Here is a 56,297-nt window from a genome sequence, read left to right on the forward strand (position 1 = left end):
GCAGCGCTATGTCTCTCGCTACAACATCAGCAGGCCTCACAGCTACAACGACTACCGGTCGCCGGTCATGAAGGAAAGGTTGGCGGCGTGAACCGTAATCGGTGTCCAAGATTACTTGACCAGTTCACTCTAGTCGCTTCAAGCACTGAAAGCCCCGCCGCCCACCCCCCCTATTTGGCATCTCGGGCCGGACTTACTGACCATTGGCAGCACGGGTGCGGCCCTTTTTGGTTTCTGCTTTGTGGTGATTGCGTTGTTGCCGGGCTTAGTGCTGGCGATACTGCTCCTTCTCGGGTTCGAAGCGATGCCAGGTGAACCTGGCAGCGATGGGTCTAGCCTCACGACGTCGTTGCTCATCCAGTTCCTGTGTGGTTCTGTTGGGCTCATGGGGCTGGTCTTCGCATGGATGTCCTCTGCGGCTAGAGTGCTGGCCTTCACGTTCGACGAAAACCAGCAACTGCTAACACTCACGGTCACCCGTCGCGGTCGTAAGCCCACCGAAGTTCAGGTGCCATTTAGCGACATCATTTGTATCTGCCCTTACGTGCTCGCCAGTTACGACCGCGATGGCCATTTTAGCGTCGTGTGTCAGGGGCCGAGGGACAAGGAGTTCGTATATCGATTGGCTGAGGGTACTCCTCTGGAAGAAATGGAGTTTCATGCTGCGTGGTTGCGAGGAATAATTGGCTCACGGATGCAGGAACTACTGAATCTGGACAAATGAACTATTACATCGTGATACGCGCTATGCGGTGCATGAATCGACCTTCACCTGGCGCCATACGCCGACGGCTTCGAAGATCCTCGCGGCGTGCTCCCATTCGATGGTGCGATAAGCCTACCCCACCCAAAAGCGGGTGGGCTCGGCAAATTGCAGGCAAAGAAAAGCCCGCGATGGGGAGGGCGGGCTGAAAGGGATGATCGCTAGGAACTGGGGTAACCATAAGCGCTCGCCTGTGAAAAGGTCGTGAAAGGTCGCGCTCAGTAAGAGGTAACGATTGCCTGGGCGAGTTGCTGGTCCGTCATCAGGGGAGGGCCGTATGTCGTGCGGTAATAGCGCACTGCCTGTTCAAATTGGGCGCCGCGAATCCGGCCTTCTGAGCCAATGAACGCAAGGGCGTCAGCCTTTGCAGGCTTGAAGTTATTGGCGGCCAGCATAGTGAGCCCGGTAGTTCCTGCAACGGTGTAGCTTGGAGCCATCAGTACAGACAGCACCGAGTTGTTATAGGAGTCATCGGACTCCTCAGAGGCATGAGCGTTGATCGATACCATGAGGGCTGCGGTTACAATCTTCCATGAGTCCATGCTGCGATGCTTCCATTGCGATCAGAGTGCGCCAAGATAGCAGAGGGTAGGGCGCCAGGACAAAAAGCCAAGGTCGCTGGCAGGCTGACAGAAGAGCGATATACGCCCGTCCTTGCCAGGCGTTTAACCAATAACGTTTTAGACTCACCGCATGTCTTTTTTCATCCCTCAAGTACGTTTCCGATTATTCAGAACTGATCCAATTGATGCAGCGTTCGCGCATCTTGCCGATAAAACGTCAGTGACTTCACCCGCGTCTGTACATAGCTGCGCGCAACGGTGTTTGGCGAGCTGGCCATGACCAGGACATTCAAACTGTGATCCTTCAAGTCGACTGAGCCGGATAGGCACAGTGTCGTAGCGCCTTCGACTCCTGTTGCCGTCAGGCTAACCGATTGCAGCGGTAGCCCACTGGCTTGGGCATTGATGTCGGTGAAGCCGGACACTTCCGCTTCGCCGGTGTCGGCTGACAGTGTGCCGCTGACATAGCCAAATGCATGGCGCTGGCCTGCATGCACACGCAGGTTCAAGCGGCTTCCATCAGCGGCAGCCCAGGTGCCGCTTAGGGCGTCTTGAATGTCTGGCTTTGACGAGGGAGCGGTAACCGGTGGATGTTCCGGCTCGGAGGCCACTCTGTGGTACAGCAACTTGTCGACGTAGGTGCCTTGGTCAGCAAGCCCTGGGAAGTCGCTGGTGGCTACCAGCAAATGCGATAGCGTCAGCCTGTCTTCGTCCTTCACGCGCAGAATTTGTCCGCTGAGCCCAGAAGACCAGTTCCAGCTGGGATCAGAGGATTCATCACCCAAGGAATGCCATTCGATGGCCAGTGCTACAGGAAGGCCTTGTTCTGCGTGGACGGTGGCGGGTGCTTGATAGCCGACCACGGCATATTTGCCTGTCGAACCCGTCGAGGATTGGTAGGTGCCGCAGATCCGGTTCCCTTCAACCGTCAGCGTCATGACCGAACCATAGTCATTCTGCCAGGTGCCGGCGGCCGACATCGGCCGCGAAGGCGCTTCGGCTTTGGCCGTGGCGCTGAAGATGAGCTTTGCGTGGCTGAGTGGTCTCGGTGCCGTGTCGAACGGTTGCGAGGACGAGCGCGTGATGATCTGCGGGCTGCCGGGGCGATTGAAGAGCCACACGCCAGCGGGTGCCAATGAGTAGGTTCCCGGGCGACATTGGACCACGCGGTACTCATAGACGGTGTAGCAATGTTCCATCACCAATGAACCCACCAACACCAGGTCGGCCAACCCGAGAGGCTCAAATTGAGGCAGGATTTTGCCTTTGCTGGGGCCTTCCTCAATCAATACGTTGTAGAGATTGGCACCGAGCGTGATCTCGCCATCGGCAAAGCCGAGGACCACGTCGGGAGAGCCACCTTGGGCGATGCGCGCCAGGGTTTGGCGCATCAGCCGGTCGTCTCCCTTGAACCGAGACGAACCGGAGTCCAGGGCAAAGCTCAGGTCGTTGGCCAGCACTTCGCCGCCGACGGCGTAGGAGGTGAGCTGCGTGGACCAGATGTACTCCACTCCAGCGACCTTGCTGTAGAGCGACCAAGGCAGAAATAGGTGCGGGCCTCGGGTCTTGCTGACATCAATGCCACCCAACTGACAGCTGCCGCGCCGTGATGCGGCATCCCAATCGAAGGCGATGAAGGGGTGTGTGGGATCCACCTTGCCGCTGTTCATTAACGCCTGAAACACGAACGAGCTACGGCCGTCGACATAGGCGCTGCTGCTGGGCAAGCCAATGCCGCCGTCCCAATCCAACTGGTGAAACTGTGCACCGTCGTAGTCCGCCGCCAGTAGCAGCTGGGTGGGCAGCGTCGTTTGGTTAATGTGCAATACGTCCGCGCCCGACTCGACCTGCATGGTTCCCCATGGGCCAAAGCTGTAGGGCCGTTGCAGACAGTCCGTGAAGGTGAAACTGCTGGACGCCTGATAGTCAAACCGGCCTGCGCTGTAGTGTTGGCACCGATCCGCTGCGCAGAGGCTGGAAGTGACCCAGGTGATGTTGGTGCCCGTGTCCAGGGAGAGTTTCAAGGGTTGCTTCGGGGTGCCTACGTACAGGGATGAGTACCAGGGGGCGGCACCGTTGTTCTGGTAGGGGCCACGATCCATGGCGAGGGTAATGCCCCCGACCTGATGTTCATTGTTCATGGTGAATTCCGTTTCTGATAATGGTGTTTGACGCGGGTGTAGAAGGGCGATGGAAGCGACCGGTGAGGGTCGCAGCCATGGGCATACCGCTATTCAAGCGCAGTTACTGGCGGGCGGATGTCGGTGACCGTCGAGGGGCTCGTGTGAAAGCGCGATGCGTTGCACGTCAATCCAGCGTCTTGCCTTCGGTTTCGGGAATGAACAGCGTCAGCACCACGGTGGCCAGCATGAAGGCGTTGATGAAGGTGGTGGTGATGTTGAACGATGCGCCATAGGCCACCAGCGCACCGATCAAGGAGGGTGCCAGGATGTTGGCGATGCGCTGGGCCAGAATCGCCCAGGCGTAACCGATGGTGCGTAGCTGGGTGGGATACAGCTCGGCGATCCAGGTGCCCCAGACACCCCAGGCACCCAGGCTGAAGAAGGCCAGCGCAAAGTTGCTCAGGTACAGCATCTCCAGCGTTTGAGAATTGGCAAAACCATAGCCGGCGATCACCGAGGCGCTGATAAAACCGACGATGATCTTCTTGCGGCCATAGCGATGGGTCAACCATGACGCGGCCATGTAACCGGGGATCATGCACAGGGCTGACAGCGCGATGAACCCATAGCTCTGCGGCAGGGTCAGGCCGCGTTGTTGCAGCAACGTCGGCAGCCAGGTTTGCAGGCCCCAATAGCCCCAGGAAAACGTGAAGTTGACCAGGATTTGCAAGGTGCTGATTTTCAACAGCGCCGGGGCGAACAGCTCCCGTTGCCGGCCACGGCTGACGGGGTCCACCTGCAGCTGGCAGTCCTGCGGCACCTGCACGGCACCTCGGCTCAGGCGGGCGAGCACTGCGCGGGCTTGCGGCTGGCGCCCGACACTGGCCAGCCAGTACGGCGACTCTGGCACCCAGCGCGCCACCACCAGCGCCCACAGGCCGCCGAGGGAACTCACCGCAATGACCGTGCGCCAGCCATAGGGCATCAGCCACACCGTAGCTCCCAGCGCCAGGAGCATGCCGATGGGCCAACCCGACGCCAGGTACACCGTCAAGGCGCCCCGCTGGCGCACAGGCAACAACTCCTGGTAGTGGGCGAAGGTGACCACCATCATGCCCACAGCCGCCACGCCGGACAGCAGTCGCAACACGTACAGGGTGGTGTAGTCTGGTGCGAAGGCGCTGGCCAGCGAGATCACGCCGTAACTGGCCAGGCTCCAGATCACCGCTCCTTTGCGCCCGATGCGCTCGGCCAGCTTGCCCCAGATCAACGAGCCCAGCAGCATGCCGATGAACATGGCGCCAATCAGGTGGCCTAGGGCTAAAGCATCCAGCGCAAAGTCCTGGGCGATCAGCGGCGCGGTGTAGACAATGATCATCATCTCCCACGCCTCGACAGCGAAGACGAAGAACAACGCGAGGCAGCACTTGAGGTGCTCGCGGGTCAAGGGCACATCGTGGAAAACATCGCCCACTTGCCGGGTGGAACGTGCTTGGTGCTCGGGCATTGCAATAGCTTCGCTCATAAGGGGGAGGTCCCTGTGAGGGAGATGGCCACTCGGTCATCTCAAGGTTGAGGGGCTAGGCGTCCACGCGATTGCCGATGGGCACAGGGCCCTGGAACAGGCCAAAGGTTTTGATTTCGCTTTCAGGCGGCGGCTCGCAGCTGCCAACGCGACTGGGCGACCAGCCGAAACGTTGCTTCATGCCGGCCATGGCTTCGGCCATCTTGAATGCGGCCACGACGGGGTCGATGACCGGCACGCCCACCTCACGCTGCACTTGCTCAAAGAAGCCGAACTCAATGGTGCAGCCCAGAATAATGGCTTCGGCGCCGTCTTCTTCGACGGCCAGTAAGGCTTGTTCAATGATGCGTCGCCGGGTAAGGGTGGGATCTTTTTGAAACTCATCGACCCCCATTCCCAACGCGCGCATCGACGCGAGCCGATCCCCTGCGCCGTAGCCACGTACTCGCTCGCGCATCTGCTCCATCCATTTGTCACGCCCGACAATAATCGAGTAGCGGTTGGCCAGTTGTGCGGCCACCTGCAGGCTCGCCTGGCAGGGAGCGACGACCAGGCAGTTGCCGGAAATTTCCCGTGCGTCTTCCAGCGCCGGGTCGTAGAAGCAGCCGATCACCAAGGCATCAATGTTTTGCTGGGCGCAATCGCGGGCGATGCGGACGGTGCGCTCATAGGTCAGAGCCTCATAGGCTCGGTATTCCAGGTGTGTCGGACTGGACGTCATATCAAACGACACCACCTCAACGTGGGTCGACGGTTGTTTGATGCCGTGCAGTAAGTCGGCGATCGGCGCATCAAAGGTGGGGCAGCCAATTGGATTGAGCCAGCGTACCGAAACCGGTACATCGTGGGGCTGGAGGGGAGGGGTTGTTGCAGTATCCATGCGGGATGTCCTCAATTTAAATGGGTTGCCAGGGCTAGAAGAACTTCACCAGCGCCATGGTCAGCTCAGTGGAGCGCGGCAAGTTGGCGCTGTGGTAGTAATCGACATTTATGTTGGCGGACAGGTAGAGCTCTTGTTGGGCAAACCCGGTGTAGGTCATGGAGGGACCAATCTTTCCCACCCGCGATGGTGCAAAGCTGGAGGCCGCACGGTTGTTGACGTGGTAGACGTGGTGCAGGCCCAGCCACAGGTCGTCGCGCACCAGGTAGCCTGCGGCGATGTCGGCGAACCAGTAGCTGATGCCGCCACGTAATTGGCGCGGGTCGCCGTTATCCAGGTCGGTGGCGTTGCGATTGCGCGCGGCGTAATGCACGCCGACAGGGGTGAAGGTGGCGGCGAAGTTGCCCTGCCGCCAATAGTTGGCCACGCTGAAACTGACCGCGTAACGGTTGGCAAAGGCACCGTGGCCGGCGACATTGTCGTTGCCGTTGGGGAACTCGACCATCAGCGTCGGGTTGATCCAGAACGTCGCGTAGTCCGCCGCGCCGTAGGCACTGGTGGGTTCAAGCACGTTGTAGTAGTAGGCGAAACCGAGATTGGGGGAGGCAATTCCCCATGGGCTGGTGTTCTTCGCACTTTGGGTACTGGCGTAACCCGGTACGGCGCCGACCCAGAACTGCAATTGATCGCGGGTAGTGTCGGTAAAGCCGGTTTCGGAAAAGTACGCCAGCACCGTATTGCCCCCGGCACGTACAGTGCCGTCGACGTTGCGGTTGAACACGGGAAAGGTTTCCAAGGCCCAGCGCCCAGGTAACCCTGGCTGGCCAAAGCCAATGAACTGTTCGGCGTGGGCCGAAGGGCTGTTGCCCAACGCCAGGGCCAGCGAAACCACAGCGCCGCAGCGCGATAACGGATGTTGCAACATGACGGTTCCCTCTTATTGTTGTAGGTGAACGCATGGGAAGGCCGCCGCTTGGCGGCCGGTTTGATCAGGGCATGACGCCGTACACGGCGTAGGCGGTTGGCTCGTCGAGGTAGCCATTCTTCAGGTCGTCGCGCACGGCTGCGGGGTCACGTGCGGCCGGTGGCCCGTAGCCCCCGCCGGCACCGGTGCGTACGCGCACCAGGTCGCCCGCATTCAGAGGCACACCGCTGGCCATGGCGTAGCGTTCCGGCGGGTGGTCACCACGCAGGACTTCGACGTAGTTGGGCGTGCCGTCCAGACCCTCTTGCAGGCCCCACGGCGGCACAACCGAGCGGGTGTAACCGCAGGTCAGGAAGCTGCCGTCGGCCCGCACGCGGTAGTCGATGCAAATACCGCGACCGCCCCGGAACTGCCCATGTCCGCCCGGTTCGTCGTTCAGCGCCATGCGCTCCACGTACAGGCCATAGCGGGCCTCGCAGACCTCAACCGGGCAGTTGTAGGTTTCGCCGTGCAGCCCGGAATAAACCGCGTTGTTGCCATCGCGCCCGGGCTCTGCGCCCCAGCCACCGATCTCTGGCTCCACCAGGGTAAAGACGCGGCCGGTGTCCGGATGCCGACCGCCGATAATGGTGGCGCAGACCGAGGCGAAGTTGCCGGCGGGCAGGCGGTTGGGGAACTGCTGCGCCAGGCAGCGCAGGATCAGGTCATGCACGCGGATCAGGTTCTCGAAATAGAAGCCTTCAGCCGCCGGCGACTGGGCATCGAACAGCGAACCGGGACGCGTCAGCACGGTGAGCGGACGAAAGGTGCCGCCGTTGGTGATGCCCTGCGGTGCCGTCAGCGCCTTGAAGGCCATCTGCGCCGCCACTACGGTTCCGTCCCGGCTCAGGTTGGTCGGCCCTGCGCACTGATCGGGGTTGTCGCGCAGGTCGATGGTCAGCGTGTGGTCATGGATCTGCACGGTGACCTTGAAGAGGCTGCCATCGTCCTGCGGTTCCTCCAGAAACAGGCAGGCATTGGGCAGCTCTATCAGGGCCTTGCGCGACACCTTTTCGCCCAAGTCCATGAAGTCCTGCATGGCCAGCAGGAACAGGTCCGTGCCGTATTTGGCGGTCAGCTCACGTAGGCGCAGGGCGCCGCCTCGTACTGCGGCCACACCCGCCCACAGGTCGCCCTCCATGAAGTCCGGCATGCGTGTATTCGCACGCAGGATCTGCAATACGGAGCGGATCGGTTGGCCGCGGCTGATCAGCTTGACCGAGCACAGGCGTAGACCTTCCTGGAAGATATCGGTGGCCTGGGTCGACAGTGACCCAGGCACCATGCCGCCGACATCGTTCCAGTGCGCAATGTTGGCGGTCCAGGCCACACGGCGTCCCTCGGCGAACACCGGCATGGCCAGCACCACATCATTGAGGTGGGTCACCGCGCCGCTGTGAGGGTCGTTGCAGATGAAGACATCGCCGTCCTGGATATCGTCGGGGCCGCTATGTTGGAGCAGTATCTGTTTGACCGCCTTGTCCAGCACGCCGACAAAGGCCGGGATGCCAGCCCCGGAACTGGCGATCTCACCGTTGGCGTCGGTGATGCCGGTGCCCATGTCCAGCACCTCATAGATCACCGGGCTCATTGCCGCTTTGCGCATGGCGGCGAACATCTCGTCGGCAATGGCTTGCAGCGAGTTCTGGATAATGTCGCGGGTGAAGATGTCGAGTGTATGCATGGTGATAATCCCGTCAGCCGTTGAGCGTGATGTGCAGGTTGCCGAGGCGGTCCACGAGCACGTGGTTGTGCGGGTGAACCACGACGGTGGTGCCGGCGTCCTCAATCACGGCAGGGCCGTCAAAGCACATCTGCGGCTCCAGCAGGGCGTAGTCATAAATGGCCGCTTCGTGGATGCCCTCCGTGGCATAGTCGACGAGGCGTCGGCCCTTGCGGGCGGCGTCAATCGTGCGCCCGGTGATGGGCAGAGCCTGGGGGATCAGCTTGTCGATTTGGGCGACAGCGACCAGATGGAAACCGACAATCTCCAGCGGCGCTTCGAGGCGATAGGTGTAGTGCTGTTCATAAAGCGTGTGGAAGCGCTGTGCGATATGCAGCCAGTCACTGTCCAGGCGTTCATCGAGGCCCAGCGGTACTTCCACCGAATGCTCCTGGTTCTGGTAACGCAGCTTGCAATGCACCTGAAGTTCGACCCGCTCCGGGGGCACCGCCTCGGCCGTGAACTGCTCGCGGGCGCTGGCCATCAGCTCCTCCAGGAACGCTTGGGTGTGTTCAAGGGCCTGTGACTGTGTGGCGTCAACAAAGCGATTGATGAACAAATCACGACGCAGATCCGAAAGCGTCATGCCCCATGCCGAGAACACCGAGGCCCCACGGGGAACGATGACCTTTTTAACGCCCAGTTCCTGGGCCAGGGCCACTGCATGTAGCGCACCGCCGCCGCCAAAGGCCATCAGGGTCAGCTCGCGTGGGTCGTGGCCACGGCTCAATGACACCAGCTTCAAGGCGTTGACCATATTGTTGTTGGCCAGGCGTATCACGCCGCGTGCGATCTCATCGGCAGGCAGTTGCAGGCGTTCGCTCAGCGCGTTGAAGCCGTGGGCGACGGCCGTGAGGTCGGCGCTTACTTCGCCGCCGCAGAAGTACTGCGCATTGATACGGCCCAGCGCCAGATTGGCGTCGGTGGTGGTGATGTCGCTGCCGCCATGGCCATAGGCGGCCGGGCCGGGCACGGCGCCGGCGGACTGTGGGCCGACATGCAGTTTGTCGAAGGCGTCGACCCAGGCGATGGAACCGCCGCCATTGCCGATTTCCACCAGGTCCACCACCGGAACCATGATCGGGTAGCCGGCGTTGATTCGGTCGCGTTCGATCCAATAGTCCGTCTTGATCGCGACCTGGCCGTTGCGGATCAGCGCGCATTTGGCCGTGGTGCCGCCGATGTCCAGCCCTAGCAGGTTGGGCTCGTCGATCAACCGGCCCAGTTCGGCCGCCGCCCAGAAACCACTGGCCGGCCCCGATTCGACCATGGTGATGGGGATATCGCGCGCATGGGCCACGCTGTCGACACCGCAATTGGACTGCATGATATACAGCGGCGCCTGGTAGCCCTCGCTGCGCAGGCCGGCTTCCAGCTCATCCAGGTAGCGCGCGGCGATCGGTTGCACATAGGCCGAGAGGGCCGTGGTGCTGGAGCGTTCGTATTCGCGCCATTCTCGGGTGATCTGGTGCGAGGCAACCACCGAGACCTCGGGCCATAAGCGTTTTACCTCGTTCAGCACCGCTTGTTCGTGGCTGGGATTGGCATAGGCATGCAGCAGGCAGATGGCAATGGCTTGAACACCATTGGCGCGCAATCCCTCAATCATGGCCGGCAGTTCATCCAGCGCCAACGGCTCGCGTTCGCGCCCATCGGTGCACAGGCGTCCGGCAATCTCCAGGCGCAGGTAGCGCGGAACAAACGGTGCAGGCTTGACCCACTTCAAGTTGAAATAGTCGGGCCGGTTAGCGCGTGCGATTTCCAGGATGTCGCGAAAACCCCGGGTGGTAATCAGGGCGGTTTTGACCCCACGGCGTTCGGTCAAGGCGTTGATGACCACCGTGGTGCCGTGGGCGAGAAAGTCGACCTCCGACAGGGTCACCCGAGCCTTTCGGATCACGTTCAGAATGCCCTGGGCAAAATTCGGCGGGGTGGTATCCACCTTGGCGGTACGGATCGTCTGCTGACCGGTGACGGGGTCGTTCTCGAAATACACCAAGTCGGTGAAGGTGCCCCCCACATCGGTCGCGACGCGCACAGTCTTGCGGTTTGATTGCACAGTGCATCTCCTGAAGTTTGTTGTTCTTGTCAGGCACAGGAGATGACCGCCGTCGCGACCATCCTCCGCGGATGGTCACGATGCTAGGCAGTGCAGGGGGCGAGTTACCACGGGTGGGGCGGGTAGGGGACGAGCGATTGCCCGTTGCACCTACCCGGTTGGGTAGGCTGGCGGCTTAGAGCGAGGCGTCGAGATAGCCTTGGCGCAGTGCCGCGCTGATTGCGGCTGTGCGGTTGTCCACCTCCAGCTTGGCGAACAGGTGCTTGAGGTGAAACTTCACGGTGTTTTCCGAGATGTCCAATGCGAGCGCGATGGCTTTGTTGGATTGACCGTGGGAGAGCAGGCTCAGTACCTGGCGTTCTTTTGCACTCAACACGCTGTGGGCAGGCATGGGATGCGCCCGCCAGCCACGCAACCGCTTGATCACCGAGGTGAGCATGGGCGGCGGCGCCGGATACTCCAACAACGCCGGCAGCAGGCAAGGCCCCACTTCCAGAAGCAAACCTGGCAGGCCATATTGGATGATCGGGGCCAGGGCCTGTGCGGTGTCCTTGGCATCAAGTGTTCGCACCTTGCTGCTGGCGGCCAAGGCCATCAACCTCAGGCGCCAGGCCGGCAGCAGTAGCCCTTTTGTCTCTAGCTCTGTCGCGGCACGTCGCAAGCGGGTCAGCGCCGCAGCCGAAAAACCGCTCTGCAACTGCATGCGAGCCAACGCCAGCGTGGCGGCTTCTTGGCTACGCCAGTCTTGGGCACAGTTGGCGGTGCGCTCCAGATCCATCTGCAAGAGCGCTTGGCGCGCTGTCGGCAATTGTCCGCCTTGCACCCACGCATCGATACGCCAGGCCTGCACCAACCCTGACAGACGTGGCCATTGGCGGGCATTGGCCAACTGTTCCACATGGTTCAGTTCCAATAGCGCCGCGTGCAGGCCATGGCTACGCAAGCGTGTGCGCCAGGTGACTTCAGCCGTTACGGCGACAATATCCAGCCAGCCGTCGGCATGCTCCAGCGCGGCCCAGCCGTCCTCAAGCCAAGGCGGGGTCTGCGCCCATTCACCTTGCCAATACAGATGCCTGGCCTTGAAACAACCCACCAGCGCCCGCAACGAACTTTCCTGGCCGAATTGCTGGGTGGCAAAGGTCAGGGCCTGCTCCAGCAACACACCGGCGGCGTCGACACGTCCAGCGAGTGCCAGGGCTTGCGCTTCGTGAATGCGGCAATAGTTTTCGCCGCGTGGGCTGGCAATGACGCGCATTTTGACGTGCGCGTCTCTGATGCTGCGCAGGCTCGCGTCCAGTTCGCCGCGCGTCAGGGCGGCCAGGGCAAGCACGCACTCCAGGGTCGCTTGTGCGAGTGTCTGGTCGAGTGGGGATGAGTGGGCGTGGACGGTCAGGGTTTTGGCATCAAGAGTGTCCAGACGATCCTGATAGGCTGCGGCGAGGGTCTGGATGACGTGAAGGTCGCGGGCTAATCGCGCGTTCCCGACGACCTTGCCGCTGGCGCGTTGCAACAATTGCGTCGACAGCGCGTGATCACCCAGCTTGGCGTGCAGATAGGCCTGGAGCAGCAGGAGATCGGGATGGTCGCTGCATGTGGCGGCATCGAACTGTTGCAGCAAACTTTGGGCGTAGCGGATGCCATGGTGCAGCACAAGCTCCCAACCACCCGCGCTGACCACCAGGTTCACTGCCAAGGGGATGTCGTCAGCCTTGAGCGCATGGTGAACGGCCTGGCTCCAATCCCTCTGGCCCGCGAGCCAGTGTGCCGCCGCACGATGAATAGACTGGCGCTGCCGGCTGTTGACACGCAGACGCAGAAAGTCACGCAGAAGGGTGTGGTAGCGGAACCATTGGCGCTCCGGATCGAGCGGAATCAGCAAGGTGTCCAGGTGCGCAAGCTGGCGCAGCTGTTCGGCACTGTCATGACGACCACGCACCGCGTCTGCCAGGTCGGCATTGAAGCGTTGCAGCAGGCACGTCTGCAGCAGCAGTGATTGGCAGTCTTCGGACAGGCGGGTGAAGATGTGCGTGGTGAGGTAGTTGGCAACATCAGCTACACCACCGGAGAAGGCGCTCAAACCGTAAGTCGAGCCGTCATTACTCGTGCGCCATAAACGAGCCAGTTGCACCGCTACTGCCCAGCCTTCGGTGGCCTTATGTATCTGGCACAAGGCAGTGGCGTCCAGATCAGCGCCGAGAATGTCGCGGGCTTCCTCAAGGGACAGGGTCAACGCCTGCGCACAGACTTCGTGTACCCAGCCCTTGGCTTTCCAGCGTGACAATGGCCAGTCTGGAGGTGTGCGACTGGCCACCACCCAGTGCAGCCAAGGCGCCGCGTGCTCCAGCAAATGGCTCAAGAGGGCGCTTACCTCGGGACTGGCAGCGAGATGGTAGTCATCCAGAAACAGGGTGATTACACGGTTTTCCCGGGCAAGTGCCTGCAACAAAGCATTGAGTGTACGTCGGGGCTGCACGTCCAATGCCTGCGAGGCCGCAAGGTGGGGCAAGTGCGCCAGTTCAACGCCAGCCTGGTCCAAGGCCAGGATCAGGTAGGCAAGAAAGCGGTTGGGTTCGACATCAGCGTCATCCAACGACAGCCAAGCCGATACGGTATCGGGTGCTTGTTGCCGCAGTGCTGCATGCCATTGCATCAGCAGGGTGGTTTTGCCGTAGCCGGCTGGAGCCGTCAACAGCGTCAGGGGGACAAGTGCGTTCTCCTTCATGGAAGCCAGGAGTGCTTCTCGTGCAACAGACGTCGGCAGCACCTGCGGCGGCGTCAGCTTGCCCATCCAGTACCCTGCGCTTGATGAATGGGAGGGGGGCTTTTGATTCATGGTAAGCGTCACTGGTGAAGAGGCTTTGGCGCTTTTGTAGCAGCAATCCTGGGGAGGCGTTGGTTAACTGTGTTACAGCCTTTGCATTCAGTGGGCGCCATTTTTTGTCGTAGGCGTTCATGGAGGGCTAGTGTCAGCATGCTGAGCTTATCGGTGTCCTGTGCGAGAACGGACACTTCGTTGGCCGCCCCAATTCTCTGGCCTGCCCTGAAGATGAATCGAGGCTGTTTTCGATAAATTTCCTCACCCTGTCGAGCACGCCCCGAATGGCCAAGCCCGCTTCTTCCACGCTGGACCGGGTCAAAGTGGAGCTGGATATACCCATCGGCTGAAAAATAAATGTCGAAGCCTGTCCCTTTTTTTCACCTCGCCTGTCATTGCAGGTAAGTGAACAAAATCGAGAGCTTCCTCCCATGTCCGCAGTCCTACCCTTGCGCTTGCGCCCGTTGCTCAAACTGAGCCTGATGCTGAGCCTCAGTGCCAGCCCGTTGTTCGTCCCCACCAGCTTTGCCGAAGACAGCGCCGCCCGCCGCAGCTACCAAGTGCCGGCCGGCAGCCTGAGCGCGGCGCTGACCCGTTTTGCCGGGTTGTCGGGCGTCAACCTGTCGGTGGACCCGGCGCTGGTCAGCGGGCGCAGCAGCAGCGGTTTGTCCGGCGAGTACGGCGTGGAAGAGGGCTTCGCACGCCTGCTGCAAGGCTCCGGCCTGCAATTGCAACCCATGGGCGAACAGGCCTATATGCTGATGCCGGCGCCGGAGGGCAGCACCTTGGAACTGGCGCCGACCTCCATCCTCGGCACCACCGGCCTGTACGACGGCGACACCTACGCCGGTGGCCAAGTGGCACGCCGTGGTTCCCAAGGGTTGCTGGGCACGCGGGACTTCATGGAAACGCCGTTCAGCATGACCACCTACACCGCCGATGCGGTGAAGAACCAGCAGGCGCGCACCCTCGGTGACCTGATCAACAGCGACCCGTCGGTACGCGCTACCAACCCGGCCGGTGGGCGTTACGAGCAGTTCACCATTCGCGGTTTCAGCCTGTTCAACAGTGATGTGTCGTACAACGGCCTCTACGGCGTGCTGCCGACCTACACCATCGACATGGAAATGGCCGACCGCGTCGACATCTTCAAAGGCCCGACCCAGTTGATCAACGGCATCTCGCCGCGTGGCAGTGTGGGCGGCGGGATCAACGTGGTGCCCAAGCGCGCCACCGACAAGGACATCACCTCGTTCACCGGCAGTTGGGCCTCGGATAGCCAGGCCGGCGGCGCGGTGGACGTAGGCCGGCGTTTTGGCGAGGACAACAAGTTCGGCCTGCGCTTCAACGGCGTGAAGCAGTCCGGCGATACCGAATGGGATCACCAGAGCGTCGACCGCGAGATGGCCGTGCTGGGCCTGGATTTCCGGGGCGAGCGCTTGCGCCTGTCCACCGACATCGGCCGTACCGAGCGTGACACCGATGCACCGCAAGAGCGTGTGCAGGTCGCCGCCGCCGCGCCGGTGCCAAGCGCCAACGATGTGCGCCGCAACTACGCGCAATCCTGGAGCAAGGCCCGCACCAAGGACACCTTCGGCACGGTGAATGCCGAATATGACCTGAGTGACTCGGTGATGCTCTACGGCGGCGTGGGGGCGCGTAAAAGTAATCACGAATTCCTGCGCCATGCAGTGTCGGTGAGCAATGCGGCCGGCGCGTTCACGGTATCGCCGCGGGATTTCACCCGCGATGAAAACGTGCGCACCGCCACGGCCGGCGTGCGCAACTGGTTCCATACCGGACCGGTAAGCCATGAGGTCAACCTGGCACTCAGCGACTTCTATATGGACTTCACCAATGGTGGCGCGCGTTATGCCAACGCATCGAGCAATCTCTACAACCCGGTGCAAACCGCGACGCCGTCCGTGGCCACGCGTCAGGATGCGAAGGTCTACACCGAAAACCGCTTCAGCGGCGTGGCCCTCTCCGACACCTTGGGCTTCTTCGAAGACCGCCTGTTGCTGACCCTCGGTGCGCGCTGGCAGCGGGTAAAAGTCGACGACTGGAGCGATGGCGTCAAAGGCAAAACCAACTACGACGAAGAAAAGCTCTCGCCCTCCGGCGGCTTGCTGTTCAAGGCCACCGACAAACTGTCGCTGTACGCCAACTACATGGAAGGCCTGAGCCAGGGCAAGATCGCGCCGTCCACCTCGCGCAACGAAGACGAGATCTTCCCGCCGTTTGTCAGTCGCCAGGTGGAAGTGGGCGCCAAGTACGACGCCGGTGCCTTCGCCGTGACGGCCGCCGTGTTCCGCATCAAGCAACCGGCCTACGAGACCAACGCGACCACGCGGTTGTTCGGGCCTAACGGCAAGCGCGAGAACACCGGCGCCGAGCTGAGTGTATTCGGCGAACCGCTCAAGGGTGTGCGCCTGCTCGGCGGTGTGATGTACATCGACAGCAAACTCAAGGACACCACCAACGGCACCTGGGACGGCAACCGCGCTCCGGCCACGCCCAAGTACAACGTCAACGTGGGCGCCGAATGGGACGTGCCGATGCTCGAAGGCCTGACCCTGACCAGCCGTGGCATCCATTCCAGCTCGCAGTACCTGGACCAGTCCAACGTCAAGGAAATCGATGCCTGGAATCGCATCGACGTGGGTGCACGCTACGGGTTCAAGGTCGACGACAAACACATCACCCTGCGGGCCAATGTGGAAAACGTCGCCGACAAGCGCTACTGGAGTTCGGCGGGCGCATCGGATGACAGCGAGCCGGGCCTGACCTTGTCGACCCCGCGCACTTACCTGCTGTCGGCCACTGTCGACTTCTGATACCTGTGCATCCTGTGTGGGTTGATGCCTTCCCACCTGTAGCAAGCCCGCTTGCCACAGGTGGAAACCCATCAGTTAATGAGAATGTTTTTTGATCACGCTGCCCTGATATGGAATAGTACCCGCCGTTTTCCCCAGCCTGTCCAGCTGGGGTGTTTTAACGCCGAGGTACCTGTCATGCCAATGCTGCGCTCCATCCCGATCCTTGCCGCCTGCGTCCTGGCGTTCTCCTCCAGCGTATTGAACGCTGCCCCCATCGACCTCAACGACGGCCAGCACGCAGTGCATCTGCCCGATGCGCCCAAGCGCGTGGTGGTGCTGGAGTTCTCCTTTCTCGATAGCCTCGCCGCCGTTGACGTCACGCCGGTCGGCGCCGCCGATGATGGCGACGCCAACCGCGTGCTGCCCCGCGTGCGCCAGGCCATCGGCCAGTGGAAATCCGTGGGCTTGCGCTCGCAGCCGAGCATCGAGGAAATCGCCCGGCTCAAGCCGGACCTGATCGTCGCCGACCTCAATCGCCATCAAGCGCTGTACAGCGACTTGGCCAGCATCGCGCCGACCCTGCTGTTGCCGTCCCGTGGTGAAGACTATGAGGGCAGCCTCAAGTCCGCCGAGCTGATCGGCAAGGCGCTGGGCAAGAGCCCGCAGATGCAAGCGCGCATCGCCCAGAACCGCACGAACCTGAACAAGATTGCCCAGCAGATCCCCGCCGGTGCCAGTGTGCTGTTCGGCGTCGCCCGCGAAGACAGCTTTTCCGTGCACGGCCCGGACTCCTACGCCGGCAGCGTGCTCCAGGCCATTGGCCTGAAAGTGCCGTCGGTGCGCGCCAATGCCGCCCCTACCGAATTCGTCAGCCTGGAGCAACTGCTGGCGTTGGATCCTGGTTGGTTATTGGTCGGCCATTACCGCCGCCCGAGCATCGTCGACAGCTGGAGCAAACAACCGCTGTGGCAAGTGCTCGGCGCCGTACGTAATCAACACGTGGCCGAAGTGGATGGCGACAGCTGGGCGCGCAACCGTGGGGTGCTGGCCTCGGAGCAGATCGCCGAAGACGCCCTGGCGATTCTCAAGGGCGGCAACGCCGTACTGAGCCAATAAGCATGGCGCGTAGTCTCGCGGCGGCGGGCATTGTGCTGCTCGGCGCGGTGCTGTTCTGGTTGTCGTTGTACAGCTGGTCGCCGTTCACCCTGACCGCGACGGATGCCTGGAATGGCTTGGTTCATCAAGGTGCTGTCGGCGGCAATATGGCCTATATCGTCGCCCAACTGCGTGTGCCAAGGGCGGTGTGCGCGGCGCTGGTCGGTGCCTGTCTGGGACTCGCAGGGGCATTGATGCAAGGCATCACCCGCAACCGCCTGGCCTCGCCGTCGTTATTCGGCGTGACGGCGGGCGCGGCGTTGGGGTTGGCGTTGTTTTCGACAGGCTTGGTCGCGCCGCCGTTTGCCGGTGGCGCCTTGCTGATGACCTGCCTGGGCGGTGCGCTGGCCTGGGTCACGGTGTTCAGTCTCGGTGGCGCCTGGTCGCCGACCACGGCCCAAGGCCGCCTGGTCTTGGCCGGTGTTGCGGTGGCCGCGTTGTGCGCTGCGTTGACCCGCCTCACGGTGATTCTGGTCGAGGCGCAAGCGCAAAGCGTATTGAACTGGCTGGCCGGCTCCCTCGCCAATGTGGGCGCGGCCCAGGTGCAACTGCTGTGGCCGTGCACCTTGATCGGCGGCCTGTGGGCACTGTGGTGCGCGCCACGCCTGAACCTGATCAACCTCGGCGAAGACGCCGCCCGCTCGTTGGGCGTGGGCATCGCCAGCCTGCGTTTGCAGGTGTTTGTCGCCAGCCTGTTGCTGGTGGGCGCCAGTGTCTGCGCGGTGGGGCCGATTGGTTTTGTCGGGTTGATTGCGCCGAACATCCTGCGTCAGTTTCTCGGTAACGACTACCGCTGGCTGATCCCGCTGAGTGCGGCGCTGGGCGCGGTGATCGTGCTCGGTGCCGACCTGCTCAGCCGCGCCGTGGCCTTTCCGGTGGAAACCCCGGCCGGTGTGGTCACCGCGTTGATCGGCGCACCGTTCTTTCTATTCCTTGCCAGGCGCGCCCTATGATCCGCCCCCGTTTTCGCCTGTGGTTGCTGCTCGGCCTGTTGCTGCTGGCGACCTTCGTCAGCCTCAGCGCCGGCACGCTGTGGCTCAAGCCTGTGACCGTCCTCGACCGCCTGCTGGCCCACGACGCCCTCGACTTCGAAGTGTGGAACCACCGCCTGCCGCGCAGCCTGATCGCGATCCTCGCCGGCGCCGCCTTTGGCCTGGCCGGGGCGATTGTGCAGGGCGTGATCCGCAACCCGCTGGCCTCGCCGGAAATCCTCGGCGTGACCCAAGGCGCCGGGCTGGCGCTGACCGTGGCGATCATCAGTTGGCCGCACTTGCCGGTTGCCTGGCTGCCGCTGGTGGCCTGCCTGGGCGGTGCCGGCGGCGCTTTGCTGCTGGCGCTGTACAACACCGGAGTGAGTTTTTCCGGGGTGCGTTTTGCGCTGTCCGGGGTGGCGATTGCGGTGACCTTGTCCAGCGTCACCGAGTTTCTGATCCTGTCCCACCCTCTGGACATCAACACCGCGCTGCTCGCTCTTACCGGCAGCCTGTGGAGCCGCAACTGGCACCATGTGGCGCTGGTGCTGCCGTTTGTGCTGCTGATTCCGCTGGGGCTGTGCCTGGCCAAACCGCTGAACCTGATCGCCCTCGGCGATGAAGCCGCCCACAGCCTCGGCACAGCGCTGAGCCGCACGCGCTGGCTGGCGATGGCCTGCGCGGTGCTGCTCACCAGCCTGGGCGTGGGGGTGATCGGGCCGATTGGCTTTATCGGTCTGGTCGCACCGCACATGGCGCGACGGCTGGTGGGTGGGCATCACCAGTACCTGCTGCCGGCGGCGATGCTGATCGGTGCGCTTTTACTGGTGCTGGCCGATACGCTCGGGCGCACGTTGATCGCGCCCAGCGAAATCCCCGCCGGGGTACTTACAGCGGTGATTGGCGCACCGTATTTTCTTTGGTTGCTGGCACGGTTCAAGGGTTGATGACATGAGTATTCTCCAGGCCAGCCAGCTCGATATCGGCTACGGCGGCACACGTATCGTGCAGGGTCTTTCGTTTGCGCCACCGGCGGGCAAAGTCACCGCGCTGATCGGGCCCAACGGCTGCGGCAAGTCCACCTTGCTCAAGGCCTTTGCGCGCATTCTCAAACCCACGCAGGGTGAACTGACCCTCGACGGCCAGGCATACAGCGCCTTGTCCGCCCGCCAGTTGGCGCGGCAGATCGCGTTTCTGCCGCAGGTATTGCCCGTGCCGGAAGGCGTCAGCGTGCGCCAGTTGGTTGCCTATGGCCGCAGTCCGCACAACTCGCTGTGGGGACGCCTCAGTGGCAGCGATCAAACCCAGGTCACCCAGGCCATGCAGCGCCTGGGACTGGACAACCTGGCCGACCGCGCCCTGGCGGACCTGTCCGGCGGCCAGCGCCAACGCGCATGGCTGGCCATGGTGCTGGCGCAGAACGCGCCGGTGGTATTGCTGGATGAACCGACGACCTACCTGGACATCAGCCATCAGGTCGAACTCATGGACCTGATGTGCGAATTGGCCGCTGAAGGCAAGACCGTGATCACCGTGCTTCACGACATCAACCAGGCCTGTCGTTATGCCGAGCATGTGGCGGTGATGCACGGCGGCAGGCTGGTGGCCGCTGGCACGCCGGCGGCGGTGATCAATGCGCAGTTGATGCGTGAGGTGTTCGAGGTGCAGGTGCAGGTCATCAATGAGCCGGTTTCCGGTACGCCGATGTGCGTCGTGGAAAAAAGCACCCGCACTCACGGCTGACGCGGTCAAAAAATGTGGGAGGGCGTTTGCCCCCGCTCACCACAACAGTCCATTTGCCATTGGATCTCAGTGGGCTTCGGGATTCCACACTGCCTGCTTCACCTCGATCGCCTTGGGCAGCAACCGGTTCTGGAAAAACAAATCCGCCGTTGCCTGCTGCGCCTGAATGATCCCCTCGTCAATCGGCAAAATCGGCGAAGGCGGGCGGTTGTCCATATAGCGCGCAACCACGTCGGCGGGCAGGCCCATGAAGTGGGTCAGCACGTTAAGGCTGTCCTCGCGCTGGCTGCGGGTCAATGCTTCGGCGGCGGTCAACTCACCCAGCAGGTCATGCACGAACCCAGCATTGTCCCGCGCATACTCGCGCCGTGCGGTGTACACCGGCCCCGACAACCCCAGCCCTTCACCATTGGCCAGCACATGGCTCGGACTTTGGCTCAACGCTAGGGACGAGTAGGGCTCCCAGATCGCCCAGGCATCCACGCTACCTTGCTCAAACGCGGCGCGGGCATCGGCGGGTGGCAGGTACACCGGCTGGATGTCCTTGTAGCTCAGGCCTGCTTTATTCAGCGCGCGCAGGATCAGGTTGTGGGAGCTGGAGCCTTTCTGGAAGGCGACCTTCTTGCCTTTCAGATCCGCCACCGAACGCAGTGGGCTGTCATTGCGCACCAGAATGGTTTCGGCGCTGGGCTTGGGTGGTTCGGCACCGATGTACACCAGGTCGGCGCCAGCGGCCTGGGCGAACAGCGGCGGGATGTCGCCGGTGGAGCCCACATCCAGTGCCCCCACGTTCAGCGCTTCAAGCATCTGCGGGCCGGCGGGGAATTCGATCCACTTCACGTCCGTCTGCGGGAAGCGTTTTTCCAACAGGCCATGTTCCTTGGCGAGGACCAGGGCGATGGAGCCTTTCTGGTAGCCGATGCGCAGGGCGGCGGGCTCGGCCGCCCACGCGGTCTGACTCAGCAGCAGGGCCAATAACAGTGCTGGGACTTTCATGCTTGAGCCTCCTTGAAGCGATTTTTCGGGCGGGCCAGACCGAGGTTTTCGCGCAAGGTCGTGCCGCTGTATTCGGTGCGAAACAGTCCGCGTCGTTGCAGTTCAGGCACTACCCACTGGGCGAAATCTTCAAGCCCACCGGGCAGATGGGACACCAGGATATTGAAGCCGTCCGCCGCGCCGTTTTCGAACCAGTTTTGCAGTTCATCGGCGATCTGCACCGGCGTGCCGATCAGGCTGTAATGCCCGCGCCCACCGGCAATGCGCCGGCCCAACTGCGCCAGTGTCAGTTGTTCGCGGTGGGCCAGTTCACTGAGCAATTGCTGGCGGCTGCGTTGCCCGCTGTCGGTCAATGGCAGTTCCGGCAGCGGCCCGTCCAGCGGGTAGCCGGACAGGTCGAAATTGCCCAGCATGCGCCCGAGCAATGCCACGCCGACCTCGGGTTCGACCAAGTCCTGGAAGGCCTCGAATTTTGCCTGGGCCTCGGCCTCGGTATGCCCGACCACCACAAACACGCCGGGCATGATTTTCAGCGAGTCCGGCGCACGCCCGTATTGAGGCAGGCGCCCCTTGAGGTCGGCATAAAACGCCTGGGCATTGGCCAGCGACGTCTGCGCGGTAAACACCACCTCGGCGGTTTGCGCCGCCAGATCGCGGCCGGTTTCCGACGAACCCGCCTGCACGACCACCGGCTTGCCCTGGGGCGAGCGCGCCACGTTCAACGGGCCTTTGACCCGGAAGTGTTCGCCTGCATGGTCGAGCACGTGCAGCTTCGCCGGGTCGTAGTAGTTGCCGCTGGCTTTGTCGCGCACAAAGGCGTCGTCTTCCCAGCTGTCCCACAGGCCCGTCACCACCTGATAAAACTCACGGGCGCGGCGGTAGCGCTCGGCATGGCCCACGTGTTCATCACGGCCGAAATTCTGCGCCTCGGCAGCGGCGTCCGAGGTCACCAGGTTCCAACCCGCGCGCCCTCCCGACAGGTGATCCAGCGAAGCGAATTTGCGCGCCACGTGGTAGGGCTCGTTATAGGTGGTGGTTGCGGTGGCGATCAGGCCGATATGTTCGGTCACCGCACTCAACGCCGAGAGCAGGGTCAGCGGCTCGAAATGATCCGAGCGCGCCATATGGCTGGCGATCTCGCCGGTGGGCGCGGCAATGCTGTCGGCCACGAACAGCGCATCGAACCGGGCCGCTTCGGCCACCCGCGCCAGGTGTTTGTACTGGGCGAAATCCAGCCCGGCATTGGCCGGCACGTCCGGATGGCGCCAGGCGGCCACATGGTGCCCGGTGGCCATGAGAAAGGCGCCGAGTTTGAGTTGACGGCTCATGTCAGAAATCCTTGCGCAGTTGCACGCCGAAGTAACGTTCATCGTCACGGGGTACGGCGCGGTAGATGTAGTTGCCGCCGCTCGCCAGCAGCGGCGAGTAGGATTTGTCGGCGAGGTTTTTCGCCAGCAGCGCCACGCGCCAGCCGTTGCTGTAGTCGGCCAGGGCCACGCTGGCGTTCCAGATGCCGTAGGCGCCTTGCTTGGTGTCGAGGTTCTGGCTGATGTCGTACTGCACTTCGCTTTGCCAGCTGTAGTCGGTGCCCAGTTCGATATCCAGGCCGTTATCCAGCGGGATGGTGTAGTCGGCGCGTACGTAGCTTTTCCAGTCCGGGCTGTAGGGCAGCGGTTTGCCATTGACGTTGCAGGTGGCCGCCGCGCCCGCCGGGCAGGCGAATTCATCGATGCGTGCACGGGTGTAGGCCAGGGCGCCGGAGAGCTTGAGTTGCTGGGTGGCCTGCAAGGCGTAATCCAGCTCGACGCCTTCGGTGCTGACGCTGCCGGCGTTGATCAAACGGGTCACCACTTGGCCGGCGACCGTGTCGAAAAAGTTGGCCTGGTAGTTGTCGTAGTCGCTGTGGAATACCGCGAGGTTGGTGGTCAGGCGGTTGTTCCAGGCGGTGGTCTTGATCCCGGCTTCCCAGGTATTGGAGGTTTCGGGCTTGAGCGCATCGGTGTCGCGCGGCTGCATGTTGAAGAACACGTTGTAGGCCGGGCCCTTGTAGCCGCGTGAATAGGTCAGGTAACTGGTGACGTTATCGCTGATGTCGTACTGCACGCCGAGGCGGCCGGACCAGCCGTCTTCGTCCACCGAGCCGGAGCTGGAGGTGGCCGGTTGAATCCCGCTGACGGTGGTGGCCGAGGTGGACACGCGGCGGTGATCGTATTTCAGATCGTCATGGGTGTAGCGCAGGCCGGCGATGCCGCGAAAGCGCGAGGTGAAGTTCAGCGTGGTCTCGCCGAATACCGCGTAGCTGTCGCTGGTGGTGCTGTAGTCGGCGACGCCACGCTCGGTGCGCGTGGTGGTGGTGAGTGTGCGCTGGTAGGTCTCTTCGTCCTTGCCATGCATGTAGAACAGGCCGCCGACGTATTCCAGGAACTCACCCTTGGGCGAGGCCAGGCGCAGCTCTTGGGAGTATTGGTCGAAGTCCAGCTGACCCTTGTCGGCGGTGCCGGGGAACGCGGCGGTCACACTGCCGAGGCGGTCGCCGTCCTGGTACTGGGTGTTGTCCCAGCCGCGCCAGGCGGTGATCGAGGTCAGGGTGTAGTCGCCGAGGTTCCAGTCCAACTGGGCGGATAAACCTTTGTTGGTGTCCTGCACATGGCTGCGGGTGTCGGTGTTGATGTCGCGGTTGTCGCTGGACGCGCGCACCGGGCTCAAGGCGTTGCTGAAGGCCGGGCTCAGCGACTTGCTGACGACACCGTTCGGCGCGTCGTCGTGGGACTGCATGTAGTCGGCGATCAGGGTCAGCGTCATGTCGTCATTGGGGGTGAATTCCAACTTGCCGCGAATGCCCTTGTGGTTGTAGCCGTTGACCTCCTGGCCGTTGTGCTGGTTGTCGACGTTGCCGTCGTAGCTGCCGAACAGCGTGCTGACCGAGCCCTTGAGCACGTCCGGCACCAGGCTGCCGCCGATGCCGAAGCGGGTGCGGCTTTCATTGCCGCTGTAGTAGGACTGGTCGATATAGCCGTGGGTCTCGGCGGTCGGCGCCTTGCTGGTGATATTCAGCACGCCGGCCGAGGCATTCTTGCCGAACAGCGTGCCTTGGGGACCGCGCAGCACTTCGATGCGCTCCAGGTCGAGCAGGTCGAGGGTGGCCTGGCCGGGGCGCGCGTAGACCACGCCGTCGATCACCGTGGCCACGGTCGGCTCCACGCCAGGGGAGGTGGAAATGGTGCCGACGCCCCGCACAAACAGCGAGGTGTCCTTGTTCGATGCTCCCGTGCGGAAATTCAGCGACGGCACTTGTTGCGCAATGCTTGCCACGCCGTTGCGGTTGTCGCGCTCCAGTTGCTCGCCGTCCAGTACCGAGACCGCCACCGGGACTTTCTGCAGGGATTCTTCGCGCCGGGTGGCGGTGACGGTCACCGTTTTGAGGGTGGCTTGCGGCTCGTCGGCGGCAGCGGTGCCGGCCACTGGAAGCGCAGTCAGACCGGCAAGAAACAATAAGTGAGAGTGTTTGTGCATGCTGTGCCCGCTCAAAAGAAATGCCCTGGTCCGCTGCGGTTCTGCGACCGTCAGCGCCTGTGAAACTGTCGTGGGCATTCGCTTGAGCGAGTAGCAGACAGCGCGCTTTGTTAGCGCTAACATCGGCATTATTGTGAGCTCTGCTTTAGAGCGTCAAATACTTAAAAATTAGTCCTATATTCTTTTTGGTTGTTAACAGGGTTTTCCCGTGAACGAAGACAAACCGCGCAAACGCCGTGGCGCCGGGCGTGTCACCTTGAATACGGTGGCGCGCCAGGCCGGGGTATCGGCGATCACCGTGTCGCGTTACTTCAACCAGCCCGAGCAGGTGTCGCCTGAACGGCGTGAACGCATTGCCCAGGTGGTTGCCGAGCTGGGTTATGTGCCCAACCTGGTGGCTGGCGGGTTGGCGTCGGCGCGTGGGCGGATCGTGGCGATGGTGATCCCGAACATCTCCGGGCCGATTTTTGCCAACACGATCCAGGGCTTCAGTGACACGCTCAGCCAGCACGGCTATCAACTGTTGCTGGCGTCGAGTTACTTCAGCGCCGAGCAGGAAGAAAACGCGGTGCGGGCGTTTCTCGGCTGGTCGCCGGCAGCGTTGGTGCTGACCAGCCGCTTCCACAGCGCGGCCACTGAAAAGATGATCGCCGACGCGGATATCCCCGTGGTGGAAACCTGGGACTACGTGCCCGAGCGCGCGCCGGTGCAGATCGGTTTTTCCCACTACCAGGTCGGCGTCACCGCCGCACGCTACCTGCATGACAAGGGCTATCGGCGCATGGCCTTTGTGCACAACAGCGTGGCGGGTGACTTCAGCGCCCAGGAGCGTGGCGAAGGCTTTGCCGCGACCCTGATCGAGCTGGGCGTGCAGCCGGAGGCGTTTGTCCCGGACGCCGACCGCGCAGCGTTCGACGCGGGCAGGCAGGCCATGGAAACCTTGATGGGCCGCGCCACACCGCCGGACGCGATTTTCTTCGCCAACGACAACCTGGCCGCCGGTGGTCTGCTGGCCGGGCAGCGTTGCGGGTTAAAGTGTGCGGTGCTGGGGTTCGGTGACTACCCGTTTGCCGAGATGCTGCTGCCGAGCCTGAGCACGATCAAACCGCCGGCCCTGGAGATCGGCGTCCTCGCGGCAACCCGCGTGCTGCAAAGCCTGGGCGTGTTGCCGCAGGCCGTACAGCGTTTGAACCTGTTGGACTGCCACTTGATCGAACGGGAAAGCGCCTGAGCTTTTCTGCCGCCCACAAGGATTTGCCCATGACCGAACCTGCCCCCAAGACCCGCCGTGCGCCCAAAGGTGAAAAACGCCGCGAAGAGCTGCTGGACGCTGCCTTGCAAGTGTTTTCCCTGGAAGGCTACAGCGGTGCGTCGATGGCCCAGGTGGCGGGCATTGTGGGGATTTCCGTTGCCGGGTTGCTGCATCATTTTCCCAGCAAGATCTCGCTGTTGATGGGCGTGTTGCAGCGGCGCGATGAGGTCAACCAGCGAATTGCCGATGAAGTGCGTGCGGAGAAATCCCTGAATGGTTTGCTCGGCAGCCTGCGGGCGATCAATCGCTCGAATGCCACGGCGCCTGGCGTGGTGCGCGCGTTTACCATCCTGAATGCCGAAAGCCTGCTGGACACCCAGCCGGCCTGGGCGTGGTTCCAGGCGCGCTACGCAGCGATTCACCAACGCATGCAAGGGCAGTTTGCCGACCTGGTGGCGGCGGGGGAGGTGCGCGGTGATGTGGACATCGCCGGGCTGGTGGAGGAGATCCTGGCCATGATGGATGGCCTGCAGATCCAATGGCTGCGGTTTCCCGAGCAAGTGGACTTGGTGGCGCGCTTCGATACCTACATTGCGCGGGTCGAAGCGGCCATCCGAACCTGAGGCCAAACCTGGTCCAAATGTGGGAGGTGCAAGCCCCCTCCCACAAAAAGCACCTTCTTTTACCCGTCAGTTACCGGCAGCGCTGCCCTGGGTAGTGTCATCGCTCATGTCATAGCCATCACCGTCGCTGGTGCCGCCATCCCCTTCATTCTGATGCAGCACCCCGCCGGTTTTGACCGTCGATTCACGCAGCGTCGAATTAAGCGCCGAACGCGGCAGCGGGTTGCTGGTGGTGGTCGACAGTTCCTGGCGGAACGGGTTGACCAGCTTGGCGTTCAGGCGGATGTCCTGGGACGACGCGCCCACCGACAGGTTGAAGCTGTCAGCGTCCACCACCCATTGCTTGCTCTTGACGTCGTAGTAGGCCAGCGAGCGGTCGTTAAGCTCGATGGTCACACGCTTGCTCTCGCCCGGCTTCAGGAACACCTTCTTGTAGCCCTTGAGTTCCTTGAGCGCACGCTCGACTTTCGGGTTGTTCTGGCCCACGTACAGCTCGGCGACTTCGGCGCCTGCCACCTTGCCGGTGTTGGCCAGGTCGAACGACACCTTGATCGGCGCCCCTGCAACCGCCACCCCCGGCGTCACGCTGATGTTGCTGTAGCCGAAGGTTGTGTACGACAAGCCATAGCCGAACGGGTAGAGCGGCTTGATGCCTTTTTTCTCGTAGCCGCGATAGCCCAGGAACAGGTCGTCCTTGTAGCTCATCTCGGCCAGGGTTTCCTGGTTGTCGAACTTGGGGAAAGTCGCGTAGATCGGGTTGTCTTCGATGTTGCGCTCGATGCTGATCGGCAGCTTGGCCGACGGGTTGACCTTGCCCAGCAGGATCTCCGCCAGCGCCTGGCCGCCGTTCTGCCCAGGGTAGAACGCATGCAAGGCGGCCGGTACCTGCTCGATCCAGTCGCTCATCTTCAGCCCGGTGCCGCCGTGCAGGGTGACCACGGTATTCGGGTTGACCTTGGCGATGCTCTGGATCAGTTGGCCTTGGAACTCCGGCAGGTCGAAGCTGTGGTCGAAGCCTTCACCTTCGTATTCATTGCTGTTACCCGCCGCCACCAGCACGGCGTCGTACTTGGCCAGGTCCTGAGGTGCGACCAGCGACGCCCAGCTCATCTGCACGCCCACCAGACCGCCCATGGTCGAGAGGTAGCCGTTGCGGCGCGAGTATTCGAGCTTGATGTCGACGGCTTTGCCGGCTTCCAGATTAACCTTGGCGAATACCGGAATGGTCGGCGGGATGCTGTTGTTGGGCAGCGGCTTGCCGTCACCGTTATCCAGCACTTTCTTGCCGTTGACGTAGAGGCGCACGGCACCGTCGGCGCGGACCTTGAACACTTGCTCGCCACTGACCGTCGGGGTGATCTGACCGCTGTAGCGGATCGAGGTGGCCGCCGTATCGCCGTTGACCGGCAGGCTGTCGGTGGACCAGTCCAGGTCGACATGGCGGTCGGTGCGGCTGGCCGCCGGGTCGCCGGACCAGTTGGTGTTGCTGAAGAACTCGGTTTTCACGCCCTTGACGCTGCTGCCGTCGTTGTCGGTGTGGGTCCAATTGGAGGCCGTCGGGTCCAGGGACAGGCCGTCGATAAACTCGACCTTGGCACCCGGCGCCAATTGCTGCAGGCCGCTCAGCTCGCTGATGTAGTTGGCCGCCATCACATTCGCGCTGCCGAAACCGGTGGGCGGTGCGTACTTGGCCAGGTTGCCGACCACCGCGATGGTCTTGACCTTCTTGGCATCCAGGGGCAGCAGGTTGTTCTGGTTTTTCAGCAGCACGATGCCTTCGCGCGCGGCGTTCAAGGCCACGCGGTTGCTGGTGGCGCTGTTCATGTTGTGGCTGGTCAGCGGCGCTTTGCTGTCGAACTTGTACAGGTAGATCTGCTTGAGGATGCGCCGCACCTTGTCATCGATGGTCGCGCTGCTCAGCTCGCCGCTGTCCAGGAACGGCTTGAGCACCGTGCTGTTCATCTGGTAGCCCATCATGTCCAGATCGGTGCCGGCCTGTGCCGCCGGCAAGCCGTCGACCACGGCGTTGTAGTCACTCTGCACGAAGCCTGGGTAGCCCCATTCGGTCTTCAGGATGTCGCGCATCAAGTGTTTGTTCTGGCAGGCGAACTCGCCGTTCACCTTCTGGAAAGCGCACATCATCATCGCCACCTTGCTGTTCTTCGAGGCGGACTCGAAGGGCGGCAGGGTCATCTCGCGCAGCACCCGCTCGCTGATGATCTCGTCGAGGTGGAAGCGGTTGCTTTCCTGGTCGTTGGCCGCGAAATGCTTGGCGTTGGCCCACACGCCACGGGACTGGATGCCGTTGATCACCGCCGGCCCCAGGCTGGCGCCGAGGAACGGGTCTTCACCGGACAGGTACTCGAACGCACGGCCGCTGTAGGGCATGCGGTACAGGTTCACGCCGGGGCCGGTGACGAACTGATAACCGCCGCTGGCGGTGTCGTAGCCCAGGGCGCGGCCCAGGTCGATGGCGCGGCGCGGGTTCCAGCTGGCGGCCAGGTTCGGGCCGGAAGGGTAGACCACGCCCTGGGCGTTGCCTTCACTGGTGTAGCGCACACCAACGCCGCCGTCGGCACCGTGGATCTGCGGGATGCCGTATTGGCTCAGCGGCTTGACGTCCCAGCCACCGGTGCCGCCGATGTAGGCGAGTTTTTCTTCCATGGTCATCTTCGCCAGGGTTTTGTCCGCAGCCTTTTCCGCACGGTTCACCCTGCCTTCGTCCAGGGCGGGGCTGGTGGCTGCATGCACCTGGGACACGGCCAGCGCCAGCAGGGCAAATGCCGACTGTGCACCGATCATTTTGCGTTTATTCATGGGTTTCTCCGACAACAGTTCAGTAAAAATAGGACGACGCTCGTCACTTTTTCGTGGGCAATAGTTCGCCTTGATCGCAATGTTTAACCGATGGCTAATTGCAATTACTTGGCGGATTTTGCAGATTCTGTAAGTTTAATAATTGTATTAGTTATTGTTATAGATGATGTCTTGGCGATATCACGAGATGGCATTTTGAACCGCGAAAACCGCATAATTAAGGCAATTCTTGCGGTTATAAGTCAAACAAAAGCTAATTTTTGCGTGAAATAAGAAATATTTCATTACGATTTTGAACTAAGGCTAAACCTACCAGTCGATTGGTTTAAGAAAATAGTTGCTGGCATGGCGAACTAGTGGCTTTGCTCGGTAGTTCTAAAAGGCCATGTTTTATACACGCTGTCATACACAACGCTTTGGTGTAGGGTCTTGAACCAATTCAAGGCGCCACTTGAGCGGTTCGCGTTTTTTTATCTGGAGAATGTTTATGAAGAAGTCCCTGCTGGGTGCCGGTTTTGTGCTGGGCGTTGCATTGAGCGGCGCGGCCGTTGCGGCTGAAGCCACCGACGCGGATGCCAAGTCCGGCACCGCCGATTCCACCGTGCTGACCCAGACCCATGACGCCAAGGCCGCGAAAAAACAGAAGGCCGAAACCACCAAAGGCGGGCGGCCGTTGAATGGCACCCAGAGCGCGCCGAAGACCTCGAACTAACGGGAAAAACGCCATCCCCTTGTGGGAGGGGACTTGCCCCCGATAGCGGTGTATCAGCCGGAGTATGCGGCAGCTGGTCCACCGCTATCGGGGGCAAGCCCCCTCCCACAGGGGTTCCCAGAGTCCTTCAGAACATAGCCCCTCAGATAGTCACCCATGCCAAGCCCCTCAACGCCCATAAACGCCTGCGACATGCACATCCCGCACACCGAACAGGTCTGCGCATGGCTGATGCAGCACGCCGGCTTGAAAACCGTTGATCTGGAACGCGCCCGGCGCCTGTCCCAGGAGTCGGACGACGCCGAATTGCTCGGCCTGCTCACGCGGCTTGGGCTGGTCTCTGAAGTGGAACTGGCCCGCGCCTGGGCCGACCTGCTTGGCGCACCGCTGTTACTGGCGGACGCCGCGCCACCGTTGCTTGACCCGTTGCCTGCCTTGACCGAGCGCTTCATGCGCCATTATCAGGTGGTGCCCGTGGGCTGGAGCCAGGGCGGCTTGCGGGTGCTGGCGGCCAACCCGGCGCTGGTCTATCCGTTCCAGGCCATGGCCTATGCCTGCGGCGTGCCGGTGTGGCTCTCGGTGGGGCCGCGCAACGAAGTCGACAGCCTGATCGAGCGTTACTACGGCCAGGGCCGCTCGGCCATGGGCACCCTGATCGAAAACCTCGACGAGCAGGGCGGTGCGCTGGAAGACATCGAACACCTCAAGGACATGGCCTCCGAAGCGCCGGTGATTCGCCTGGTCAACCTGATCCTGCAGCGCGCGGTGGAACATCGCGCCTCGGACATTCATATCGAACCTTTCGAAAACCAGCTCAAGGTGCGCTACCGCATCGACGGCGTGCTGCACGAGGCCGAGGCGCCGCCGTCCAGCTCTTCGGCGGCGGTGATTTCGCGGGTCAAGATCATGGCGCGGCTGGACATCGCCGAACGCCGCCTGCCCCAGGACGGGCGGATCATGCTGCGCATCCAGGGCAAGGAACTGGATTTGCGCGTGTCCACGGTGCCCACCAGTTTTGGTGAATCGGTGGTGATGCGTTTGCTGGATCGCCAGACGGTGCAGTTCGATTTCCAGAGCCTGGGCTTCGACGGGCAGCGCCTGGAAACCTTCCTCGAAGTACTCGAACGCCCCCACGGCATCCTGCTGGTCACCGGCCCGACCGGCTCGGGCAAGACCACTACGCTGTACACCGCGCTGTCGCGGCTCAATACCGCCGAGCGCAAGATCATCACCGTGGAAGACCCGGTGGAGTACCAGCTCGAAGGCATCAACCAGATCCAGGTCAAACCGGCCATCGGACTCGATTTTGCCAGCGCGCTGCGCTCGATCGTGCGTCAGGATCCGGACGTGATCATGATCGGCGAGATCCGCGACCTGGAAACCTGCCGCATCGCCATCCAGTCCTCCCTCACCGGCCACCTGGTGCTGTCCACCCTGCACACCAACAGCGCGGCGGCGAGCATCACGCGCCTGCTGGACATGGGCGTGGAGAGCTACCTGATCGCCTCGACCGTCAACGGCATCCTCGCCCAGCGCCTGGTGCGCCGCCTCGACCCGGCCACCCGCGAAGCCTTCGAAGCGCCGGCGGAATTGATTGCCGAACACGGCCTGGAGCGCTTTACCGAGCAGCGTCCGATCCTGCTCTATCGCCCTCGCGCCGACGCACCGGGCGGTGGCTACCACGGGCGCAGTGCAATCACCGAATTACTGGTGATGAACGAGGAACTGCGCAGCCTGCTGATGCGCCAGGCTGACGCCGCCACGCTGGAGCAGGCCGCCCGTCGTGGTGGCCTGCGCACCTTGCATGAAGAAGGCCTGCGTCAGGCCGTGGCCGGGGTCACGTCCCTGGAAGAAGTGCTGCGCGTGACACGCGGGGAGGGCACGTGAGCCTGTTCAAATACCGCGCCCTCGACAGCCAGGGCACCCCGCACAATGGCACCCTGGAAGCCAAGGACCAGGACGCCGCCGTCGCCGCGCTGCACAAGCGCGGCTTGTTGTTATTGCACATTGATGTGGCCGGCGCCCAAGGGCTGCGCAACGCGTTTGGGCGCGGGCAGCTGAACGGCGCGGCGTTGGTCAGTTTTACCCAGCAACTGGCCACGCTGCTGGGCGCCGGGCAGCCGTTGGAGCGCTCCCTGGGCATCTTGCTCAAGCAGCCCGGCCAGCCCCAGACCCGTGCGTTGATCGAGCGCATTCGTGAACACGTCAAGGCCGGTCAGCCCTTGTCCAAAGCCCTGGAAGAGGAGGGCAGCCAGTTCTCGCCGCTGTACCTGAGCATGGTGCGTGCGGGGGAAGCGGGTGGCGCGTTGGAAAATACGTTGCGCCAGCTCAGTGATTACCTGGAACGCAGCCAGTTGCTGAGGGGCGAGGTGATCAACGCGCTGATCTATCCGGCGTTCCTGGTGGTCGGCGTGCTCGGCTCCCTGGCGCTGTTGCTGGCGTATGTCGTGCCGCAGTTCGTGCCGATCTTCAAGGATCTGGGCGTTCCGATCCCGTTGATCACCGAAGTGATCCTGGGGCTGGGCCAGTTCCTCGGCGCCTATGGCCTGGCGGTGTTGGCTGGGCTGATCGTCGGCATCTGGGGGTTGCTCGCTCGCCTGCGTGATCCCCAACGGCGTGAACGCTACGACCGCCGCGTGCTGGGCATTCGCCTCATCGGCCCGCTGCTGCAACGGGTCGAAGCCGCCCGCCTGGCGCGCACCCTCGGCACCTTGCTCAGTAACGGCGTGGCCCTGCTGCAAGCCCTGGTCATTGCCCGCCAGGTCTGCACCAACCGTGCCCTGCAAGCGCAGGTCGCCCAGGCCGCCGAGTCGGTCAAGGGCGGCGGCACCCTGGCCAGTGCCTTTGGCACGCAGCCACTGCTGCCGGACCTGGCCCTGCAAATGATTGAAGTCGGCGAACAGGCCGGCGAACTGGACAGCATGCTGCTCAAGGTCGCCGACGTGTTCGACGTCGAAGCCAAACGCGGCATCGACCGCCTGCTCGCCGCGCTGGTGCCGTCCCTGACCGTGGTCATGGCGGTGCTGGTGGCGGTGATCATGCTGGCGATCATGCTGCCGCTGATGAGCCTGACCAGCCATATATGAACCCCCGAGGACCCACTCCCATGCGCTCAAAACCTGCACGCCGCCAAAGCGGTTTCACCCTGTTGGAAATGCTTGCCGTCATCGTGCTGCTGGGCATCGTCGCGACCATTGTGGTGCGCCAGGTCGGCGGTAACGTCGACAAGGGCAAATACGGCGCGGGCAAAGCGCAACTGGCCAGCCTGTCGATGAAAATCGAAAGCTACGGGCTGGATATCGGCTCACCGCCCAAGACCCTGCAGCAGTTGGTCGAAAAACCCGGCAACAGCGCCGGTTGGGCCGGGCCATACGCCAAGCCGTCGGACCTCAAGGACCCGTTCGGCCATGCCTTCGGCTATCGCTTCCCCGGCGAGCACGGCGCGTTCGACCTGATCTTCTACGGCCAGGACGGCCAACCCGGCGGCGAAGGCTACAGCGCCGACCTGGGCAACTGGGAATAACCCATGGCCAGCGCCCAACGCGGCTTTACCCTGCTGGAGATGCTGGTGGTGATCGTCTTGATCAGCATCGCGGCCGGGTTGGTCGGGTTTGGCCTGCAACAAGGTCTGCGCGCAGCGAAAGAGCGCCAGGCGGTGGGGCAGATCGTCGAGGCGCTGCGCAGCACGCGGGCGCGGGCGATTGTCAGTGGCACCACGGAAAGTACCGTTTTCGATTTGCGCAACTTGAGCGTCCAGGCGCCCGGTCGCCCGAAACAGCACTGGCCGGCCGGTTTGCAAGTGACCCTGCACACCGCCGAGCAAGCGGGCTCGGCAGTGGATTTCTATCCCGATGGCAGCTCCACCGGCGGCAACCTGCTACTGGCCAACGGCAGCCGGCGTTGGCGCATCGACATTGGCTGGCTGACCGGCAGCGTCCAGTCCAGGGCCCTGCGATGAAGCACCAGCGCGGTTTCACCCTGCTGGAAATGCTCGCCGCGCTGACGCTGATGGCGATCTGTAGCACGGTGCTGCTGGTCGCCTTTGGCCAAAGTGCGCGCTCGCTGTTGCAGGTGGCCCATAGCGACCGCCTCACCCATGCGGCCTTGAGCGTGATGGATCAGGAGGGCACGGGCCCGCTGGCGAGCGGCACGCGCCAGGGCGAAATGGACGGCGTCGCCTGGCAACTGCGCATTGCCCAACAGCCGAGCCGCATCGGCCAGGCGCACCTGTTTCGCCTGGACCTGAGCGTCAGCGAAGGCCCGCGCCAGGCGCAGTTCAGCACCCTGAAACTGCGTGCTGCCGGGGCCGGTTTGTGAAGCCTCGCCAGCAGGGCTTTACCCTGCTCGAAATCATGATTGTGCTCAGCCTGCTGGGGGTGTTGCTGACGTTGGTTGGTGGCGCGTTGCTCGGTGCCAATCGCGCGGTGCTCAAGGCCCAGCGTTACACGGTCAGCCTGGACGAAATGCGTGCCGCCCAGCAGTTTTTGCGCACCGCCATCAGCGAGGCGTTACCGCTGGATGTGACCGAGGACGACAGCCAGGTCGATGGTTTTTTCACAGGCGAGCCGCAGCGCATGCAGTTTGTCGCGACCCTGCCCGGTGTGCTCGGCGGCGGCATTCAGCGTTTCACCCTGCAACTGACCGGGCCCGAGGCGCCGCGTGATTTGCAGGTGGCGTTCGCCCGGTTTGAGTCCCTGGCGCAAGTCAGCGTACCGGCCTCGCGCAGCGAGCCACAGGTGTTGATCAGGGGCGTCGAAGACCTGCAATTGAGCTATCGCGGCCTGTCGCCCAAGGGTCAGGCCACCGGCTGGATCAGCGCGTGGCCGTGGCCCAAGCGCCTGCCCTACGCGGTGCGGATTGCCGCCCGGGTCAACGGTCCGGTGCCGTGGGTGACCCAGGTGGTGGCCTTGCGCTTGAACCTGTCCGGCGGGGCGCCCGAATGATCAGGCATCAACGCGGTGTGGCGCTGTTGCTGGTGCTGTGGGTGCTGGCCTTGCTCAGCCTGTTGCTCGGCGGATTGGCCGGCTGGGTGCAGTTGGAAACCCGCCAGGCCGCATGGCATCGCCAGCATACCCAGGCGGTGCTGGCGGCAGAGGCGGGCGTGGCGCTGGCGATGCAAGCCGTGGCCGACCCGTCGCAGCGCAAGCAATGGATTGCCGACGGGCGTGAAATCCCGCTGGTGTTTGACGACGCGCAGTTGCACGTAAGCCTGCGCAGCGAGCGCGGCAAGTTGTACCTCAACAGCGCCGAGGTGGGCGATTTTGCTCGCCTGGCCCTGGCCTGCGGTGCCACCCAGGCCCAGGCCAAGCAATTGGCCAGGGACCTGGAGATGCGCCGCAACCAAGGCCTGGCGCCGTTTCGGGTGGTGGAAGAAGTCCGGCAGTTGCCGGGCATGACCCAGGCGCTGTACAGCGCGCTGGTGCCGGAAATCAGCCTGTGGAGTGGCCTGGACCGGCCCGACCCGGCCTTCGCCAGCCCGTTGATGCGCCACGCCCTCAACCTGCCACACGCCAGCGCGGTGGGTGCCGACCCCGGTGATGTGCTGGTGGTCAGCAGCCGCGCCCAACGCCCCGGCGGTTACCACGCCGAGCTGCAAGCCACGGTGTTATTGAGCCCCGCGCAAGGCAGCGCACAACCTTATCGAGTCCTACGTTGGCAAGAATGAATAAATACCTGGAGCCCGCCGTGCAGCGTTGGCAAGGCAGCCTGTTGCAACAGGGCTGGGACCTGTGGCTCAAGGAGCTGCGTGGCTGCCTGCCTGGCTGGTTATTGCCCCATGACATGCCCGAGCGCGTCTACCCGTGGCCGCTCACTGCGCCTGTGCAAAAGCTCCCTGGCGAGGCACGCCAGGTGTTGTTGCTGGCACCAGACGCGGTGCTGGTGCAGAGCCTGCAATTGCCGGTGGCCGCCGCGCGCAACCTGTCGACGGTGGTCGGTTATGAACTGGACCGCTTCACCCCGTTCGACGCCGCCCAGCTGTACTTTGTCGCCCGCCAGGAACGCCGCACAGCCACCCATCTGCAGGTGACGCTGGTGGCAATCCTGCGCGAGCGCCTGGACCAGATCCTCGACGACTGCGCGGCACTTGGCTTGCAACCCCACGCCGTGGATGTCTGCGACAGCGCCGGCGTGCCCATGGGCATCGACCTGCTGCCGGCGCCGTTGCGTCCGCGCCAGCGCCCGGCGGGCAAGGGCCTGCAACGCAGCCTGCCGTGGCTGTGCGGCGCCTTGCTGATTGCCGCCATGCTGCTGTGGCTCAACGATCGCCAGCGCGTACTCGACGCCATGCAACACAGCGTGCAGTCCCAGCGCGCCCAGGTCGCCGAAGTCCAGGCCCTGCGCCAGCAACTGCTCAATACCCGCGGCGCCGCGCAGTACTTGATCCGCCGCAAGGCCGCGCAGCCGCCCCTGGCCGCGCTGCTCAGCGAGCTGACCGCCTGCCTGCCGCCCGACACCTGGATCGACCAGTTGGAAGTCAACGACGGCGCCGACGTGTCCTTCTCCGGGCAAAGCGCCAAGGCCAGCGCGTTGATCACCCGCATCAAGAACTGCCGCAGCCTGGAAAACGCCCAGTTCGAAGGGGTGATCCAACCCGATGCGCAAACCGGCAAGGATCAGTTTTCCTTGCGCGCCCACCTGCACCAGGAGGCCGCCGATGCGCCGACCACTGACACCCCGTGAACGCCGTGGCGCCGCGTTGATCGCCCTCGCGCTGGTGCTCGGCGCCGCCTATTGGCTGTTGATCGACAGCTGGTTTGCCGGCCCGTTGCGCACCTTGGGCGAACAGGCCGAGCAACTGCGCGAACAGCAACAGCGCTACGCCGGCGTGTTGCGCCAGGGCGACAGCCTGCGCCAGCAACTCGAAGAAGCGCGCCAGGATCCAGCCAGCAGCACCAGCCTGTTGCCCGGCGATGACCCCAGCGCCGTGGCCGCCGACTTGATGCAGCGCATCGCCGACCTGATCAACAGCCGCGCCGGCCTCGGTGGCGGCTGCAGCTTGACCCAGCGCATGCCCATCACCCCTGAGCAGGACGATGCCGAGCCCTATCGCCAAGTCAAAGTCAGCCTGACCCTCAACTGCGCCATCGAGCCCTTGACCGCGATCCTGCATGAGCTGGAGTACCAGCGGCCGTTTCTGTTTGTCGATGAAATGAGCATCCGCCGCGCCCCGAACGCCCCCGCCAGTGGCGGCGCCGGTAAGCTGGTGGTGCACCTGTTGGTGCGCGGCTACCTGCAACCGGCCGCCGCCGCGCAGGTGCGCCGATGATCAGCACCTTGCGTCCCCTGGAATGGGGTTTGATCGGCGTGGCCGGGCTGTTGGGTGTGCTCATGGCCGGCATCCTCAGCAGCCTCGGCGACGCGCCGCAGTGGTTACCGCCGCCCGCGCCCGATAGCCGCGCCAATGCCTCGGCCAAGGTGCTGGTGGCCCCGAGCGCAACCCTGGACAGCCTGGCCGGTACGTGGCAGGCGCCGTTGTTCAGCCCCGACCGCAGCCCCGACCGCGCGGTGGGCCAAGGCGCTGTCTCCAGCCTGTCGAGCCTCACGCTGACTGGTATCGTCCTCGACGGTGACCTGCGCGTGGCCTTGCTCAAGCGCGCCGACGGCCCACCCTTGAAAGTCCACCAGGACCAGACCCTGCCCAACGGCTGGCGCCTGGAACACCTGACCCCCCGCGACGCCCGTTTCGTACTTGACGGCCGCAGCCAGACCTTGAGCCTGCGGGCCCTGCGTTTGCCGCCGCCGTCCAGCACACCGCCGATTACCCTTCCTCACGAGTCCACCCCTTGATCGATACTTTCCCTGGCGCCTTGCGCACCACCGCATTTTGCCTGGCCACCGCCGTCGCCCTCGGTGGCTGCGGGACATTCCCCGAGCACCTCGACCCGGACGAGGCCCTGTTGCACGAAGCGATGCAGGGCACCGGCTCACAACGTCCGCCCGTGGACCCGGCCAGTGAACAAACCCCGGTCGACAACGGCCAGCCCCAGGCAAAAACGCCGCCTCAGCGCCAACTGATTCGCGGCAATCAGCAGTTCGTGCGCCAACCGGTTGCGGCGGCGTCTGCGAAGGAGGAGGGCGGCGACATCGTGTTCAACTTTGCCGACCAGCCGATTGAAGCGGTGATCAACAGCGTGATGGGCGACCTGCTGCATGAGAACTACAGCATCGCCCAGGGCGTGAAGGGCAACGTCAGCTTCTCCACCTCCAAACCGGTGAACGAACAGCAGGCATTGTCGATTCTGGAAACCCTGCTGTCCTGGACCGACAACGCGATGATCAAGCAGGGCAGTCGTTATGTGATCCTGCCGGCCAACCAGGCGGTGGCGGGCAAGCTAGTGCCGGAAATGCGTGTGTCGCAACCGTCCAGCGGCCTGTCGGCGCGGCTGTTTCCACTGCGCTACATCTCTGCCACTGAAATGCAGAAACTGCTCAAGCCGTTCGCCCGGGAAAATGCATTCTTGCTGGTGGACCCGGCGCGCAATGTGCTGAGCCTGGCCGGTACCCCCGAGGAACTGGCCAACTACCAGGACACCATCGACACCTTTGACGTGGATTGGCTCAAAGGCATGTCCGTCGGCGTGTTCGGCCTGCAACGGGCCTCGGTGGCCGAGCTGATGCCCGAACTGCAAAAGATGTTCGGCCCCGACAGCGGCATGCCGTTGGCGGGCATGGTGCGATTCCTGCCGATCGAGCGCACCAACTCGGTGGTAGCGATTTCTTCGCAACCGCAATACTTGAGTGAAGTCGGCGACTGGATTCACACCATCGACGAAGGCGGCGGCAACGAGCCGCAAATGTACGTGTACGACGTGCGCAACATGAAGGCCAGCGACCTCGCCAAGTACCTGCGGCAGATCTACGGCAGCGGCGCGATCAAGGACGACACCCCGGCCAAGGTCGCCCCCGGTTTGCGCACCGCGACCTTGTCGTCGCCGGGCACCAACAGCACGTCCGGCAGCACACCGGGTGGGCTGAACACTACCCAGCCGGTGGTCGATGACGAAGCGCAGGAGCCCGAAGCCGAAGACAGCGCCGAACCGCAAACCACCGAAGGCGCCCCGGCCAAAAGCCTCGACGCCGGCACGCGCATTACCGCGCAGAAAAGCAGTAACCAACTGCTGGTGCGCACCCGTCCGGTGCAGTGGAAAGAGATCGAATCGGCGATCAAACGCCTCGACAATCCGCCGCTGCAAGTGCAGATCGAGACGCGCATTCTTGAGGTCAAACTCAGCGGTGAACTGGACCTCGGCGTGCAGTGGTACCTGGGACGCCTGGCGGGTAATTCCACCAGCACCACCGTGGCCAACGCCTCCGGCAGCCAAGGTGCACTGGGCGGTGGCGGGGCCGGGTTGGGGGCGGCGGATTCGTTGTTCTATTCCTTCGTCAGCTCCAACCTGCAAGTGGCGCTGCATGCCCTGGAAACCAATGGCCGCACCCAGGTGCTGTCGGCGCCGTCGCTGGTGGTGATGAACAACCAGCCGGCGCAGATTCAGGTGGGGGACAACATTCCCATCAGCCAGACCACTGTGAATACCGGTACTTCAGACACCACGTTGAGCAGTGTTGAATATGTGCAGACCGGGGTGATCCTGGATGTAGTGCCGAGGATCAATCCGGGTGGGTTGGTGTACATGGATATTCAACAACAGGTCAGTGATGCACAGGACCAGGCGTCCACTGGCAGCGATACGCCGACGAACCCGCGTATCTCCACGCGCTCGGTGTCGACCCAGGTGGCGGTGCAGAGTGGGCAGACGGTGTTGTTGGGGGGGTTGATCAAGCAGGACAACGCGGAGTCGGTGAGTGCGGTGCCGTATCTGGGCAAGATTCCTGGGTTGCGGTGGTTGTTTGGGAATACCAGCAAGTCCAAGGATCGGACCGAACTGATTGTTTTGATTACACCTAGGGTCATTACCAGCAGCAGCCAGGCCAGGCAGGTGACGGATGATTATCGGCAGCAGATGCAGCTGTTGAAGCCGGCTAACTGAAGGAACGTGGTCAAAAGTGTGGGAGGGGGCTTGCCCCCGATAACGGTGTGTCAGTTGATGCAGACGGTGACTGAACCACCGCTATCGGGGGCAAGCCCCCTCCCACATTTTTAACCGAGTACACCAGACACACACACGCGGCCTGACAGCCGACCAGAATGTTGGATCTGACCGAGTACATATCCGTTGCTGCGGTAACGGCTATCTACGGATTATCCTGATGAAGTTGCGTAGAGATCTATGTTGCGATGGCAATGTCATTGGCTAGCGAAGCGGCAACATCAACGTAATCGGCGATAGCCCTGGGCACGGTATGAACCCTGCGTACTTGGTATAAAAGCTCGAAAGGCGCTCGTTCAGTGGATGAACAATCAGTGCGCTGGACCCGATGGCATTCGAGGCGCTGATGGCGCGCTCAATGGCGTCCTGCAGCAGGTCGATGGCATAGCCCTGGCCTTGAGCCGCTTGAGTAATACCCATGCGCCCCAGCAGGGTTACAGGATGAACGCTTGGCGAATTGCGTTGATGGTTCTTCGGGGCGACATTCGCGCGGGCGATGGAACCACTCGAGAGCGTGTAATACCCCATGACAATCGAGGTGTCCTTGCGGCAGACGACGTAAACCACAGCTTGTTTGGCTGCCTGAGCCTTACGCGCCTGCCTTTGCAGGTAATCGTCGATCGACCGTTCACCTGAATCGAATTGATCCAGGATGTGTTCGCCGTTCAGCTTTTCGGGGGCCCTCAGCTCCACCTTTTGGGTCTTTCGAGAAGTTGATGCAGGCATTCGTTACCTCGTATCGGGTTGGCATCCATGGCCTGTTCGAATGCGTCAAATGCGACGTCGTCAAGAAGGAACAGACGCTTATCCAGGATGACTTCTTCTGCTTTTTGGCAAGCAGCCTCCAGAATGAAGCTGGTCCGATCCCGACCGGACAGGGCCGCCGCCAGATCGATCAGGTTGCGCTTTCTTTCGTCCGCTCTCATGTTGATCGGAACGGGTTTGGGTTTTTCAGTAATTGCAGCCATGCTGGGGTCCCACCTTGGAAGGGTTGTTTTCAGGTCTTAGCCTCCTCGGGTGGATAGTAAGGTGCCTGTGTATCTTATGTCTATACGAGTATATCTGTTGGATATACGTTTCTGCGTGTCAGATAGACGTTCAACTGCGCTTTCAATCCGCCGAAAACGCAGCAATTCTCCATAAACTCATTGCCTTTTCCTGATGGAATTCTCCCTTCAATGCGTTGTTGATCATGCTGGATCCCAAAAAAACATTATTTAAATGAATAAAAAATATAAAAAATAATAAAATTAGAGAATATTAGCTTATACCAAAACAGCATTATATTTCCCCAACCCATTCCGTTATGTTTGATCGCAACAGCCTACCCCTGACCTCGGATGGTACCCAGCGTAATCAAGATTCTGCGCGCCATAACCGGGTGATCATCCCCCGCAGCAGAATCGTTGGAAGGGAGTTCAACGTATGTTGCCAATTCAACCCCCGCACTCGCCCTAACCCCAAATTGCCGCAACACGCCCAAAAAAACCGAGCACCGCGCCCCGCCGCGTGAGTGCCCGACTTCGCGATTTGGAAAGACAGGCACGCCCATGAAGCAAACGCTGAAACCCACCACCCTCCTGACACTGGCCGTCCTGGCCAACGCCGCCCACGCCCAGGACGACAGCACCCTGTCCACCGTGGTGGTCACCGGCAACCGTGGCGCCGAGCAGCGCACGGTCACCAGCAGCCCGGTGCCGATTGATGTGGTCAGCGCCAAGCAACTGCAAAGTACCGGCAAGCCCGGTTTGATGGAGGCGTTGAGTGCGGTGATCCCATCGCTCACCCTGCCGGAAAAAACCGGTTGGGACGCCAGCGGCATTGCCCGCGCTCCCAACCTGCGGGGCATGAGTGCCGCCGAAGTGCTGGTGCTGGTCAATGGCAAACGTCGCCACACCGCGGCCACGTTGAACATCAACGGCATCAACACTGGCGCCGCGCCGGCCGACCTGGACCTGATCCCCATCAGCGCCATCGACCATGTGGAAGTGCTGCGCGACGGCGCCGCCGCGCAGTACGGCTCCGACGCCATTGCCGGGGTGATCAACGTGATCCTCAAGGCCGATACCAGCGGCACGTCGGTGACCAACGCGGGCCTTGGCTACGACGGCAAAAAGCAGACCGTGCAACAAAGCCTCAACAAGGGTTTTGAAATCGGCAACGGCGGCATCGTGCAATTGGCACTGGATGCGCGCAGCCAGAACGATGACAACAAGGCCAGCGCCAACGGCTACACCTATGCCCAAGCCTATGAGCAGGCGGGGCGTTCCACCTATGGCGGCTACGGCACGCCGAAGACCAACCTGCTGACCCTGGGCTACAACGCCGAGCTGCCGATCGACGACGATTTGAGCCTGTATTCGTTCACCACCTATTCGCGGCGCAAGGCCGAGCAGGGGCAGAATTTCCGCCTGCCGACCATCACCAACACCATCACCACCGGGCCCAATGGCTACCCCGGCGGCTACACGCCGACCTGGTACATCGACGAAGACGACTTCCAGGCCGCGTTCGGCGGCAAAGGCACCGTCGGCGAGTGGGACTGGGATTTGTCCACCACTTACGGGCGCAACGAAGCGGAGCAGGGCACCACCCATAACCAGAACCCGTCGTTGGGCGAGGCCACGCCGAACAGCTTTACCTCCGGTACCTGGATCAGCACCGAGCTGACCACCAACCTCGACTTCAAGCGCGGCTTCGATATCGGCCTGCAAAAGCCGCTGGATGTGAGCTATGGCTTCGAGCATCGGCGCGATACCTATGAAGTGCAGGCCGGTGACTACGAGTCCTACGCCAACGGCGGCTACTGCGTGGCGCCGGGCAATTGCGCGTCAAGCGGGGCGCAGGTCACCAACGGCATTTCACCGGATGAAGAAAGCAGCGCCTCGCGCAACAGCCTGGCCAGCTACGTCGACGTGGGTTTCAACCCGGTGCCGGACTGGTACGTGGGCACCGCGTTTCGCTACGAGCATTACAACCAGGGCGTCGGCGCCACCCGCAGCGGCAAGTTGACCACCCGCTACGATTTCACACCGCAATTCGCGGTGCGTGCCACGGTAAGCAATGGCTTCCGTGCGCCGTCCCTGGCCAACAGCCTGTTCAGTGCGCGTTCCACCACCTATGGCGTGGTGGACGGGGTGTATCAGTCAATCAACTACGGCGTGCTGCCCACCGGCTCGGCGGCGGCCCAGGCCCTGGGCGCCCAGGATCTGAAGCCCGAGCGCTCGACCAACTTCAGCCTCGGTTTCACCCTCACGCCCACCGACCGCCTGAGCTTTACCGCCGACGCCTACGTGATCAACCTGCGTGACCGCATCACCCTGACCGGCACCTTGCTCGGCCCGGAAATTACCCAGGTGCTGCAAGGCAACGGCATCACCTCCACCTCCGGCGGCCAGTACTTTATCAACGGCGCCGACACCCGCACCAAAGGCCTCGATCTGGTCGGTAACTACAGCCAGGACCTGGGCCAATACGGCGCGCTGAAGTGGACCGCAGCGTTCAACTGGAACCAGACCAAAATCCTCAACTACAAGGAATCCACCACGATCCTGGGCACGTCCTACGACCTGATGGATCGCCAGGCACGCAACCTGATCACCGGCGTGCAGCCCAGCACCAAGCTGATCCTGGGCGGTGACTGGAGCTTCGGCCGCTTCAACCTCAACCTGGCCTTGACCCGCTACGGCGCCTACAAAGAGGTCAACGTCTCTGCCGACCGCAGCCTCGACCGGGTCTACGCGGCCAAATGGATCACCGATCTCGACCTTGGCTACAACCTCACCAAAGACCTCAACGTGGCCATCGGCGCCAAGAACCTGTTCGACGTCTACCCCAAGAAACAAGGCGTGCCCAGCAGCACCATGGTCAGCAGCTACGGCACCTATTCGCCTTACGGATTCACCGGCGGGTACTACTACACCCGCTTGACCTATGCCTTCTGAGGCCGAGGAATACACCATGCCTATCGTCGCCAAACCCTATGACCTGATTGACCCACCCCGCGTGGTTCGCCAGGCCCGTGTCGCCACACCGATCAAAGCCCTGCAAGTGGTGCCCGCCCGCCATCCGTGGCGTTGGGCCGGGTCGATCTTTGCCGCGCTGGTGCTGCTCGCCATTGCGCATTCCCTGGCCACCAACCCGCGTTGGGAGTGGGGCGTGTTTGGCCAGTGGTTCTTCTCGCCGTCGGTGCTGCGCGGGCTGGGGCAGACGTTGTTGCTGACGCTGCTGAGCACGGTGTTCAGCGTGATCCTCGGCACGGCGCTGGCCCTGGCGCGGCTGTCGGGCTCGCCGCTGCTGGCGGCACTGGCCTGGGGCTACATCTGGTTTTTCCGTTCGATGCCGGCGTTGCTGGTGCTGATCATCCTGTACAACTTTGCCTACCTGTATGACCACATCGTGCTCGGCGTGCCGTTCACGGGCGTGGTGTTTGCCGAGTGGTCGACGGTGGACGTGCTCAGCCAGTTCACCACGGCGGTCCTCGGTTTGAGCCTGATGCAGGCAGCCTACGCGGCGGAGATCATTCGCGGCGGCCTGATCGGTGTCGACGCCGGCCAGCATGAAGCGGCGGCAGCCTTGGGCTTGCCCGCATCACGACGCATCTTCCGGATCATCCTGCCCCAGGCGCTGCGTTCGATCCTGCCGTCGGGGTTCAACGAAATCATCGGCCTGGTCAAGGGCACGTCCATCGTCTACGTGCTGGCCTTGCCGGAGCTGTTCTACACCGTGCAGGTCATCTACAACCGCACCCAGGCGGTGATCCCGCTGCTGATCGTGGCTACCGTGTGGTACCTGATCATTACCATCGTGCTCACCAGCGCCCAGTATTACGTCGAGCGGCATTTCGCTCGGGGCACGGCACGGGTGCTGCCGCCCACGCCGTTGCAGCGCCTGCGCGGCTGGCTCAAGGAGAAATCCCATGAGTGAAGCGCGCGCAGGACGTATCCAGATCCAGGGCGTGGGCAAGCGCTTTGGCAGCCAGCAGGTGCTCAAGGGCATCGACCTGACCATCGACCCGGGCAAGGTCACGGTGATTCTCGGGCCGTCCGGCTCGGGCAAGTCCACCTTGCTGCGCACCATCAACCACCTGGAGAAAATCGACAGCGGCCACATCACCATCGACGGTGAATACGTCGGCTATCGGCGCAAGGGCGACCTGCTGTACGAACTCAAGGAACGCGAGATTCTCAAGCGTCGCATCGACGTGGGTTTTGTGTTCCAGAACTTCAACCTGTTCCCGCACCTCACCGCCTGGGAAAACGTTGCCGAAGCGCCTTTGGCCCACAAACGCTGGAGCAAGGCCGAGGCGCCGGCCAAGGCGGCTGAGCTATTGGCCAAGGTCGGCCTGGCGGACAAGGCCGATGCCTATCCGCGCCAGCTTTCCGGCGGCCAGCAACAGCGCGTCGCCATCGCCCGCGCCCTGGCGCTGGACCCGAAGGTTCTGCTGTTCGACGAGCCCACGTCGGCCCTCGACCCCGAGCTGGTGGGTGAAGTCCTCGACGTGATCAAGGGCCTGACCCAACTGGGCGTGACCCTGGTGATCGTCACCCACGAGATCGGCTTTGCCCGCGAAGTGGCCGACCACGTGGTGTTTCTCTGCGACGGCCAACTGATCGAAGAAGGCCCGCCCGAACAGATCTTCCGCCAACCCCGACATCCCCGCACCCAGGCCTTTCTCGGCAAGGTGCTTTAGTTCAAGGAGAGACTGCCCATGTTTATCACCACTGCTCGCGTGGCCTTATTGGCGCTTGCCGTCAGTACCGCGCAAAGCGCGTTTGCCGTGCAACAGGTCGACCTCAGCCCCGACCGCGTGCGCATCCATGTGCCACGCAACGAGGCGGCTATCGCGCAGATCCCGCCGGGCTTCAAGTTCGCCCAGCCGGGCAAGTTCACCGTGGCCGTGTCCGGCGTGGCCGGGCCGCCCCTGGCGCTGCTGGCCAGCGATGACAAGACCACCATCGGCAGCGAAGCCGACACCGCGCAACTGGTGGCTGACAGCCTCGGCCTGCAACTCAACGTGGTGCAGACCAGTTGGGAGGATTGGCCCCTGGGCGTCAGCTCGGGCAAGTACGACGCGGTGATCAGTAATGTCACCGTGACCGAGGCGCGCAAGAAGCGTTTCGACTTCGCCACTTATCGCCAGGATGTGCTGGGGTTTTACGTAAAGGCCACCAGCAAGATCACCGAGATCAAACAGGCCGAGGACATCGCCGGGCTGAAGATCATCGTCGGCTCCGGCACCAATCAGGAAAAAGTCCTGCTGGCCTGGAACGAAGCAAACGAAAAGGCCGGCCTCAAGCCCGCGCTGTTGCAGTACTTCGACGACCAGGCTGCCGCGCAATTGGCGGTGCAGTCCGGACGCAGCGACGCGCTGTTCGGGCCTAACTCGGTCTACGCCTATTCGGCGGCAATCACCGGTGGCATCAAGCGTGTCGGCACGGTCAACGGTGGCTGGCCGTTGCAGGCGGATATTGCCGTGACCACGCGCAAGGACAACGGCCTGGTCAAACCGATCCACACCGCCCTGGAAGGCGCGATTGTCGGCGGCCAATACGAGCAGGTGCTGCAACGCTGGGGCCTGGACGTGGAGCGCGTCGACAAGTCGCTGATCAACCCACCGGGCCTGCCGGATTAAGGAGCAATCGACATGGGACTGACACGACGTGAAGCGCTGTCGAGCATTGCGGCGGTAGGCGGCGAAACAGCCGTCAAGGATGCACTGGCGGTATTGGGATTGGGGCCGTCATCGCACCGCCGCCCGCAACCGTTGAAGTTGAAGGAAGGCCTGGGGCAGGGCACCCGTGTGCTGGTGCTGGGCGCCGGGATCGCCGGGCTGGTCAGTGCCCTGGAGCTGAGCCGCGCCGGGTTTGACGTGCAGGTACTGGAGGCTCGCGAGCGGGTCGGCGGGCGCACCTGGACCCTGCGCCATGGCGACCGCGTGGACTACAAGGATGGTCGCACGCAAACGGCGGCGTTCGACCAGGGGCATTACTTCAACGCAGGTCCTGCACGAATCCCCAGCCAGCACCGTACGATCCTCGACTATTGCAGCGAACTGGGCGTACCCCTGGAAGTGCTGGTCAACAGCAGCCATGGCGCGCAAGTGCGGCCCGATGTGCAACAGCCGGCGTTCAGCGTCGGCCAGGCGATCAATGATGCGCGCGGGCACTTGTCCGGTTTGCTGGCCAAAGCGGTGCAACGTGATGCCCTCGATGATGTGCTGAGTGTTGAGGAGCGCACGCGGTTGCTGGCGTTTTTGCGGGTGTATGGCGACTTGTCCCAGGAATTGGCCTTCGAGGGCACGATCCGTTCGGGGCACCTTGAGTCTCCCGCACATCCGGGCGCTTTGCCCGCCAGTCGCAGCCCGTTGTCGCTGGATCAACTGCTGCACCCGGAGCTGTGGGGCGCGTTGCTGCACACCGAGTTTCCGGAGTTTTCGGCGACCATGTTCCAACCGGTCGGCGGCATGGACCGCATCACCGACGCCTTCTACCAGCGCGTGCGTGACCATGTGCAGCCAGGTGCCGTGGTCCGCCAGATCCGTCAATTGGAAGACGGCGTAGCGGTGACCTATCACGACCGGCACAGCGGCCGCGAACAGGTGGTGCGTGCCGATTATCTGATCTCGACCCTGCCGTTGCCGCTGCTGGCCAAACTCGACACTGACTTCAGCGACCCGATCAAAGCCGCGCTGCGCAGCACCCGCAGCGACCAGGCGACCAAGGTCGCGTGGCAATCCCCGCGCTTCTGGGAAACCGACTACCGCACCTACGGCGGCCTGTCGTGGATCGAGCATCCGGCGCGCCTGCTGTGGTACCCGAGTAACGACCTCAACACCCGCGAGGGCCTGCTGGTGGCGGGCTACGTGACGGGCGAGGGCGCCGATGTATTTGGTGCCAAACCCTTCGCCGAGCAGTACGCCGCGTCCAAGGAAGCCGTGGAGTTGCTGCATCCCGGCTATTCCAAACACCTGCGCCACCCCCTGGCGGTGACCTGGGAACAGATCCCCTTCAGCGAGGGCCCATGGCTGCAACGCGAACACTTCCCGGCCGACGCCAGCAGCCTGCTCGAAGCCGGCCACGGCCGCGTGTATTTCGCCGGTGATGGCCTGGTGCAAAGCGGGGTGGGCATCTGGCAGGAATCGGCGGCCAACTCGGCGCGGCATGTGATCGCGCAACTGGCCGAACGCGTTACCCAACAACGACAGGTCGCGGCACTCGCCGCCTCTTAAGGAGACACACCATGAGCGACAGTATTCAACGCACCAGCGTCGGCGATTTCCCGATCTCGCAGACCGTCACCGTACCGGCGTCCGCCAGCCTGATTTTCGTCAGCGGGACCTTGCCGGACCTGGCTGATCCAACGGTTCCAGGGGTGTTTGGCAACACTGAAGCGCAGACGGTTTCGGTGTTCAACAAGCTGCGCCAGATCCTGCGCCAGCAAGACCTGGACCTGGGCGACATCGTGCAGTTGCGGGTGTTTCTGGTCGGCGCCGAAGAGACCGACGGCAAGCTGGATTTCGCCGGGTTGCAGCGCGGGTATACGCAGTTCTTCGGTACGCCGGAGCAGCCGAACAAACCGGCGCGTACGGCGTTGCAAGTCGTCGCGTTGCCTTTGCCTGGTGCGCTGGTGGAAGTCGAAGCCATCGCGGCCCGTACAGCCGATTAAAAACTGTGGGACATGGATATCTACACAAACATCAAAGGCTGAATCATCACTCTGTGGTGAGCGGGCACCTGGGGCTGCCGGTGCCGGTGAAGCGGCATACGGCGGCACGAAGTGTGGCGGCTTGAGGATTACCACCATTTCCAGCGGCCCTGTTGTTTCAGAGTCGCGATAACGCCCTTGCGTTTATGCCTGATTTCCAACATCTCTCGGCGCATTTGTCGCTGGCGTTTGCTGTTCAGGCATAGAAGCCCGATCAACGGACTTAGTAAGGCAAGGGTAAAAAGGAGGTGATCGGGGCTGTATAGAATTGTTGGCATTACGAGCAGCAAGTCGATGATGAACACACCAACCTGAAGCCACACCCATCGTGGATAACCGTGAAGGACCAAGCTCTGCGCGACGCCGAATAGCACACACGCAATCCCGCCTGTGATGAAGAACGCATCACGGGTCAGTTCATCGGATGCGTGGGCGAAGTAGGTGAGATTCATCAGCGTGGCGGTGCTGGCAATCGAAACGCACAAGGCTATTAAACCGCCAAACAACGCCAGTCTGTGACGAGCCCAAAGAGGACGAGGATCTATAAGGTAAAGGGGCTCCCGGCGGTTCTTCATTCGCTGAACTCTTCGTAGATACCGATGGCCAGCGTCTTGGTGTTTCCGGACATACCGCTGCTGGCGAGGCCCAGTGCTGCTGCAATGGAATCATTGCGATGGGTCGCGATGATTGGTTTTATCTGTGTTGCTGGAATGCGTTTTGGCGCGTTACGTGCGGCTTGCTTGAGCTTGAACTCCATCGGCCCCACATACCTCGGCGCTTCCCGCAGCACCAGCTTGATCGGCTGCACCCTGCAAATCGCCTGGAACTCACGCAATACCACCACGTTGAAATCCCCATCGATATACACCACGCCCGCGCCGATCAACGCCGGGTCGGCGTCTATGGCGAAGAACAATCGCCGCAGGTCGAGGCTGTTTTCAATGTGTTGGCGTGTGGTGCGGTGGGCTGATGGGAATCCATCCTTGAACAGGGCGACGGTCATTCCTTAACTCCTTTTTTGGGAGCTTAGAGAGTAAAGACGCCGCAACTGAGATGAATGTCGGAAGCTTCGCCATTTGCAGTCGGGCGCTTCCTGAAGCGGTTTTGACGTCTTGTAAGCCCGCTCCCGATTGAGGAAAAGTGCGCCCCACGTCACTTGCGACGTACCACAGGACAAGGAGCCAACATGGCAGTCGATATGTTTTTGAAACTGGGCGATATCAAGGGCGAATCACGGGACCAAGCTCATCGTGACGAGATCGACATCACCAACTGGGGCTGGGGTTTGTCGCAAACCGGCTCGATGCATTCCGGTACGGGAGGCGGCTCGGGCAAGGCCGACTTTGCCAACCTGAACCTGACCAAACCCCTGGATAAATCCAGCCCCAACCTGATGATGGCCTGCGCCACCGGCAAGCATTATCCCGAAGCCAAGCTGGTGGTGCGCAAGGCCGGTGGAGCCAGCCCGGTGGAGTACTTGGTGATCACCTTGAAGGAAGTCATGGTGGTGTCCTACAGCACCCGTGCTGAAACCGCCGATGATGTGTTGTACGACAGCATCGCGTTGAACTTCGCCACCGTCGACGTCAGCTATCAGCCGCAGAAGGCGGACGGCACCAAGGACGGCGGGGCTGTGAAGTTTGGCTGGAATATTCGGCAGAACGTCAAAGCTTGAGTAGGTGAGCCTCAGGGAGAGCGCTGTTGTTGTCGACAGCGCTGTTTCAATGGGTGCGGTAGAAAGATCACCACCATTTCCAGCGACCCTGTTGTTTCATAGTTGCGATGATGGTTTGGCGTTTGTGGCGCAGTTCGAGAGATTTGTGTCGTAGTTCGCGGCAGCGTTTGCTGTTGAGAATGAGCAGGCCGACAAGTGGGCAGAGCAGGGCCAGTGCGTACAGATAGGTGTTGGGGCGCCACAATATGGCGGGTAGGGATATCAGCAGGCAAAGTAGGTAGATCGCAACGTTTATCCAGACCCAGTGGATACGGCCGTAGAGCACTTCGTATTTGGCCAGGGCGAATACTGCGCCCAAGCTCGCGGCGCCGAAAAAGCATGTTTTGGCGACAAACTCTACGGGGTGATTAGGCAAATACGTAAGCATCACCAGGATCGTCGTCAACGCGATCGAGAAACACCCTGCCAATGCATCACCTCCAATCACGGGCATGAACCGTTTGAGGAGTTGCCAAGGATCCTCAATAAAGAGTGATGAGTAATATTGACCTTTTATCTTGCGTTGTTGGCTCATAGGTTAACTTCCTCGTAGATGCCCAACGCCAGAGTTCTTACGTTCCCAGAGACTGTGCTGCTGGTAAAACCGAGCAAGGCCGCAGCTATGTCCATTTTGTGTGCGGCAGTTGCACGCTGCATTTGAATAGCGCTGATACGTTTGGCCACATTGCCGGAGGTTTTTTCCAGCTTGAGTAACTTGGTCGTTAGTCTTGGATCTCGGATTTTAAGCAGCTCATTGTTCAATTTTGCCCGCTCTTGCCGTGTCAGGCCTCTAAGCACTTGCCTAGCTGTTTTTCCGGTTGCTTTTGTGGTCGTTGTGACGACTTTCACGGTGACTAATGCCGAGCTGGCAACGCCCATCAAAGCAATACCGTCCAACACCGCTGTTGCGGCCTCATACCACGTCTCGTTATCCAAGTAGTCATTAACCTCCGCAAAGGCTAACTCTGATGCTGTCCGTAGAGCGCCACCGATGCATTGAAATGTACTTGCAACGGCAGCAGCTTTACCGATAAACGAAATTATCGAGCTAGCACCAGCTGTAAAAGGCATCAGCGCAGCCCCACTCGCGATGACCATCCAACTCAACACTACTCCGGTGCACGCAATTGCCGTATTGATAGCTTCCGCCGCCAACCTCGACTCCCGAGGTTCATGCTCCAACATTCGCTTGAACTCCATCGGCCCCACATACCTCGGCGCTTCCCGCAGCACCAGCTTGATCGGCTGCACCCGGCAAATCGCCTGGAACTCACGCAATACCACCACGTTGAAATCCCCATCGATATACACCACCCCCGCGCCGATCAAGGCCGGGTCGGCGTCTATGGCGAAGAACAATCGCCGCAGGTCGAGGCTGTTTTCAATGTGTTGGCGTGTGGTGCGGTGGGCTGACGGGAAACCATCCTTGAACAGGGCGAGGGTCATTCCTTAACTCCGGAGTGTGCGGGAGTCGAGAGGGTAATGATGTCGTGGAGAAAATTAATGTCGGACGTTTCGCCTTTTCGAGACGGCCACTTCTCGAACCGGTCTGACGGCTTACCGTCAGGTAAAGGGAGCGCCGTTGCGACGCTCCCTCGGTGGTTTACTCACCAAACCCGACAATGGCCTTGGTTTCCAGGTATTCCTCAAACCCATGGACGCCGTATTCCCGACCATTGCCCGAGCGCTTGTAGCCACCAAACGGCGCCATCGGGTTCCACGCGGGGTAGTTCAGGTGCACTTGCCCGGCGCGAATGCGCGATGCCACGGCACGTGCCTGTGTCAGGTCCTGGGCCTGGACGTGAGCGCCCAGTCCGTAGACCGTGTCGTTGGCGATGGCGATGGCTTCATCCAGCGTTTCATAGGCGATGATGCACAGCACCGGGCCGAATATTTCTTCCTGGGCGATGCGCATGGCGCTGTCCACTTCGGAGAAAACCGTCGGCCGGGTGTAGAAACCCTTGTCGAACCCCGCCACCCGTCCAGGCCCGCCGCACACCAGTTTGGCGCCCTCGTCGAGGCCGGCGTGGATCAGGGTCTGGACGCGATTGAATTGGGCTTCGTTGGCAATCGGGCCCAGTTGCGTGTCTTGCGAATTCGGGTCGCCCACGATCAGTGCATTGGCGGTGGCCGCCGCCAGGGCTTCGACTTCGGCCAGGCGGTTTCTTGGCACGATCATGCGCGTCGGCGCGCTGCACGATTGGCCGACGTTGCGAAACGCCGACAGCACCCCCAGCGGCACGGCCTTGGCGAAGTCGGCGTCGGGTAGCAGCACGTTCGGGGACTTGCCGCCCAGTTCCTGGGTGACGCGCTTGACCGTAGGCGCCGCCGCCTGGGCCACCAGCGCGCCGGCGCGGTTGGAACCGGTGATTGAAATCATGTCGATATCCGCATGGGCCGCCATGGCAGCGCCCACCTCGGCACCGCTGCCGTTGACCAGGTTGAACACGCCCGGCGGCAGGCCTGCGTCATGCACCAATTGCGCAAACAGCAGGGCGCTGAGGGGCGACAGTTCGCTGGGTTTCAACACCACGGTGCAGCCGGCGGCGAGGGCGGGGGCGACTTTTGCGGTGATCTGATACAGCGGCCAGTTCCACGGTGTGATCAGGCCGCACACGCCGATGGGTTCGCGCTCGATGGCGGTGCCGCCTTCCACCGTCTGGAAGCGATAGCTGGACAGCAGGTCACGGGCGACCCGCACGTGCTCGGCCGCCAGCGGCACTTGCATCGCCCGGGCAAAACCAATGGCAGCGCCCATTTCCAGGGACAGCGCCTGGGCCAGTTGCTCTTGGCGCTCAAGGATCAGCGCGTGGATGTTCCCCAGCACCTGCGCTCTTGTTTCAGGCAGGGTCGTGGACCAACCGGCAAACGCAGCCCGTGCAGCGGCGACGGCGCGGTCGACATCCTCGGCCGACCCGCGCGCGACGTGGCCAACCACTTCCTCGGTGGCCGGGTTGACCACCGGCAGGCTGGCCGCAATGGCAGGGGGAAGCCAGCGCCCGTCGATGTAAAACTGCCGGGACGTGTGCGGGTCAATGCTGTAGCTGTTCGAAGGGTGTGTGGTCATCCAACTGGCTCCCTAGAGCGGTAATAGGCACTGCGAACAGCACGGCCCTGTGTCTGGATAAGCTAACAAAAGGCACCTGCCCTAAGATGCCGTTATTCAACGCTGCAAGGGATAATCTGCTGAATCTCGCGGGCTGGCTGTGCGACCTGACCGATTGCTTGCGTGACCCGTGCAAATTGGCTGATGCCGCCGTTGGGCTCCAGCGGCACCGGCTCGCCGAAGCGTTCGGATAAGCGGGCGGCCCAGGCGCCGGCGGTAATCAACAGTTGCTCTGCGACATACAACTGCCCGTCGGTGGTGGTGACGTGGAACAGCCCATTGGCCTTTTCCACGTCGGCGACTTCGGTTTTTTCCTCGATTCGCGCCCCGAGGCGCTGGGCTTGTTGAGCAACGATGGCAGCGTCGCCCGGCGCTGGGCCGAGCAGGGCTTGGGGTTGGTGCTGCGTTCGCAGTGGGACGTCAGTGATGCCGTGGCCAGCGGCAGCCTGGTGCGCGTGTTGGCGGACTGGAGCTTTGACAGCGCACCGATCCTTCTGCTGGTGCCGTCGCGCAAGCTTCGCAGCTCGCGCGTACAGGCATTGGTGGCGTTTCTTGAGGACGCGCTGAAGGCCTGATCCGGGCCTTATTGAACGGCGTAGACCTTGCGCACATACACCGTGCTGGTCCAGGCGCACGGCGCGCCCTTGGCCACGAATACGGTATCGCCGGTATTGACCGTGACCTCGCCACCTTCGGTGTCCTGCAGAGTGACGCTGCCTTCGAGCAGGTGCATCAATTCATGCAGTTTGTGCGGGCGGCCATGGCGGGCGTAGGGGGTCGAGTCCCAGATGCCGATGCGCAACTCGGTCACGGCATCGTCGAACAGATTGAGGGCGCGGCACTGTGGGGTAGGGCCGATCAGGATCTGCGGTTCCGGTGCCGCGGAAGGGTTGAGCAGGGTGTACCGGTCGAGCAGGGTCAGGCCCGGACACGCGGGGGCATCGGCCCGGTCGACCGCGCAGAACGCCCAAACGCTGCCGGCGCTCGCCCGCACGGTCAAGCGTGTGCCACGGCCGATCACCGCGCTGGTGCCGACGTCCAGTTCCAGTGTCTGGTCAGCGCTGCTGAGCACCACATGCCCGGCGTGCACCACCAGGGTTTCGCTGTGGGGGAAGTCTTCAATCACGACTTCGCCGCTAAATGGCACCAGGCCTGCGGACACGCCGTCGTCGCCTCGCCAGGCGAGCTGGCGGAGGTCGCCGAACGGGTCCGGCGCGCTCAGGGCACCCGTGTTGAAGGACGTGGCAACGCGGCTGCCGTCGGCGCGCGCCAACAGCAGGATCTGGGGAGATGACATGACGAGTGCTCCGGTAGAAAAGTCAGCCGATGGCCTGGGTGATCAGGGCAAAGGGGTATACGCCCTGGCTGGCCTGGGGCGGCGTGCCTTTGGCCATCTGCGCGACGGTGTCGATGTTCTTCAGGCCGGCCTGTTCGAGCCAGTCGTTGAGACCGCAGACGACGGGAATGTCGATGCGTACAAAGGCGTCCGGTACCTGGGCGAGCAGGGTGGCGATCAGGTGCTTGGCCTGATCGATGGTTTCGGCGACCACCGGGCCGATGCAGCGACCGCGCCCAAACGGTCGCAGCAGGGCGAAGCCGCGCAACTGACCGTCGCGCTCGATACCCACGGCATTTTCTACCTGCAGGTCGCGCAGTACCTCGCGGCGGTCCAGCCCGCTGGCGGCCTTGGCGAGCGCAAGCAGGGCAGTGTGGTCATCAGCATTCAGTGCACGACAGCTTTCGCCCTCGGCCAGCGTTGGACGCTCGGGCACTTGTACCTGACCCTGGTGTTGTTGCACGTGACCGAACTCGACAAAGCCTTGGCTGGCATACAGCGGCGCACCCGCGAGGGTCGCATTGAGAACCGGTGTGCGTGCCCCGCAAGCGGCAATGGCCTGTTCCATCAACCGGCGACCGATGCCCTTGCCTTGGTAGTCATTGCTGACGATCACCAGGCCAATGGTGGCGTAATCGCCCTGGGGGCAGGTGAACGCGCTGCCAATCAACCGCTCGCCGTCGATTACCACGAAGCCATCGCTGACCCTTTGCAACATCGCCCAGTCTTCCAGGCGGTGGGGCCATTTGAGTTGCACCGACAGGGCGTGGGCGGCTGGCAGGTCGGCCACGGTCATCGGGCGGTAGACATAAGCGGGGTGTGGCAGGGCGGACATGGCGAGCCTCCATAGAACAGTGTGTGCGGTGTCAGGTTGCTTGTATCCCACCTGGGTTGGAGGCTGGCAAGGGGGCTGGAGATATTCGGTAGATTCCTTGGGCGGGGAGGGGGTTGGGCCACAGGTCGTACTTAATTCTTGTGGGGTGGCGGTAGTAAATGCCATGGGGTTCCGGTCATCGTGGTTGACGGGGCGATTCGAGATCAAAAGCAAGAGCGCGGCAGCTTTAGATCCGACCGGGTTTTTAAGTCGAACTCGGTCCAAATGTGGGAGGGGGCTTGCCCCCGATAGCAGTGGTTCAGTTACAGATGCATCAACTGACACTCCCTCATCGGGGCATAGGTATCTACACAACTGCTTGCTTTTACGCTGTTGCTGTTGCTGTTGCTCTGGCTTTTGATCTTGATCTCGGGCACACCGAGCCTAAGCGAGGTGCCGAGTGTTGGGGCGAAGGCCTTTTGGTTACTTTTGTGCCTTTACAAAAGTGACACGCCGTAAGGGCGTAACCCTAAGTAGCCGTTACCGCAGAAACGGA

47 protein-coding genes and 3 pseudogenes are annotated in these 56,297 nt (G+C 62.4%); 28 read left to right on the top strand and 22 right to left on the bottom strand.

From position 1 onward, the window contains the following. The first annotated feature begins 241 nt into the window (after nucleotides 1–241). Nucleotides 242–724 carry a hypothetical protein gene (locus EJD88_RS18970; RefSeq protein WP_256674404.1) on the top strand — a complete coding sequence of 161 codons (483 nt, stop codon included), beginning with the start codon at nucleotides 242–244 and terminating at the stop codon, nucleotides 722–724. A 257-nt stretch (nucleotides 725–981) separates the two neighbouring features. Here the strand turns inward: EJD88_RS18970 and EJD88_RS18975 are convergent, their stop codons facing one another. The 8 genes from EJD88_RS18975 to EJD88_RS19010 form a co-directional block, all read right to left on the bottom strand. Continuing rightward, complete coding sequence (locus EJD88_RS18975) at nucleotides 982–1,305, bottom strand: DUF2388 domain-containing protein (RefSeq protein ID WP_158878734.1); 324 nt, start codon at nucleotides 1,303–1,305, stop codon at nucleotides 982–984. A 188-nt stretch (nucleotides 1,306–1,493) separates the two neighbouring features. After that, entirely contained in the window at nucleotides 1,494–3,467 is a 1,974-nt protein-coding gene (locus EJD88_RS18980) for an avidin/streptavidin family protein (protein ID WP_158878735.1), read from the bottom strand. Between the two features lie 166 nt (nucleotides 3,468–3,633). Beyond that, nucleotides 3,634–4,974, bottom strand: a complete 1,341-nt coding sequence (locus tag EJD88_RS18985) for an MFS transporter (protein ID WP_158878736.1) — start codon at nucleotides 4,972–4,974, stop codon at nucleotides 3,634–3,636. Between the two features lie 55 nt (nucleotides 4,975–5,029). Then, nucleotides 5,030–5,854, bottom strand: a complete 825-nt coding sequence (locus tag EJD88_RS18990; RefSeq protein ID WP_158878737.1) for an aspartate/glutamate racemase family protein — start codon at nucleotides 5,852–5,854, stop codon at nucleotides 5,030–5,032. Between the two features lie 34 nt (nucleotides 5,855–5,888). Beyond that, nucleotides 5,889–6,779, bottom strand: coding sequence for a hypothetical protein (locus tag EJD88_RS18995; RefSeq protein WP_158878738.1), 891 nt, complete (start codon nucleotides 6,777–6,779; stop codon nucleotides 5,889–5,891). 64 nt (nucleotides 6,780–6,843) lie between these two features. Then, nucleotides 6,844–8,502, bottom strand: a complete 1,659-nt coding sequence (locus EJD88_RS19000; protein WP_112196096.1) for a hydantoinase B/oxoprolinase family protein — start codon at nucleotides 8,500–8,502, stop codon at nucleotides 6,844–6,846. A 13-nt stretch (nucleotides 8,503–8,515) separates the two neighbouring features. After that, the gene (locus EJD88_RS19005; protein ID WP_099586523.1) at nucleotides 8,516–10,600 is read right to left on the bottom strand and encodes a hydantoinase/oxoprolinase family protein; all 2,085 of its coding nucleotides are present in this window, start codon (nucleotides 10,598–10,600) and stop codon (nucleotides 8,516–8,518) included. Nucleotides 10,601–10,775: 175 nt separating this feature from the next. Further along, nucleotides 10,776–13,388, bottom strand: coding sequence for a LuxR C-terminal-related transcriptional regulator (locus EJD88_RS19010; RefSeq protein WP_256673708.1), 2,613 nt, complete (start codon nucleotides 13,386–13,388; stop codon nucleotides 10,776–10,778). 458 nt (nucleotides 13,389–13,846) lie between these two features. On the opposite strand from EJD88_RS19010, the gene EJD88_RS19015 reads away from it, so the two are divergent. The 5 genes from EJD88_RS19015 (at nucleotide 13,847) to fecE (ending at nucleotide 20,103) form a co-directional block, all read left to right on the top strand. Further along, a complete protein-coding gene (locus tag EJD88_RS19015; protein WP_158878739.1) occupies nucleotides 13,847–16,252 on the top strand; it encodes a TonB-dependent receptor in 2,406 nt (801 codons plus the stop codon). 183 nt (nucleotides 16,253–16,435) lie between these two features. Continuing rightward, complete coding sequence (locus EJD88_RS19020; protein WP_099586705.1) at nucleotides 16,436–17,350, top strand: Fe(3+) dicitrate ABC transporter substrate-binding protein FecB; 915 nt, start codon at nucleotides 16,436–16,438, stop codon at nucleotides 17,348–17,350. Nucleotides 17,351–17,352: 2 nt separating this feature from the next. After that, nucleotides 17,353–18,342, top strand: a complete 990-nt coding sequence (gene fecC, locus EJD88_RS19025; RefSeq protein ID WP_112196093.1) for an iron-dicitrate ABC transporter permease FecC — start codon at nucleotides 17,353–17,355, stop codon at nucleotides 18,340–18,342. After that, a complete protein-coding gene (locus EJD88_RS19030; protein WP_158878740.1) occupies nucleotides 18,339–19,307 on the top strand; it encodes an iron chelate uptake ABC transporter family permease subunit in 969 nt (322 codons plus the stop codon). Before fecC ends, EJD88_RS19030 begins: the two co-directional genes overlap by 4 nt. Nucleotides 19,308–19,311: 4 nt before the next feature. Further along, nucleotides 19,312–20,103, top strand: coding sequence for a Fe(3+) dicitrate ABC transporter ATP-binding protein FecE (gene fecE / locus EJD88_RS19035; protein WP_158878741.1), 792 nt, complete (start codon nucleotides 19,312–19,314; stop codon nucleotides 20,101–20,103). Nucleotides 20,104–20,169: 66 nt separating this feature from the next. Here the strand turns inward: fecE and EJD88_RS19040 are convergent, their stop codons facing one another. From EJD88_RS19040 to EJD88_RS19050, 3 genes are read right to left on the bottom strand one after another with little or no spacing between them, the layout of a single operon-like run. Beyond that, nucleotides 20,170–21,099 carry a sulfonate ABC transporter substrate-binding protein gene (locus tag EJD88_RS19040; protein WP_158878742.1) on the bottom strand — a complete coding sequence of 310 codons (930 nt, stop codon included), beginning with the start codon at nucleotides 21,097–21,099 and terminating at the stop codon, nucleotides 20,170–20,172. Next, on the bottom strand, nucleotides 21,096–22,427 hold the full coding sequence (locus EJD88_RS19045; RefSeq protein ID WP_158878743.1) for an LLM class flavin-dependent oxidoreductase: 1,332 nt from the start codon (nucleotides 22,425–22,427) through the stop codon (nucleotides 21,096–21,098). Before EJD88_RS19045 ends, EJD88_RS19040 begins: the two co-directional genes overlap by 4 nt. Before the next feature lies 1 nt (nucleotide 22,428). Next, nucleotides 22,429–24,612 carry a TonB-dependent receptor gene (locus tag EJD88_RS19050; RefSeq protein ID WP_158878744.1) on the bottom strand — a complete coding sequence of 728 codons (2,184 nt, stop codon included), beginning with the start codon at nucleotides 24,610–24,612 and terminating at the stop codon, nucleotides 22,429–22,431. Nucleotides 24,613–24,820: 208 nt separating this feature from the next. Between EJD88_RS19050 and EJD88_RS19055 the strand changes: the two genes are divergently transcribed. Together EJD88_RS19055 and EJD88_RS19060 are read left to right on the top strand one after the other, a co-directional pair. Continuing rightward, nucleotides 24,821–25,843, top strand: a complete 1,023-nt coding sequence (locus EJD88_RS19055) for a LacI family DNA-binding transcriptional regulator (RefSeq protein ID WP_158878745.1) — start codon at nucleotides 24,821–24,823, stop codon at nucleotides 25,841–25,843. 29 nt (nucleotides 25,844–25,872) lie between these two features. Next, complete coding sequence (locus EJD88_RS19060; protein WP_099586532.1) at nucleotides 25,873–26,487, top strand: TetR/AcrR family transcriptional regulator; 615 nt, start codon at nucleotides 25,873–25,875, stop codon at nucleotides 26,485–26,487. A 66-nt stretch (nucleotides 26,488–26,553) separates the two neighbouring features. Here EJD88_RS19060 and EJD88_RS19065 read toward each other — a convergent pair whose 3' ends face one another. Further along, nucleotides 26,554–29,304, bottom strand: coding sequence for a glycoside hydrolase family 3 protein (locus tag EJD88_RS19065; protein WP_158878746.1), 2,751 nt, complete (start codon nucleotides 29,302–29,304; stop codon nucleotides 26,554–26,556). Nucleotides 29,305–29,791: 487 nt separating this feature from the next. Between EJD88_RS19065 and EJD88_RS19070 the strand changes: the two genes are divergently transcribed. The 12 genes from EJD88_RS19070 to gspD all read left to right on the top strand — a co-directional run bounded on the left by EJD88_RS19070 (nucleotide 29,792) and on the right by gspD (nucleotide 40,005). Then, nucleotides 29,792–30,016, top strand: coding sequence for a hypothetical protein (locus EJD88_RS19070; RefSeq protein WP_099586534.1), 225 nt, complete (start codon nucleotides 29,792–29,794; stop codon nucleotides 30,014–30,016). 192 nt (nucleotides 30,017–30,208) lie between these two features. Beyond that, nucleotides 30,209–31,903 (top strand): type II secretion system ATPase GspE, encoded by a 1,695-nt coding sequence (gene gspE, locus EJD88_RS19075; RefSeq protein WP_160385074.1) that lies wholly within the window; start codon nucleotides 30,209–30,211, stop codon nucleotides 31,901–31,903. After that, complete coding sequence (gspF, locus tag EJD88_RS19080; RefSeq protein ID WP_158878747.1) at nucleotides 31,900–33,102, top strand: type II secretion system inner membrane protein GspF; 1,203 nt, start codon at nucleotides 31,900–31,902, stop codon at nucleotides 33,100–33,102. The genes gspE and gspF overlap by 4 nt, the downstream gene beginning before the upstream one ends. A 20-nt stretch (nucleotides 33,103–33,122) precedes the next feature. Further along, nucleotides 33,123–33,539 carry a type II secretion system major pseudopilin GspG gene (gspG, locus tag EJD88_RS19085; RefSeq protein ID WP_158878748.1) on the top strand — a complete coding sequence of 139 codons (417 nt, stop codon included), beginning with the start codon at nucleotides 33,123–33,125 and terminating at the stop codon, nucleotides 33,537–33,539. Nucleotides 33,540–33,542: 3 nt separating this feature from the next. Next, nucleotides 33,543–33,974 carry a type II secretion system protein gene (locus EJD88_RS19090; RefSeq protein ID WP_158878749.1) on the top strand — a complete coding sequence of 144 codons (432 nt, stop codon included), beginning with the start codon at nucleotides 33,543–33,545 and terminating at the stop codon, nucleotides 33,972–33,974. Next, on the top strand, nucleotides 33,971–34,333 hold the full coding sequence (locus EJD88_RS19095; RefSeq protein WP_099586538.1) for a prepilin-type N-terminal cleavage/methylation domain-containing protein: 363 nt from the start codon (nucleotides 33,971–33,973) through the stop codon (nucleotides 34,331–34,333). The genes EJD88_RS19090 and EJD88_RS19095 overlap by 4 nt, the downstream gene beginning before the upstream one ends. Next, on the top strand, nucleotides 34,330–34,959 hold the full coding sequence (locus EJD88_RS19100; protein WP_158878750.1) for a prepilin-type N-terminal cleavage/methylation domain-containing protein: 630 nt from the start codon (nucleotides 34,330–34,332) through the stop codon (nucleotides 34,957–34,959). The genes EJD88_RS19095 and EJD88_RS19100 overlap by 4 nt, the downstream gene beginning before the upstream one ends. Then, nucleotides 34,956–35,681, top strand: a complete 726-nt coding sequence (locus tag EJD88_RS19105; protein ID WP_112196081.1) for a general secretion pathway protein GspK — start codon at nucleotides 34,956–34,958, stop codon at nucleotides 35,679–35,681. The genes EJD88_RS19100 and EJD88_RS19105 overlap by 4 nt, the downstream gene beginning before the upstream one ends. Continuing rightward, a complete protein-coding gene (locus EJD88_RS19110; RefSeq protein ID WP_112196080.1) occupies nucleotides 35,678–36,697 on the top strand; it encodes a PilN domain-containing protein in 1,020 nt (339 codons plus the stop codon). The genes EJD88_RS19105 and EJD88_RS19110 overlap by 4 nt, the downstream gene beginning before the upstream one ends. Next, nucleotides 36,672–37,283, top strand: coding sequence for a type II secretion system protein GspM (gene gspM, locus EJD88_RS19115; RefSeq protein WP_112196079.1), 612 nt, complete (start codon nucleotides 36,672–36,674; stop codon nucleotides 37,281–37,283). Before EJD88_RS19110 ends, gspM begins: the two co-directional genes overlap by 26 nt. After that, the gene (locus tag EJD88_RS19120) at nucleotides 37,280–37,804 is read left to right on the top strand and encodes a general secretion pathway protein GspN (RefSeq protein ID WP_099586542.1); all 525 of its coding nucleotides are present in this window, start codon (nucleotides 37,280–37,282) and stop codon (nucleotides 37,802–37,804) included. Before gspM ends, EJD88_RS19120 begins: the two co-directional genes overlap by 4 nt. Further along, nucleotides 37,801–40,005, top strand: coding sequence for a type II secretion system secretin GspD (gene gspD / locus EJD88_RS19125; RefSeq protein ID WP_158878751.1), 2,205 nt, complete (start codon nucleotides 37,801–37,803; stop codon nucleotides 40,003–40,005). Before EJD88_RS19120 ends, gspD begins: the two co-directional genes overlap by 4 nt. A 264-nt stretch (nucleotides 40,006–40,269) precedes the next feature. Here gspD and EJD88_RS19130 read toward each other — a convergent pair whose 3' ends face one another. Both EJD88_RS19130 and EJD88_RS19135 read right to left on the bottom strand, forming a co-directional pair. Continuing rightward, on the bottom strand, nucleotides 40,270–40,791 hold the full coding sequence (locus EJD88_RS19130) for a GNAT family N-acetyltransferase (protein ID WP_099586544.1): 522 nt from the start codon (nucleotides 40,789–40,791) through the stop codon (nucleotides 40,270–40,272). After that, entirely contained in the window at nucleotides 40,749–41,033 is a 285-nt protein-coding gene (locus tag EJD88_RS19135; RefSeq protein WP_158878752.1) for a DUF1778 domain-containing protein, read from the bottom strand. The genes EJD88_RS19130 and EJD88_RS19135 overlap by 43 nt, the downstream gene beginning before the upstream one ends. A 582-nt stretch (nucleotides 41,034–41,615) precedes the next feature. Between EJD88_RS19135 and EJD88_RS19140 the strand changes: the two genes are divergently transcribed. From EJD88_RS19140 to EJD88_RS19165, 6 genes are read left to right on the top strand one after another with little or no spacing between them, the layout of a single operon-like run. Next, nucleotides 41,616–44,009 carry a TonB-dependent siderophore receptor gene (locus EJD88_RS19140; RefSeq protein WP_158878753.1) on the top strand — a complete coding sequence of 798 codons (2,394 nt, stop codon included), beginning with the start codon at nucleotides 41,616–41,618 and terminating at the stop codon, nucleotides 44,007–44,009. 16 nt (nucleotides 44,010–44,025) lie between these two features. Continuing rightward, the gene (locus EJD88_RS19145; RefSeq protein WP_158878754.1) at nucleotides 44,026–44,991 is read left to right on the top strand and encodes an amino acid ABC transporter permease; all 966 of its coding nucleotides are present in this window, start codon (nucleotides 44,026–44,028) and stop codon (nucleotides 44,989–44,991) included. After that, on the top strand, nucleotides 44,984–45,757 hold the full coding sequence (locus EJD88_RS19150) for an amino acid ABC transporter ATP-binding protein (protein ID WP_158878755.1): 774 nt from the start codon (nucleotides 44,984–44,986) through the stop codon (nucleotides 45,755–45,757). Before EJD88_RS19145 ends, EJD88_RS19150 begins: the two co-directional genes overlap by 8 nt. A gap of 18 nt (nucleotides 45,758–45,775) precedes the next feature. Continuing rightward, nucleotides 45,776–46,699, top strand: coding sequence for an ABC transporter substrate-binding protein (locus EJD88_RS19155; protein WP_158878756.1), 924 nt, complete (start codon nucleotides 45,776–45,778; stop codon nucleotides 46,697–46,699). Between the two features lie 12 nt (nucleotides 46,700–46,711). Continuing rightward, nucleotides 46,712–48,295, top strand: a complete 1,584-nt coding sequence (locus EJD88_RS19160; RefSeq protein ID WP_158878757.1) for an FAD-dependent oxidoreductase — start codon at nucleotides 46,712–46,714, stop codon at nucleotides 48,293–48,295. Nucleotides 48,296–48,306: 11 nt separating this feature from the next. Then, nucleotides 48,307–48,732 (top strand): RidA family protein, encoded by a 426-nt coding sequence (locus tag EJD88_RS19165; protein ID WP_158878758.1) that lies wholly within the window; start codon nucleotides 48,307–48,309, stop codon nucleotides 48,730–48,732. A 128-nt stretch (nucleotides 48,733–48,860) separates the two neighbouring features. Here EJD88_RS19165 and EJD88_RS19170 read toward each other — a convergent pair whose 3' ends face one another. Together EJD88_RS19170 and EJD88_RS27585 are read right to left on the bottom strand one after the other, a co-directional pair. After that, entirely contained in the window at nucleotides 48,861–49,346 is a 486-nt protein-coding gene (locus EJD88_RS19170) for a hypothetical protein (protein WP_244653911.1), read from the bottom strand. Between the two features lie 170 nt (nucleotides 49,347–49,516). Further along, nucleotides 49,517–49,774, bottom strand: a pseudogene (locus EJD88_RS27585) (NAD synthetase); the annotation flags it as partial. A 183-nt stretch (nucleotides 49,775–49,957) separates the two neighbouring features. Between EJD88_RS27585 and EJD88_RS19180 the strand changes: the two are divergent. Then, the gene (locus EJD88_RS19180) at nucleotides 49,958–50,446 is read left to right on the top strand and encodes a type VI secretion system tube protein Hcp (protein ID WP_112196070.1); all 489 of its coding nucleotides are present in this window, start codon (nucleotides 49,958–49,960) and stop codon (nucleotides 50,444–50,446) included. 67 nt (nucleotides 50,447–50,513) lie between these two features. On the opposite strand, the gene EJD88_RS19185 is transcribed toward EJD88_RS19180, so the two are convergent. The 4 genes and pseudogenes from EJD88_RS19185 to EJD88_RS19200 form a co-directional block, all read right to left on the bottom strand. Continuing rightward, complete coding sequence (locus EJD88_RS19185; RefSeq protein ID WP_099586554.1) at nucleotides 50,514–51,020, bottom strand: hypothetical protein; 507 nt, start codon at nucleotides 51,018–51,020, stop codon at nucleotides 50,514–50,516. Further along, entirely contained in the window at nucleotides 51,017–51,931 is a 915-nt protein-coding gene (locus EJD88_RS19190; RefSeq protein WP_158878759.1) for an NAD synthetase, read from the bottom strand. The genes EJD88_RS19185 and EJD88_RS19190 overlap by 4 nt, the downstream gene beginning before the upstream one ends. Before the next feature lie 157 nt (nucleotides 51,932–52,088). Next, nucleotides 52,089–53,552 (bottom strand): aldehyde dehydrogenase family protein, encoded by a 1,464-nt coding sequence (locus EJD88_RS19195; RefSeq protein WP_158878760.1) that lies wholly within the window; start codon nucleotides 53,550–53,552, stop codon nucleotides 52,089–52,091. Between the two features lie 188 nt (nucleotides 53,553–53,740). Next, a pseudogene (locus tag EJD88_RS19200) lies at nucleotides 53,741–53,935 on the bottom strand (FAD-dependent oxidoreductase); the annotation flags it as partial. Here EJD88_RS19200 and EJD88_RS19205 point away from each other — a divergent pair. After that, a pseudogene (locus tag EJD88_RS19205) lies at nucleotides 53,933–54,166 on the top strand (LysR substrate-binding domain-containing protein); the annotation flags it as partial. The pseudogenes EJD88_RS19200 and EJD88_RS19205 overlap by 3 nt on opposite strands. Nucleotides 54,167–54,174: 8 nt before the next feature. Here EJD88_RS19205 and EJD88_RS19210 read toward each other — a convergent pair. Further along, the gene (locus EJD88_RS19210; RefSeq protein ID WP_158878761.1) at nucleotides 54,175–54,888 is read right to left on the bottom strand and encodes a cupin domain-containing protein; all 714 of its coding nucleotides are present in this window, start codon (nucleotides 54,886–54,888) and stop codon (nucleotides 54,175–54,177) included. A 22-nt stretch (nucleotides 54,889–54,910) separates the two neighbouring features. Further along, nucleotides 54,911–55,762, bottom strand: a complete 852-nt coding sequence (locus tag EJD88_RS19215; protein WP_158878762.1) for a GNAT family N-acetyltransferase — start codon at nucleotides 55,760–55,762, stop codon at nucleotides 54,911–54,913. Nucleotides 55,763–56,297: the final 535 nt, after the last annotated feature.

This window comes from Pseudomonas sp. PB105 (assembly GCF_009764655.1).
GTDB lineage: Bacteria > Pseudomonadota > Gammaproteobacteria > Pseudomonadales > Pseudomonadaceae > Aquipseudomonas > Aquipseudomonas cyclaminis.

Excerpts from the sequence above, each read along its gene's own strand:
- EJD88_RS18975 (WP_158878734.1), bottom strand. The coding sequence starts at position 1,305 with ATGGACTCATGGAAGATTGTAACCGCAGCCCTCATGGTATCGATCAAC.
- EJD88_RS18980 (WP_158878735.1), bottom strand. The coding sequence starts at position 3,467 with ATGAACAATGAACATCAGGTCGGGGGCATTACCCTCGCCATGGATCGT.
- EJD88_RS18985 (WP_158878736.1), bottom strand. The coding sequence starts at position 4,974 with ATGAGCGAAGCTATTGCAATGCCCGAGCACCAAGCACGTTCCACCCGG.
- EJD88_RS18990 (WP_158878737.1), bottom strand. The coding sequence starts at position 5,854 with ATGGATACTGCAACAACCCCTCCCCTCCAGCCCCACGATGTACCGGTT.
- EJD88_RS18995 (WP_158878738.1), bottom strand. The coding sequence starts at position 6,779 with ATGTTGCAACATCCGTTATCGCGCTGCGGCGCTGTGGTTTCGCTGGCC.
- EJD88_RS19000 (WP_112196096.1), bottom strand. The coding sequence starts at position 8,502 with ATGCATACACTCGACATCTTCACCCGCGACATTATCCAGAACTCGCTG.
- EJD88_RS19010 (WP_256673708.1), bottom strand. The coding sequence starts at position 13,388 with ATGGGCAAGCTGACGCCGCCGCAGGTGCTGCCGACGTCTGTTGCACGA.
- EJD88_RS19015 (WP_158878739.1), top strand. The coding sequence starts at position 13,847 with ATGTCCGCAGTCCTACCCTTGCGCTTGCGCCCGTTGCTCAAACTGAGC.
- EJD88_RS19020 (WP_099586705.1), top strand. The coding sequence starts at position 16,436 with ATGCTGCGCTCCATCCCGATCCTTGCCGCCTGCGTCCTGGCGTTCTCC.
- fecC (WP_112196093.1), top strand. The coding sequence starts at position 17,353 with ATGGCGCGTAGTCTCGCGGCGGCGGGCATTGTGCTGCTCGGCGCGGTG.
- EJD88_RS19030 (WP_158878740.1), top strand. The coding sequence starts at position 18,339 with ATGATCCGCCCCCGTTTTCGCCTGTGGTTGCTGCTCGGCCTGTTGCTG.
- fecE (WP_158878741.1), top strand. The coding sequence starts at position 19,312 with ATGAGTATTCTCCAGGCCAGCCAGCTCGATATCGGCTACGGCGGCACA.
- EJD88_RS19040 (WP_158878742.1), bottom strand. The coding sequence starts at position 21,099 with ATGAAAGTCCCAGCACTGTTATTGGCCCTGCTGCTGAGTCAGACCGCG.
- EJD88_RS19045 (WP_158878743.1), bottom strand. The coding sequence starts at position 22,427 with ATGAGCCGTCAACTCAAACTCGGCGCCTTTCTCATGGCCACCGGGCAC.
- EJD88_RS19050 (WP_158878744.1), bottom strand. The coding sequence starts at position 24,612 with ATGCACAAACACTCTCACTTATTGTTTCTTGCCGGTCTGACTGCGCTT.
- EJD88_RS19060 (WP_099586532.1), top strand. The coding sequence starts at position 25,873 with ATGACCGAACCTGCCCCCAAGACCCGCCGTGCGCCCAAAGGTGAAAAA.
- EJD88_RS19065 (WP_158878746.1), bottom strand. The coding sequence starts at position 29,304 with ATGAATAAACGCAAAATGATCGGTGCACAGTCGGCATTTGCCCTGCTG.
- EJD88_RS19070 (WP_099586534.1), top strand. The coding sequence starts at position 29,792 with ATGAAGAAGTCCCTGCTGGGTGCCGGTTTTGTGCTGGGCGTTGCATTG.
- gspE (WP_160385074.1), top strand. The coding sequence starts at position 30,209 with ATGCACATCCCGCACACCGAACAGGTCTGCGCATGGCTGATGCAGCAC.
- gspG (WP_158878748.1), top strand. The coding sequence starts at position 33,123 with ATGCGCTCAAAACCTGCACGCCGCCAAAGCGGTTTCACCCTGTTGGAA.
- EJD88_RS19090 (WP_158878749.1), top strand. The coding sequence starts at position 33,543 with ATGGCCAGCGCCCAACGCGGCTTTACCCTGCTGGAGATGCTGGTGGTG.
- EJD88_RS19095 (WP_099586538.1), top strand. The coding sequence starts at position 33,971 with ATGAAGCACCAGCGCGGTTTCACCCTGCTGGAAATGCTCGCCGCGCTG.
- EJD88_RS19105 (WP_112196081.1), top strand. The coding sequence starts at position 34,956 with ATGATCAGGCATCAACGCGGTGTGGCGCTGTTGCTGGTGCTGTGGGTG.
- EJD88_RS19110 (WP_112196080.1), top strand. The coding sequence starts at position 35,678 with ATGAATAAATACCTGGAGCCCGCCGTGCAGCGTTGGCAAGGCAGCCTG.
- gspM (WP_112196079.1), top strand. The coding sequence starts at position 36,672 with ATGCGCCGACCACTGACACCCCGTGAACGCCGTGGCGCCGCGTTGATC.
- EJD88_RS19120 (WP_099586542.1), top strand. The coding sequence starts at position 37,280 with ATGATCAGCACCTTGCGTCCCCTGGAATGGGGTTTGATCGGCGTGGCC.
- EJD88_RS19130 (WP_099586544.1), bottom strand. The coding sequence starts at position 40,791 with ATGCCTGCATCAACTTCTCGAAAGACCCAAAAGGTGGAGCTGAGGGCC.
- EJD88_RS19135 (WP_158878752.1), bottom strand. The coding sequence starts at position 41,033 with ATGGCTGCAATTACTGAAAAACCCAAACCCGTTCCGATCAACATGAGA.
- EJD88_RS19140 (WP_158878753.1), top strand. The coding sequence starts at position 41,616 with ATGAAGCAAACGCTGAAACCCACCACCCTCCTGACACTGGCCGTCCTG.
- EJD88_RS19145 (WP_158878754.1), top strand. The coding sequence starts at position 44,026 with ATGCCTATCGTCGCCAAACCCTATGACCTGATTGACCCACCCCGCGTG.
- EJD88_RS19150 (WP_158878755.1), top strand. The coding sequence starts at position 44,984 with ATGAGTGAAGCGCGCGCAGGACGTATCCAGATCCAGGGCGTGGGCAAG.
- EJD88_RS19155 (WP_158878756.1), top strand. The coding sequence starts at position 45,776 with ATGTTTATCACCACTGCTCGCGTGGCCTTATTGGCGCTTGCCGTCAGT.
- EJD88_RS19160 (WP_158878757.1), top strand. The coding sequence starts at position 46,712 with ATGGGACTGACACGACGTGAAGCGCTGTCGAGCATTGCGGCGGTAGGC.
- EJD88_RS19165 (WP_158878758.1), top strand. The coding sequence starts at position 48,307 with ATGAGCGACAGTATTCAACGCACCAGCGTCGGCGATTTCCCGATCTCG.
- EJD88_RS19170 (WP_244653911.1), bottom strand. The coding sequence starts at position 49,346 with ATGAAGAACCGCCGGGAGCCCCTTTACCTTATAGATCCTCGTCCTCTT.
- EJD88_RS19180 (WP_112196070.1), top strand. The coding sequence starts at position 49,958 with ATGGCAGTCGATATGTTTTTGAAACTGGGCGATATCAAGGGCGAATCA.
- EJD88_RS19185 (WP_099586554.1), bottom strand. The coding sequence starts at position 51,020 with ATGAGCCAACAACGCAAGATAAAAGGTCAATATTACTCATCACTCTTT.
- EJD88_RS19190 (WP_158878759.1), bottom strand. The coding sequence starts at position 51,931 with ATGACCCTCGCCCTGTTCAAGGATGGTTTCCCGTCAGCCCACCGCACC.
- EJD88_RS19195 (WP_158878760.1), bottom strand. The coding sequence starts at position 53,552 with ATGACCACACACCCTTCGAACAGCTACAGCATTGACCCGCACACGTCC.
- EJD88_RS19210 (WP_158878761.1), bottom strand. The coding sequence starts at position 54,888 with ATGTCATCTCCCCAGATCCTGCTGTTGGCGCGCGCCGACGGCAGCCGC.
- EJD88_RS19215 (WP_158878762.1), bottom strand. The coding sequence starts at position 55,762 with ATGTCCGCCCTGCCACACCCCGCTTATGTCTACCGCCCGATGACCGTG.